This is a genomic window from Rhodococcus sp. WWJCD1 (assembly GCF_002258735.1).
Classification (GTDB): Bacteria; Actinomycetota; Actinomycetes; order Mycobacteriales; family Mycobacteriaceae; genus Rhodococcoides.
Genome location: NZ_NOXY01000009.1, coordinates 114887 through 171196, shown reverse-complemented (window position 1 = coordinate 171196; position 56310 = coordinate 114887). Strand labels below are relative to the sequence as shown.

General features: G+C 64.0%; 57 protein-coding genes and 1 tRNA gene (2 of these 58 only partly in view). 27 read left to right on the top strand and 31 right to left on the bottom strand.

All coding sequences use genetic code 11. From position 1 onward, the window contains the following. On the bottom strand, positions 1-1061 hold the 5' portion of the coding sequence (locus CH286_RS06040; protein WP_094608734.1) for an aldehyde dehydrogenase family protein. The gene continues 664 nt to the left of window position 1, outside the view; the window shows 1061 of its 1725 coding nt (coding positions 1-1061); it begins with the start codon at positions 1059-1061; its stop codon lies beyond the left edge, outside the window. A 190-nt stretch (positions 1062-1251) separates the two neighbouring features. Here CH286_RS06040 and CH286_RS06035 point away from each other — a divergent pair, with 190 nt between their 5' ends. After that, complete coding sequence (locus CH286_RS06035) at positions 1252-2430, top strand: PucR family transcriptional regulator (protein WP_032405294.1); 1179 nt, start codon at positions 1252-1254, stop codon at positions 2428-2430. 4 nt (positions 2431-2434) lie between these two features. Here CH286_RS06035 and CH286_RS06030 read toward each other — a convergent pair whose 3' ends face one another. The 6 genes from CH286_RS06030 to CH286_RS06005 all read right to left on the bottom strand — a co-directional run bounded on the left by CH286_RS06030 (position 2435) and on the right by CH286_RS06005 (position 9521). Further along, a complete protein-coding gene (locus tag CH286_RS06030) occupies positions 2435-3394 on the bottom strand; it encodes an esterase/lipase family protein (protein WP_094608671.1) in 960 nt (319 codons plus the stop codon). A 179-nt stretch (positions 3395-3573) separates the two neighbouring features. Continuing rightward, complete coding sequence (locus CH286_RS06025; RefSeq protein ID WP_032405296.1) at positions 3574-4425, bottom strand: glycoside hydrolase family 16 protein; 852 nt, start codon at positions 4423-4425, stop codon at positions 3574-3576. Between the two features lie 269 nt (positions 4426-4694). Continuing rightward, positions 4695-4768 (bottom strand) — tRNA-Gly (locus CH286_RS06020). A 32-nt stretch (positions 4769-4800) separates the two neighbouring features. After that, entirely contained in the window at positions 4801-6582 is a 1782-nt protein-coding gene (locus CH286_RS06015) for a putative bifunctional diguanylate cyclase/phosphodiesterase (RefSeq protein ID WP_094608670.1), read from the bottom strand. A gap of 117 nt (positions 6583-6699) precedes the next feature. Further along, positions 6700-8811, bottom strand: coding sequence for an Rv1355c family protein (locus tag CH286_RS06010; RefSeq protein WP_094608669.1), 2112 nt, complete (start codon positions 8809-8811; stop codon positions 6700-6702). Further along, positions 8808-9521: a hypothetical protein gene (locus CH286_RS06005; RefSeq protein ID WP_141215807.1), complete on the bottom strand. Its 714-nt coding sequence runs from the start codon at positions 9519-9521 to the stop codon at positions 8808-8810. Before CH286_RS06005 ends, CH286_RS06010 begins: the two co-directional genes overlap by 4 nt. A 140-nt stretch (positions 9522-9661) precedes the next feature. On the opposite strand from CH286_RS06005, the gene dcd reads away from it, so the two are divergent. The 7 genes from dcd to CH286_RS05970 all read left to right on the top strand — a co-directional run bounded on the left by dcd (position 9662) and on the right by CH286_RS05970 (position 17299). Continuing rightward, positions 9662-10240, top strand: coding sequence for a dCTP deaminase (gene dcd, locus CH286_RS06000; RefSeq protein ID WP_032377592.1), 579 nt, complete (start codon positions 9662-9664; stop codon positions 10238-10240). 102 nt (positions 10241-10342) lie between these two features. Continuing rightward, a complete protein-coding gene (locus CH286_RS05995) occupies positions 10343-11956 on the top strand; it encodes an Hsp70 family protein (protein WP_094608667.1) in 1614 nt (537 codons plus the stop codon). Between the two features lie 54 nt (positions 11957-12010). After that, positions 12011-13453, top strand: a complete 1443-nt coding sequence (locus CH286_RS05990) for a CYTH and CHAD domain-containing protein (protein WP_094608666.1) — start codon at positions 12011-12013, stop codon at positions 13451-13453. A gap of 84 nt (positions 13454-13537) precedes the next feature. Next, a complete protein-coding gene (locus tag CH286_RS05985; protein ID WP_094608665.1) occupies positions 13538-14587 on the top strand; it encodes a hypothetical protein in 1050 nt (349 codons plus the stop codon). Between the two features lie 150 nt (positions 14588-14737). Continuing rightward, positions 14738-15025: an ANTAR domain-containing protein gene (locus tag CH286_RS05980; protein ID WP_032405300.1), complete on the top strand. Its 288-nt coding sequence runs from the start codon at positions 14738-14740 to the stop codon at positions 15023-15025. 139 nt (positions 15026-15164) lie between these two features. Next, positions 15165-16133 (top strand): Hsp70 family protein, encoded by a 969-nt coding sequence (locus tag CH286_RS05975; RefSeq protein WP_032405301.1) that lies wholly within the window; start codon positions 15165-15167, stop codon positions 16131-16133. A gap of 50 nt (positions 16134-16183) precedes the next feature. Then, on the top strand, positions 16184-17299 hold the full coding sequence (locus tag CH286_RS05970) for a fused (3R)-hydroxyacyl-ACP dehydratase subunits HadA/HadB (RefSeq protein ID WP_080734214.1): 1116 nt from the start codon (positions 16184-16186) through the stop codon (positions 17297-17299). 103 nt (positions 17300-17402) lie between these two features. Here CH286_RS05970 and CH286_RS05965 read toward each other — a convergent pair whose 3' ends face one another. Both CH286_RS05965 and CH286_RS05960 read right to left on the bottom strand, forming a co-directional pair. After that, positions 17403-17798: a VOC family protein gene (locus CH286_RS05965; protein WP_037147250.1), complete on the bottom strand. Its 396-nt coding sequence runs from the start codon at positions 17796-17798 to the stop codon at positions 17403-17405. Next, positions 17795-18349: a CGNR zinc finger domain-containing protein gene (locus CH286_RS05960; protein ID WP_052057840.1), complete on the bottom strand. Its 555-nt coding sequence runs from the start codon at positions 18347-18349 to the stop codon at positions 17795-17797. Before CH286_RS05960 ends, CH286_RS05965 begins: the two co-directional genes overlap by 4 nt. Positions 18350-18401: 52 nt before the next feature. Here CH286_RS05960 and CH286_RS05955 point away from each other — a divergent pair, with 52 nt between their 5' ends. Together CH286_RS05955 and CH286_RS28015 are read left to right on the top strand one after the other, a co-directional pair. After that, on the top strand, positions 18402-18992 hold the full coding sequence (locus CH286_RS05955) for a LysE family translocator (RefSeq protein ID WP_094608664.1): 591 nt from the start codon (positions 18402-18404) through the stop codon (positions 18990-18992). A gap of 53 nt (positions 18993-19045) precedes the next feature. Beyond that, entirely contained in the window at positions 19046-19492 is a 447-nt protein-coding gene (locus CH286_RS28015) for a cold-shock protein (protein WP_217902907.1), read from the top strand. Here the strand turns inward: CH286_RS28015 and CH286_RS05945 are convergent. Both CH286_RS05945 and CH286_RS05940 read right to left on the bottom strand, forming a co-directional pair. Further along, entirely contained in the window at positions 19487-20026 is a 540-nt protein-coding gene (locus CH286_RS05945; RefSeq protein ID WP_094608663.1) for a hypothetical protein, read from the bottom strand. The two genes, CH286_RS28015 and CH286_RS05945, sit on opposite strands and share 6 nt — an antisense overlap. Before the next feature lie 4 nt (positions 20027-20030). Next, positions 20031-20498 carry a winged helix-turn-helix transcriptional regulator gene (locus tag CH286_RS05940; protein WP_094608662.1) on the bottom strand — a complete coding sequence of 156 codons (468 nt, stop codon included), beginning with the start codon at positions 20496-20498 and terminating at the stop codon, positions 20031-20033. 93 nt (positions 20499-20591) lie between these two features. Between CH286_RS05940 and CH286_RS05935 the strand changes: the two genes are divergently transcribed. Then, positions 20592-21761: a thiolase family protein gene (locus CH286_RS05935; protein ID WP_094608661.1), complete on the top strand. Its 1170-nt coding sequence runs from the start codon at positions 20592-20594 to the stop codon at positions 21759-21761. Between the two features lie 69 nt (positions 21762-21830). On the opposite strand, the gene CH286_RS05930 is transcribed toward CH286_RS05935, so the two are convergent. After that, positions 21831-22544, bottom strand: coding sequence for a GntR family transcriptional regulator (locus CH286_RS05930; protein ID WP_032405307.1), 714 nt, complete (start codon positions 22542-22544; stop codon positions 21831-21833). 119 nt (positions 22545-22663) lie between these two features. Here CH286_RS05930 and CH286_RS05925 point away from each other — a divergent pair, with 119 nt between their 5' ends. The 6 genes from CH286_RS05925 to CH286_RS05900 all read left to right on the top strand — a co-directional run bounded on the left by CH286_RS05925 (position 22664) and on the right by CH286_RS05900 (position 29493). Then, positions 22664-23710, top strand: a complete 1047-nt coding sequence (locus CH286_RS05925) for an alcohol dehydrogenase catalytic domain-containing protein (protein ID WP_094608660.1) — start codon at positions 22664-22666, stop codon at positions 23708-23710. Continuing rightward, positions 23707-24912, top strand: a complete 1206-nt coding sequence (gene manD / locus CH286_RS05920) for a D-mannonate dehydratase ManD (RefSeq protein ID WP_032405309.1) — start codon at positions 23707-23709, stop codon at positions 24910-24912. The genes CH286_RS05925 and manD overlap by 4 nt, the downstream gene beginning before the upstream one ends. A gap of 8 nt (positions 24913-24920) precedes the next feature. Next, a complete protein-coding gene (locus tag CH286_RS05915; protein WP_094608659.1) occupies positions 24921-25871 on the top strand; it encodes a PfkB family carbohydrate kinase in 951 nt (316 codons plus the stop codon). Beyond that, on the top strand, positions 25868-27280 hold the full coding sequence (locus tag CH286_RS05910; protein WP_094608658.1) for a mannitol dehydrogenase family protein: 1413 nt from the start codon (positions 25868-25870) through the stop codon (positions 27278-27280). Before CH286_RS05915 ends, CH286_RS05910 begins: the two co-directional genes overlap by 4 nt. Continuing rightward, complete coding sequence (gene eda, locus CH286_RS05905) at positions 27277-27936, top strand: bifunctional 4-hydroxy-2-oxoglutarate aldolase/2-dehydro-3-deoxy-phosphogluconate aldolase (RefSeq protein ID WP_094608657.1); 660 nt, start codon at positions 27277-27279, stop codon at positions 27934-27936. The genes CH286_RS05910 and eda overlap by 4 nt, the downstream gene beginning before the upstream one ends. A 159-nt stretch (positions 27937-28095) precedes the next feature. After that, entirely contained in the window at positions 28096-29493 is a 1398-nt protein-coding gene (locus tag CH286_RS05900) for an MFS transporter (protein WP_032405826.1), read from the top strand. 65 nt (positions 29494-29558) lie between these two features. Here the strand turns inward: CH286_RS05900 and CH286_RS05895 are convergent, their stop codons facing one another. The 8 genes from CH286_RS05895 to CH286_RS05860 are packed head-to-tail and all read right to left on the bottom strand — an operon-like array spanning position 29559 to position 36561. Then, positions 29559-30185, bottom strand: coding sequence for a TenA family protein (locus CH286_RS05895; RefSeq protein WP_094608656.1), 627 nt, complete (start codon positions 30183-30185; stop codon positions 29559-29561). Continuing rightward, on the bottom strand, positions 30182-30934 hold the full coding sequence (locus CH286_RS05890; RefSeq protein ID WP_094608655.1) for a glutamine amidotransferase: 753 nt from the start codon (positions 30932-30934) through the stop codon (positions 30182-30184). Before CH286_RS05890 ends, CH286_RS05895 begins: the two co-directional genes overlap by 4 nt. A 9-nt stretch (positions 30935-30943) precedes the next feature. Beyond that, a complete protein-coding gene (locus CH286_RS05885; RefSeq protein ID WP_094608654.1) occupies positions 30944-31972 on the bottom strand; it encodes a phosphotriesterase family protein in 1029 nt (342 codons plus the stop codon). Beyond that, entirely contained in the window at positions 31969-33003 is a 1035-nt protein-coding gene (locus CH286_RS05880) for an ABC transporter permease (protein ID WP_032405316.1), read from the bottom strand. The genes CH286_RS05885 and CH286_RS05880 overlap by 4 nt, the downstream gene beginning before the upstream one ends. Beyond that, positions 33000-33782 carry an ATP-binding cassette domain-containing protein gene (locus CH286_RS05875; RefSeq protein WP_037147221.1) on the bottom strand — a complete coding sequence of 261 codons (783 nt, stop codon included), beginning with the start codon at positions 33780-33782 and terminating at the stop codon, positions 33000-33002. Before CH286_RS05875 ends, CH286_RS05880 begins: the two co-directional genes overlap by 4 nt. Before the next feature lie 3 nt (positions 33783-33785). Next, a complete protein-coding gene (locus CH286_RS05870; protein WP_032405317.1) occupies positions 33786-34799 on the bottom strand; it encodes a substrate-binding domain-containing protein in 1014 nt (337 codons plus the stop codon). Then, on the bottom strand, positions 34796-35692 hold the full coding sequence (locus tag CH286_RS05865; protein ID WP_094608653.1) for a carbohydrate kinase family protein: 897 nt from the start codon (positions 35690-35692) through the stop codon (positions 34796-34798). The genes CH286_RS05870 and CH286_RS05865 overlap by 4 nt, the downstream gene beginning before the upstream one ends. Before the next feature lie 2 nt (positions 35693-35694). After that, positions 35695-36561: a BtpA/SgcQ family protein gene (locus CH286_RS05860; RefSeq protein WP_230592645.1), complete on the bottom strand. Its 867-nt coding sequence runs from the start codon at positions 36559-36561 to the stop codon at positions 35695-35697. Between the two features lie 201 nt (positions 36562-36762). Here CH286_RS05860 and CH286_RS05855 point away from each other — a divergent pair, with 201 nt between their 5' ends. Then, positions 36763-37788, top strand: a complete 1026-nt coding sequence (locus tag CH286_RS05855) for a LacI family DNA-binding transcriptional regulator (protein ID WP_032377610.1) — start codon at positions 36763-36765, stop codon at positions 37786-37788. Here CH286_RS05855 and CH286_RS05850 read toward each other — a convergent pair. The 10 genes from CH286_RS05850 to CH286_RS05805 form a co-directional block, all read right to left on the bottom strand. Next, positions 37749-38846 carry a M20 family metallopeptidase gene (locus tag CH286_RS05850; RefSeq protein WP_094608652.1) on the bottom strand — a complete coding sequence of 366 codons (1098 nt, stop codon included), beginning with the start codon at positions 38844-38846 and terminating at the stop codon, positions 37749-37751. The genes CH286_RS05855 and CH286_RS05850 overlap by 40 nt on opposite strands. Next, positions 38836-39699 carry an alpha/beta fold hydrolase gene (locus CH286_RS05845; protein ID WP_094608651.1) on the bottom strand — a complete coding sequence of 288 codons (864 nt, stop codon included), beginning with the start codon at positions 39697-39699 and terminating at the stop codon, positions 38836-38838. The genes CH286_RS05850 and CH286_RS05845 overlap by 11 nt, the downstream gene beginning before the upstream one ends. Next, on the bottom strand, positions 39693-40895 hold the full coding sequence (locus tag CH286_RS05840) for a lipase family protein (RefSeq protein WP_094608650.1): 1203 nt from the start codon (positions 40893-40895) through the stop codon (positions 39693-39695). Before CH286_RS05840 ends, CH286_RS05845 begins: the two co-directional genes overlap by 7 nt. Before the next feature lie 62 nt (positions 40896-40957). Then, positions 40958-41824 carry a hypothetical protein gene (locus CH286_RS05835; protein ID WP_094608649.1) on the bottom strand — a complete coding sequence of 289 codons (867 nt, stop codon included), beginning with the start codon at positions 41822-41824 and terminating at the stop codon, positions 40958-40960. Positions 41825-41862: 38 nt separating this feature from the next. Then, positions 41863-43641, bottom strand: coding sequence for an FAD-dependent monooxygenase (locus CH286_RS05830; protein WP_094608648.1), 1779 nt, complete (start codon positions 43639-43641; stop codon positions 41863-41865). After that, positions 43638-44564 carry a fumarylacetoacetate hydrolase family protein gene (locus CH286_RS05825; RefSeq protein WP_094608647.1) on the bottom strand — a complete coding sequence of 309 codons (927 nt, stop codon included), beginning with the start codon at positions 44562-44564 and terminating at the stop codon, positions 43638-43640. The genes CH286_RS05830 and CH286_RS05825 overlap by 4 nt, the downstream gene beginning before the upstream one ends. 14 nt (positions 44565-44578) lie before the next feature. Beyond that, positions 44579-45214, bottom strand: a complete 636-nt coding sequence (locus CH286_RS05820; RefSeq protein ID WP_094608646.1) for a VOC family protein — start codon at positions 45212-45214, stop codon at positions 44579-44581. Positions 45215-45345: 131 nt separating this feature from the next. Continuing rightward, complete coding sequence (locus tag CH286_RS05815) at positions 45346-46062, bottom strand: TetR family transcriptional regulator (RefSeq protein WP_094608645.1); 717 nt, start codon at positions 46060-46062, stop codon at positions 45346-45348. Between the two features lie 12 nt (positions 46063-46074). Further along, positions 46075-46860, bottom strand: coding sequence for an SDR family NAD(P)-dependent oxidoreductase (locus CH286_RS05810; RefSeq protein ID WP_052057831.1), 786 nt, complete (start codon positions 46858-46860; stop codon positions 46075-46077). After that, complete coding sequence (locus CH286_RS05805) at positions 46857-47849, bottom strand: SDR family oxidoreductase (protein WP_094608644.1); 993 nt, start codon at positions 47847-47849, stop codon at positions 46857-46859. Before CH286_RS05805 ends, CH286_RS05810 begins: the two co-directional genes overlap by 4 nt. Before the next feature lie 120 nt (positions 47850-47969). Here CH286_RS05805 and CH286_RS05800 point away from each other — a divergent pair, with 120 nt between their 5' ends. Beyond that, complete coding sequence (locus CH286_RS05800) at positions 47970-48599, top strand: TetR/AcrR family transcriptional regulator (RefSeq protein ID WP_176458159.1); 630 nt, start codon at positions 47970-47972, stop codon at positions 48597-48599. 238 nt (positions 48600-48837) lie between these two features. Beyond that, positions 48838-51201 (top strand): transketolase-like TK C-terminal-containing protein, encoded by a 2364-nt coding sequence (locus CH286_RS05795; RefSeq protein ID WP_094608731.1) that lies wholly within the window; start codon positions 48838-48840, stop codon positions 51199-51201. Positions 51202-51590: 389 nt separating this feature from the next. Here the strand turns inward: CH286_RS05795 and CH286_RS05790 are convergent, their stop codons facing one another. After that, positions 51591-52259, bottom strand: a complete 669-nt coding sequence (locus CH286_RS05790) for a TetR/AcrR family transcriptional regulator (protein ID WP_037147197.1) — start codon at positions 52257-52259, stop codon at positions 51591-51593. 164 nt (positions 52260-52423) lie between these two features. On the opposite strand from CH286_RS05790, the gene CH286_RS05785 reads away from it, so the two are divergent. The 7 genes from CH286_RS05785 to CH286_RS05760 form a co-directional block, all read left to right on the top strand. Continuing rightward, on the top strand, positions 52424-53626 hold the full coding sequence (locus tag CH286_RS05785) for a cytochrome P450 (RefSeq protein WP_094608643.1): 1203 nt from the start codon (positions 52424-52426) through the stop codon (positions 53624-53626). Beyond that, the gene (locus tag CH286_RS05780) at positions 53623-53820 is read left to right on the top strand and encodes a ferredoxin (RefSeq protein ID WP_037147192.1); all 198 of its coding nucleotides are present in this window, start codon (positions 53623-53625) and stop codon (positions 53818-53820) included. The genes CH286_RS05785 and CH286_RS05780 overlap by 4 nt, the downstream gene beginning before the upstream one ends. Further along, positions 53817-54956, top strand: a complete 1140-nt coding sequence (locus tag CH286_RS05775) for an NAD(P)/FAD-dependent oxidoreductase (RefSeq protein ID WP_094608642.1) — start codon at positions 53817-53819, stop codon at positions 54954-54956. Before CH286_RS05780 ends, CH286_RS05775 begins: the two co-directional genes overlap by 4 nt. Positions 54957-54967: 11 nt before the next feature. Continuing rightward, positions 54968-55360: a hypothetical protein gene (locus CH286_RS05770; RefSeq protein ID WP_094608641.1), complete on the top strand. Its 393-nt coding sequence runs from the start codon at positions 54968-54970 to the stop codon at positions 55358-55360. Positions 55361-55509: 149 nt separating this feature from the next. After that, entirely contained in the window at positions 55510-55839 is a 330-nt protein-coding gene (locus tag CH286_RS05765; protein ID WP_176458158.1) for a hypothetical protein, read from the top strand. A gap of 141 nt (positions 55840-55980) precedes the next feature. Further along, the gene (locus CH286_RS27785) at positions 55981-56124 is read left to right on the top strand and encodes a hypothetical protein (RefSeq protein ID WP_155292496.1); all 144 of its coding nucleotides are present in this window, start codon (positions 55981-55983) and stop codon (positions 56122-56124) included. Further along, positions 56096-56310: the 5' portion of a hypothetical protein gene (locus tag CH286_RS05760; RefSeq protein ID WP_155293097.1), read on the top strand. Its footprint extends 31 nt past the window's final position; the window shows 215 of its 246 coding nt (coding positions 1-215); it begins with the start codon at positions 56096-56098; the stop codon falls past the right edge of the window. The genes CH286_RS27785 and CH286_RS05760 overlap by 29 nt, the downstream gene beginning before the upstream one ends.

Below are 56310 nucleotides of genomic sequence, written 5' to 3'. Positions count from 1 at the left end.
GTGCGTGCCGGTGCGCGATCGAGTGCCGCGCGCAGAGCAGCGATGAATTCGTCGCGCTGCTTCCATTCGGAGGACAGCACGACGACCTGCGATGCGACACAGTTGTACCCACTGTTGTGCAGTCGTTGGGTGGCAACGTGTTCGGCCTGGAACAAGATGTCGGCGCGGCTCCACTCACCTGGCAGCACGATGGTGGGCGAGACGCCGCCGAGCTCGCTGGAGATGTCCTTGGTGAGAATCGGGTCGTTCGCGGCCTTGCGGGCGGCTCCGTCGTTGCCCGTGCCGAACACGATCGCGTCGTGTGTGAGGGAGCTTCCGGTCATGTGAACGTGGTCGACGAGATCGTGCCGAACCAGGTAGGTGCCCACATCGGCACCGCCGGTGAGCAGGCGAAGTGCGCCGATGTCGACGAGGGGTGCGAGCACCTTCTCGAACACCGGTAGCAGTGGATCCATGATGGGGTTCAGCTTGAGTGCGACCACCCGGTTGAACGCGAGCAGTTCGTACAGGGCGTCGAGCGGGGCGATCGAGGTGATGTTGCCTGCTCCGAGTACCACTCCGATGCCTGCGGTGTGCGCCGGGTCGAGTTGGGCGAGCCCCGCGGTGCGCTGTGCAGTCGCACGATCGATTCCGGGCTTCAGCCATACCTCGCCGGTGAACCCGTTGAGTAGCAGGCGGTCGAAGATGTTGAGCGGCAGCACCGACACCGTCGTCCGCCCGCCGGGCGCCGTCCCGAACTTCACATCGGCCAGCGGACTGGTGCCCGCTTCCAGCGCCGTGAGCGTGTGGGAGAGGGCACCGAGCGCACCGAGGAAGGAGTAGGGGCCGGACAACCATTCCTCGCCGACGAGGCTGGACGAGCTGTCGAGGCCCTTGATCGACGAGGCCGCGGTCACCCATTCCTGGGCGTGAGTGGAGGTCAGCGCGTGCATGCGTTCGAGCAGTGCCCGCCGATCGGCCAGGGTGAGTTGTCCCCAGTTCTTCTCACCCTGAGACAGATCGGTGAGAGCGGCATCGACGGCTGGCTGGGAGTCGGAGCCAGTGGTCGGGGCGGGATGCAGGTACGGGGTGGCTTCGCTGGTCAACTTCTCGGCTCCAGATCGTTGTTCGGATACACGGCTTCGAGTGTGATTGTCGTCGCATTCGTGGCGTGGACGCTATGGGCCACCGCTGTCAATCGAGTCCCACCGTTTGTGCCGTCGCACAGTTCGGGTGTGGCGTGACTTACATGGGTGCGGTTAGAGTTCTGTCATGACCGCGACCGAATTGGATCTGCATCCGTCACCGACCGATCTGGCCGCGACGATGCTCGACGGCGTCGACGATCTGGCGAGCGAACTGGTGCGTCGGATCCTCGGGGCCGAGCATGCATACCTCGAATCGACGCTGCTCACGCCCGAGCAGCTGCACGAGGCGGCGCGGAGCAATCTGGCGTCGATGCTGGGCAAGCTGTCCGGTCGCGCGCCCATGCAGCTGGAGTCGGCACAGGCCGCAGGCCGACTCAAGGCCGAGCAGGGGGTACCGCTGGCTGCACTGCTGCACGCGTTCCGGCTCGGCGGCAGGTTGGTCTGGGACGAGTTGATGCTGCGCTCGGACGGCCGGGCGAGTCACGCACTTCTCGACATGGCAGCACAGGTGTGGGCTCTGGTCGACGTGTATTCCGACGAGGCCGCGGAGGCCTATCGGCAGAGCGCAGACATGCGTGCCCGCGAGAGTGCCGAGGCCCGTGGCCGACTCATTCGGGTTCTCTTCGCCGATCACACGGCGAATCCGTCCGCGGCTGCCGACGCGCTGCGAGCATTTCGCATTCCCGACCACGGTTACTTCGTGGTGGTCTCGCAGGAGCCGCTGACCACGGCGGTGGGGGTCGACGGGTTGATCGCGCGACTTCGTTCGACGGGCACCGAGTCCGTGTGGGATGCGGAGGTGGACGGAAGCGTCGGGTTGATGTGCGCGGCAACCGAATCGGAGATCGACTCCGCGTTGGTGACGCTGCGTGAATTGTGTGCGGGGCGGGTAGGGGTGAGTTCGGTCTTTCGGTCCCCGTCGGGTATCGGTGACGCCGTGGTTCAAGCGCGGCTGGCGAGATCCTGTTGCACTGCCGAGTCGACGCCGATTCGATACGACTCGGTACCGGTGCCGCTGTTGTTGGTCCGCGATCCGAAGTCGGGTCGCATTGCCTCGCGTCAGATCCTCGGCGATCTACTGGCGTTGCCACGCGCCGAGCGGCAGAGCCTGCTGGCCACACTCGACGCGTGGTTCTCGTGCGGTGGATCCACCAAGGGTGCGGCCGAATCGCTGCACTATCACCGCAATACGGTGTTGTATCGGCTACGTCGGATTGCCGAGCTGACCGGCCGAGATTTTCGTGATCCCGTTCAGGCCGCAGAACTGTACGTCGGACTCAGAGCGCATCAACTGCTCACCTGAGACATCAATTGCTCGCCAGGACAACGTCGAGGATTCCGGATCCCAGGGGTACCGGGACGCACGTCGGGGGGCGTGCGTTCGCTGGATCCAGTGCATTGAGCGCCAAGCGCAGTGCAGTGGGATCGTAGGTGAACGTGAAGTGCGCTACCTCGGTGTCGGGGCACACGTCCTGCACCACGATGTTCTGGGCTCCGGGATCCCGAAGTAGCGCATTGGTATACGGCTGAATCACTTCGTCGACTCTGGTTGCGATGGACGTGTACTCGACGCCGGGCACGGTGTCGCCGCCTGCATTGAGGCGATCGAGAAAGTCGGATCCGGCCATCAGTTGCGCCAGCCCGGGTCCGAATTCGCCTGCCACCAGACTGGTTGCACCGGGCACAGCCTGCACGACGGGGGTGGCTCCGTACATGGTGCCGCCGTAGGTCGGGGATGCAATTCCCACCCAGCGACGCACCATGGCGTTACCGCCGAGCCGATTGACGAAGTATCGTGCGACCGCAGCACCCTGTGAGTAACCGACCACATCGACCGCTGCAGCCCCGGTCGTGTCCAGGATGGACTCGGCCATCGATTTCAGTTGTGCCGCACTGTCTTCGATGGCACCGTAGCCGTTGCTCGTGCCGTCGGGAGATGCACCGTAGTTGATGGCGAACACGCAGAATCCGGCTGCTCGGAGTATCGGGGAGAAGGCGGCCCAATCGGAGTACGCAGTGGAGTCGGTGCCGTGCACCAGGATGACGGGGTCGGGGTGCTCTGCGGTGGGTGTGCAGCTCATGACGTTGGACCCGGGTGGGGCGGCGTCACGGTTGGTTGCCGCGTAGCGGATGGCGTCGGCGTGGTCGGGTTGCTCGGGCGCAGCCGCAATGGGCATCAGTGGAGTCGCTTGTGCGGTCGGTGCAGCGATGGCGACAGCAGCAGCGGCGATGACGAGGGTGATCAGACTCTGGCGTGATCCGCGCATGTACAGACGGTATTCCTGAATTTGTGAGATGTCCCTATGACCAACGCGTTTGACCGGTAAAAGTCCTAAGAATTGTTCTGCTACAAAGAACCGAGCGAAAAGAGGAGAGTTGATCGACGCACGACGAGGGGCCCAGCCGATGTGGCTGGGCCCCTCGATCGATCGGGCTTACCTGCAGGTCAGAGACGGCTCACGCGGAGCCAGTCGACGCTCATGGTCTGCGGGTACGGTGTGCTCGTGGGTGTCTTCCCGACCCAGTTGTTGCCCACTGCCACGTTGAGCAGGATGTAATGCGGCCAGGCACCCGAGAATGCCTTCCAGTTGCCGCCTTTCGCCTCGTACTGAGCCTTGGTCAGTGAATATCTCGCAACTCCGTCGACGAACCAGGTGATACTGGTCGGTAGCCAGTCGATTCGGTAGGTGTGAAAGCCGTTTCCGACGGGACCCATTCCTCCGCCTGCTTTCACGTCCTGGCTCGAATTCCTTTTCGAGGGACCATGCAAATTGAACGATGGCCCGTTCAATCCGGGAATTTCGACCGCGTCTATCTCGCCTTGACTGGGCCACGAATACTCACCGCCGGGCTGGAGTCCCAGTGTCCAGAATGCCGGCAACAAACCCTGTGCGCTCGGCATCTTGATCGACGCCTCGATGCGTACCGGTGGGGTTGCCGACTGCTTGCCCATGCTGACCACTCGAGCGCTGGTGAAGTTGTTCGGTGCCCCCTTGCCGTCCGGCGGGGTTTCGCGACGCGCGGTGATGTTCAGGGTTCCGTTGAACTGGTTCGCATTGTTCCAGGAGTTCGTATAGTACTGCTGCTCACCGGAACTCGCACCCCACCGGCCGGTCTGGAACCCCCATTTGGAGGGGTCCGGTCCGCCGTAGCCGTTGAATTGATCTTCCCACAGGAGGGTTCCTGCTCCGCCTTGGGTTCTCAGGGGCGCAGCGAGCGCGGGGGCCGCGGTGGCCGACGAGACGGCAACGGCCAATGTCGTCAGGGTGACCGCAGCAAGGGTCGATAGTGAACGCATGAGGGGATTCCTGTCAGGTCAGATGTCGTGTGAAAGAAAGTCGACATTCGATTTCTAGCACGCCGATGAAGGCGGAAGAAGACTCTTTTGAAATGCAGGAATTCTTGCGAATACAATGAATGAATTCGCATACGCTATCGGTCTTTTGCGAGGGTACCGACCGATCGACCCGTTGGTCGGTTTGTTTCAGGAGTGAATGTAGTGACTCGGGATAGTCCGTGTGTTCAGGGTTGTTCGTGAGTCGGAGGTGAGGCCGAAGGGTCGGTCCGTGGAGCCGGTGACGGGAATCGAACCCGCCTCTCAACCTTGGGAAGGTCGCGTTCTACCAATGAACTACACCGGCGCGGTGTTGCGCTGTTCAGGTTAGCAGGGCACTCAGACGTCGATTCGCACACCGTGCAGCAGGATCAGGGCGTCTGCGGCGGCTACCGGTTTGGAGAACAGGTAGCCCTGCGCGCGAGTGCAGCCCAGTTCGATGAGGGTGTTTCTGGCGCTCTGCGTTTCGACGCCTTCGGCGATGATGCTGAGCCCGAACGCGTCGGCGAGTCCGATGATGGACTGGACGATGGCGAGGTCGCCGGTGGTTCCGTTGCCGAGCTCGGTGACGAAGGCGCGATCGATCTTGAGTGCGTCGACGGGCAGTTCCTTCAGGTGCGACAGTGAGCTGTATCCGGTACCGAAATCGTCGATCGCTATTTGCACGCCGAGTTCGCGAAGTTCGCGGAGCGTCACGCGAGTGCGTGAGAGGTCCTGCACCACTGCCACTTCGGTGATCTCCAGGCAGAGGTTGGGGCCTGCTATCGAGAACTCTTCCAGTGCTCTGGCGACGGCGCCGACAAAACCGTTGGTGACGAGTTGGACCGGCGATATGTTCACGCGCATCGAGATGTCGAGCTCGGGGATGTCCCGCTGCCAGTCGGCCAGCGTGCGGCAGGCGTGTTCGAGAACCCAGCGACCGAGTTCTCCGGCGAGGTTCGTCTCCTCCGCGACCGGGATGAACGCGGACGGGGGTAGCAGTCCACGGGTGGGGTGCTGCCATCGAACCAATGCTTCGACTGCGGTGATCCGTCCCGAGACGAGGTCCACCTCGGGCTGAAAATGCAGGATCAACGAATCGCCTGCGATGGCGTCGCGCAGGTGGATCTCGACGTCGTTGCGTAGTTCGGAATCGGCATGCATTTCGTCGGTGAACAGAGCGATGTCATGACCGCCTGCACGTTTGGCAACCAATGCTGCTCGATCTGCCTGTCGCAGCAGTGATTCCGCGGTGTGCCGGCCGGGTTGGCCGAAGGCGATGCCGATACTCGCGCTGCGGCTTATTCGTTCGACACCGAGGGTGACGGGTGCGTTCATGGCATCGGCGATGAGTTCGGCGTGGTGTGTCGCGACGCGGGCCGAGCACGGCCCGGCGAGTACGACGACGAACTCGTCGCCGCCCAGACGCGCGACCATGCCGGCCGAATCGCCGACGAAGCTCTGCAGTCGATTCGCGATGGTTTCGAGGAAGTGGTCTCCGGCGAGATGCCCGAGAAAGTCGTTCAGTGCTTTGAGTCGATCGAGGTCGATGTGCATCACCGCGACGGGACCGGGCATGGACGGGTCGAGTCGTTCGCGGAGGTGCTGTGCGAGGGCCGTGCGGTTCGGCAGTGAGGTCAAATGGTCGTGCAGGGCCGCGAATCGCAGTTGTTCCTCGGCGATCACTCGTGCTTGTAGTTGGGAGAGCAGCGCCGCAATTGCTTTGAGAGCGTTGAGTTCTATCTCGGACCAGGACCGGTCGCCGATCTTGATCAGGCCGAGGATGCCGATGGTTCGTTCCGCGTGCAGCAGCGGCACCACGGCCATCGACGTCGCGGAGAATCCCGATCCCTGCTCGACGCGTCGGCGATAGCCATCCTGTTGCTGGCCCGGCCGAAACACTGCCGGTTCGGTCAGTGTTTCGGCCAGTGCGAACACCGAATCGGCGTCTTCGAATTTCACGACGGCCAGCGGATCCGGATCGGGCCTACTCAGTCGTCGGGGCCATTCCGCGCTGAGCACAGTGGCTCTCGCCTCGAAATCGTTGTGCCTGAGGAAACCGAAGTCGATGCCGAGGTGGTCCACGAGTCGCCGCAGCACGGATTCGTACGCCTCGTGCACCGTCGCCGCATCGACTCCCATGAGTTCGGTTGCGACGCCGGTGACGAGAACCTCGAGCGTCTGTGTGTGCGCCAGTGCCCCGCTCCCGCCTCTTCGCAGACACAGTGCAGGACTGTTCCCCCTGGTCTTTGCCGGACTCTACCCCGATCCGAGAGCCGAAACAGGCACTCTGCGACTGTATATCCTGCTTTTCGGGGCGCAACCGAGCCGCAACACCAGCGCTACCGATTCGATGTCGGTGATGTCGAGGAGTGTGCGAAACCTCGAGTTCAACTCCTGCAACGCTTCTCCGCGGTGCATCGACAGCTGCTGATGTTCTTCCGGGGTGCGTGCGTACAGGAACACGGGGGAAACCGGCTGTACGGCCAGACCGTGCAAATGCGCAGTTACCCAAACGTTCTCCGTTGCATATCCTCCCCGAATGTAATGGTCTGCGGTCGATCCGGGTACGACGATCACCACGAGCGCCGAGCTCGACAGCACCCGATCACGCATGTCGGAACCCAACGCCGCGCCGGCGTCCCAGGCATCGACGAGCGCCATGACGTCCGGCCGCTTGACGATCTCGAGCTTGGACAGATCCGCGTCGTCGATCCCCAGGCTCGTTACCTCGATGCCTCGGTCCGGATCGGGATCTCCCGGCCATCTCAACTCGGAGAACATCTCTCGGTGCAGATGTGGTGTGAGATACCGAATACGGTCGGCGTCGGCGAGGATGTCCGCAGCCGCAGAAATGGATTCGCGTGCCGTCAGCAGCACGGCTCGCCCACCTTCCGTCGCGGCCGCAGCAACGACGTCTGCTGCAACGCTCGCGTCGAGAGGCTCGGCGGTGCCCAACTCCCGATCGGTGCATCGTCCGACAACGCCGTCGAGGAGGCGTCGATCGGTGATCGGTTCGGAGTCACGGTCACTCAACGAGATTTCGACTCCGTGGTCGGTGATGAGCTCACCGTCGAATCTGCCCTGAGCGGCGGCGGCCACGCGAGCGTTGAAGGCCGCGGCACCCACTGCTACACAGCTGCCGCGGAAAGCGATGTCGAGTGTCGAGGTGCGGGATCGGTCGATGCCTATCGTCACCGTGCGTCCGTCGGTCGACAGCGTCCACGGCTGACTGTTGCCGCCGGACGGTGCGCGTCGGGCAGCATCGAGAACGGCTTCGTCGGGATCGACGGAGCTCGTCGGCGAACCGTCTGCACCATCGGTCGGGGACAGTTCCTCCGTCCGAGTCGGATGCGGAGAGGCGAGCGCATCGAGATGCGTGTCGAGGTCGATCCGGATTCGTCCGGACGGGAGGTGGGCTCCGGTGCCGAAGCGTCGAACAGCGGCCGCGACGGTGGCACCACCGAGCTGGACGTCGCCGCCCAGCTGTGGCCACGTCTCGATCGTCTCGCTCACCTCCACCATCGAGGCGGCCATGCGCGCCGAGAGGAGCGCGGCGTCCAGCTGGTCGAGCACGATCGGGATCTTGTCCCGGGTGCCCAGGCCTCGCAGGCGCGTCGAGTCGATCTCTCCGAGTACGCCGTGGAACACCGGGCGCTCGGGTTCGAGGTCGAAGCGTTCGACGTCGAGCAACCCACGGTCGGATGTCTCCATCAACACCGGGATACGGCGCGATCTGGCTGCTTCGCGGGCGAGGACCTTGACGTCGAGTGAGTCGCATTCCTCGACGAGAAGGTCCAGTCCGTCGAAGAACCCGTCGATGGTGTCCTCCGTGATTCCGTCCTCGACTATTTCTATCCGCAGATACGGATCGATCTCCGCAATGCGTCTAGCCGCGACGACCGCTTTGTTGATACCGAGATCGAGGATGGATGCCGGAATTCTGTTGAGATTGGAGAGCTCGATGGCGTCGAAGTCTGCAAGGCGCAGCGTTCCGCAGATTCCTTCGAGTGCCAACGTGTGGGCAATGGCGTGCCCGACGCTGAGGCCGATAATTCCGATGGTGAGATCTCCCAATGAATTCTGTTCGGAACGGGTTATCTTGTTCCGGTTTCTGTCGAGTCTCAGGTGTCGAAATGCCGTGGGTCCGAGAACCGCGACCACCGTTTTTCTCCACGGGAAGTACACCCACCGGTCGTTCTCTTCGAGAAGGCTCTGCTCAGGGCTGGGAAGGAGAGTGCGCAAGCCGTTTCTCTGCGTCTCGCGCTCATCGAGAAATGTCAGGCTCGTATCCTGTTCGAGTTCCGCCAGGGCGGCGCGCTGTGCAGCATCCGTCTTGTCGAATATCACAGGCTGCCATACCTCGCTCATGATGCCACTGCTTCCGGGAGTCCGATGGACGGTCGACGGTGGGCGAGCAAGGTGACTGTGTTGCGACGCATCCGCCGCCAGGTGGACAGTTCGGCGTCGAACGCGAGAGTTCGCCTGTCCCACCAGAACACCTCTGTTCGGTATCGCTCGTCGGGATAGGGGATGGGTTCGATCTGGGTGGCGATGATCGCGCCGGTGTCGAGCCATGCGCTGCGGACATGGGAGGCGGCGGTGGCCAGTGCGTACCGCGCGCCGAGCATCGCGGTGCTGTACGCGGGCGATTCCGCGATCACTGCCGTGATGGCGCGGCCGCGGTGTGCGTCCTGCGCGACCCATGCCGACTTCAGTTCGACCACCCCGTGCGCGATGCGCTCGGCGAGCATGGCGTGAACGCGGCGGCGCCCGTTGGGATGTCCCGCGAATTCGACGAGTGCGTGTGATTGATCCACCGAGGAATACGGCCCTTGCACGCGCACCCCGCCGACCATCACCTCGGCGTGATCGAGTGCTGCGAAGAACAGGGTGGTGGTGTCACCGTCTCGAATGGTCGACATTTCGAGCGCAGAAGCAACACCATGTCTCATATAACTTTTTTCTGCGCCGTCGAGGAATTGTTCCCACAGCACCGGATTGTTTCCGGGTGTTGCGGCGACAATGCGGCATCGAGATCGATCGTCCTGGTACGACGGAACGTCGAATGGAATTCTCATTTCACTCTTCCTGATAGGAGTTGCCCGAGTGTGAAAGTTGGTGCCGCTCGATTGTCCGGATTTTCTTTTGCCTAGCTACTCGCCCTGACCGGGGCTCGGGTGTGTCGCCGGAGGCAGTAGTGGACCAGTAGCCTGCAGAGGTGCTGCTCTCCGACCGTGACATCCGTGCCGAAGTGACCCTTGGCAACCTGGCCATCGAGCCGTTCGACCCGTCGATGGTTCAGCCGTCGAGCGTCGATGTACGGCTCGACAAGCTGTTTCGTGTGTTCAACAACACGCGCTACACGCACATCGATCCGGCGTTGCAGCAGGACGAGTTGACGACGCTGGTCGAGCCCGAGGCCGGCGAACCCTTCGTTCTGCACCCGGGCGAGTTCGTGCTCGGCTCCACCTTGGAGCTGACGACGCTGCCGGATTATCTGGCCGGTCGACTCGAAGGAAAGAGCTCACTCGGACGGCTCGGTCTGCTCACTCATTCGACGGCAGGGTTCATCGACCCGGGCTTCAGCGGTCACATCACATTGGAGTTGTCCAACGTCGCCAATCTTCCGATCACATTGTGGCCGGGAATGAAGATCGGGCAGCTGTGCCTCTTCCGGCTGTCGTCGCCCGCCGAGAACCCCTACGGCAGCGCCGCCGTCGGGTCGAAGTACCAGGGCCAGCGCGGTCCCACCCCGTCCAAGGCGTACCTGAACTTCAATCAGTCGAGCGTCGACTGACCCCCGAGTTTGTTTTCGGCCTTCGAAACATGACGAATGGCCGGTTGTAGCGGTACTCTGGTGACCTAACGTGGGTTGGGGCCTACCAGAACGAGGTTTCTTGTGTCCGCGGTTGTCGGTGCGTCTGTACTCGGTGCGTCACTGGGATCGAGCGGTGTTCGCAGCGTGATCAGCAACAACACTCGCCCCGGTTCCGTCATGGAAGTACACGAACCAGTGGCGTCAGGGCCGGCGCCCAACGGTCTTGCACCCGATCCCTGGGATGCCGTCATCACCTCGGTGCACAATCTGGCAGCCGAGCATGCGTCCGCTGACTTCTACCCGGTTCTCGCGCTTCGCGAAAGCGACCCCAGAACGGCCTTCGACCAGGATTTCTCCGACGACGTTGTGCTCGTCTCTGAGCTCGGTGCCCAGCTGGGTGCGCTCCGGGAAACGGGTGTACTGGCCGGGGAGAGCTGCGTCGCGCTGTTCGACGTCGGTGCGTCCGGCACGTCGGTGTCCGTGGTGGATGTCCACAGCGGCCGGGTACTCGCCGCGTCTCGCACCGATGAATTGGGTGGTGATGCCTGCGATCGTGTCCTGTGCGATCACCTCATCGCCACGTTCGGGGCAGCGGAGGCACTGACGGTCGAGGCCCGGCGACGGCTCGTCCACGACGTCCGAGTCGGTAAACACCAACTTTCGCTCCTGCGCAGCGTCTCGGTTCTCGGACCTTTCGTCGGCGGTCGCGCGACATTGTGGCGCGGCACTCTCGACGAGCTCATCGGCGACTCGGTGCACCGAGCCGTCTCGATGGCAGTCGATGTGCTCGACGCCGTCGGTGCGCGGGGCATCCGCGTCGACGCCGTCGTCGCGGTGGGTGGCGGTGCCAACATGCAGATCGTTCGACAGGTCTTGTTCGACGCGGTCTCGATGCCGGTGTTCGTTCCCGAAGAACCGGAACTGTTGGCGGCCCGCGGTGCTGCAGGGATTGCTCGGACGGTAGGCGTGCGGCCTGCGCCGACGACGCACGACGCGATCACCGAGCAATTCGCGGCCGTCGGTGGCGATTCCGCCGATCGTGAGGTGGCCGCAGTTGTCCCGGTGGGTGCGGTGGTCTCCAAACGCCCGCGGCACAGCGACACCTCCTCCAAGCGGATGACCAGAGCCAACAAGTCGCGGCATCTCGGACGCGCAGTCGCCGCACTGGTTGCGGTCTGTGCGGCCGGGACCGTCGTCGCCGCAGCAGCGCGGACCAATACCGACGATCCGGCACCGTCCGTCGGCAGCTCGCAGGATTCATCGCAGACGGTCCGCTCCCAGTCCGTGGAGCCTGCATCGGCCGGTTCCCCTGCAGATCCGGATCGGTCATCGGTGCCGCTCGCGACCACGACGACGTCGACATCCCCGTCCGGGGACGCCTCCTCCCCGGCACCCACGACATCCTCGTCGGACGCATCCACGACCTCCGATGCGGCACGAGCAACCGCGCCGCGGCGAACAACGGCCTCAACCGGTGCGACTCCCGATGACGACGGGTCGACGGCTCCCGTCAGGCCCACGTCGGAGCAGTCGACGGCGGCTCCGACGACGACGGCTTCACCGCCCACGACCACACAGGCTCCGGCGACCACCAGCACGCGCCCGACGACCACCACCGCTCGTCCGACGACCACCACCCGCACGACTCGGACGTTCGATTTCCCGTTCCCGAAACTGGACATGCCGCGAGGCTGACGGGTCTGCGCTTTCCGCCGCCGTCGGACCCGGTACTCGAGGCAGGATGGTCGTATGGAGTCGATTCAGACCGAGCGCGAAGACAAGTTCGACGTCGACGCACATTTCGAGTTGCCCACTCTCGCTTCGCTGGTGCCCACCGATGGGGTCCTGGCGACGAGTGAGACCGATCTGATCAGCGAGTACTTCGACACTGCCGGGCACGATCTGTTGCGACGGGGAATCACGCTGCGGCGGCGCACCGGAGATTCGGACAACGGCTGGCATGCGAAGGTTCCAGCCGAGAAGGCGCGAACGGAGATTCGACTTCCTCTCGGCAGCGGTGCCGACGACGTGGTGCCCGGCGAGTTGGCCGACGTTCTTCGCGGCGCCGTGATGGGCGGGCAGTTGTCCGCGGTCGCGACCTTGACGACGCGTCGGACGGTGCATTCGGTGTCCGACGCCGACGGATCGGTGGTTGCGGAGATCGCCGACGACGAGGTGTCGGTGGTCTTGATCGGCGGCGCGACGGGGCCGCGGTGGCGGGAGGTCGAGGTCGAACTCGGCCCGGCCGGCTCCGAGTCGTTTCTGAAGAAGGCCGGAAAGCTGCTGCGCGGTGCGGGTGCTCGCCCGTCGGCGCATCCGTCGAAGTTGGATCGGGCGCTGTCCGTGGTGCGCGAGGTGCCGGCCGACTCCGGAGTTCGGCTGCTGACGGACTACCTCGACGAGCAGGTGCAGGCAATCGTCGCGGGTGATGTGTATCTGCGTCGCGGGTTGGACCCGATCCATTCCACCCGGGTGGCAATCAGACGGTATCGCAGCACTCTTCGGGTGTTCGGGAGTGCGTTCGAGGACGAGGCCGCAGCTCATCTGGAGGCCGAACTATCTTGGTACGCAAGTCTTCTGGGTGAGGTACGAGACCGTCAGGTGCAGCGCGCCCGGTTCGCTGCGGCGCTGCGAGAACTCCCGTCCGAATGGGTGCTGGGGCCGGTGGCCTCGCGTATCGAGAACGATCTGTTGGCAGAGCAGATTCGGCATCGTGAAGCGGCGATGGCCGAACTCGACGGCGACCGCTATCGCGCGCTGCTGACGCAGTTGTCGGCATGGTCGCGCGGGCTGCCGATCGACGGAGAGGTCAGCGATCGCCTGCTGGTCAAGCTTGCACGCAAGGCCGGGAAGAAGGCGATCGATCGTACGAAGAGTGCGGTGCTCGGTACCGACGACGAGGCGTTGCACCGCGCTCGCAAGGCGTCGAAGCGAGCTCGGTATGCGGCCGAGTTGGTCGCGCCGGTGGTGGACAAGAAGGTCTCGAAAGCAAACATCAAGCGTTTCAAGATGATTCAGGAAGTGCTCGGCGAGCATCAGGATGCGGTGATCGCGGCGGGCATTCTGCGGACGCTGGGTGCACGAGCCGGGACGACGGCAGGGGAGAACGGTTTCACGTTCGGTCTGCTCTTCGAGCGCGAGCGCCGCGCAGCAGAAGCGGCCCGAGACGAGGCGAGCAAGCTGGAGTTCTGATCGCCGCGTAAAACAATTGAATTCCCCGTTTTGCGTTCCGAAGGGTACTCTGAGTCGGAATTGGATTCGGGGGAGTCGACGATCATGTCCATAGCGCTCGGCGTACACGTCGGTGTCGAAGAAGTGTCGGCTGTCCTGGTCGAGGCCGATCTGCCCGAACTCGGGCCTGTTTCCACCCGCACTGTTTCTGTTGCCGCAGCTCCCGGCGGTGTCGGTGACGCCGTCACCACGATGCTCGGAATCATGAGGGTGCAGGCAGCCCAGAACGATCTGCACATCGTCGGTTCCGCGGTGGTCTGCGACAGCATCGCGCTCTGCGGAATCGTTCGCGCCGCCTTGGTCGCTCATGCTGTTCGCGACGTCGGGGTGGTGGATGCCGGAGATCCGCGGTTGGACGTCGAGGTTCCGTTCGCAGTCGCAGCCGCACTCTTCGGTACCGCGACCGGCCCTGCATCGTGGCGGAGCGAGCTGTCGCCTGACGAGCTCGACGCGGGCGAGGACGTCGGGGGTCCTTCCGGTGGTGATCGGACGGGCACCCCACGCAGTGCTCGGCTGACGATGATCGGCTTGGGTATCGCAATACTGGCCGCGCTCAGCGGTGCGACGGTCTGGGCACTGGCGGCGACCGGCCCGGAACAGAGTCCCGCGGTCGGTACAACAGACGCCGTTGTCGTCGCCGAGACGCCGTCGTCGGCGACAGTGGTGGCCGGTACCACGGGCGCACCTCTCGGTTCGTCGACACTTCCTTCCGTAGATGCGCAGGGCGTCGAGGCACCCCCGTTCGGGCCGGTGCCGGTCGGCGTGTGGAGCGAACCACCACCGGCGGCCCTCGTTCCGACTCCGGTAGCCGACGCGGCGTCGGGCACCGGCGGTTCGGGCGGCGGCGGACAGCCCGACCGAGCGATCGTCGGTGGAGGCGGCAACTCGTCCGACGCCCCCGACGGTGACGAGTCGGGCGGCGGGCGAACTCCGACCAAGGATCCGAAGCCACAGCCCGAGCCGGAACCGGAGCCCGAGCCCGAGGTTCCGGACACGGATCCGCCCACGACCACCGTGGAGGTTCCGGTGACAACCGAGCCCACGTCCACCCCGGAGGAGCCTTCCGCGGAACCGACGGTGGAACAGGTCGAGTGATCCGAAACGTGCTGTTCCCTTGTGAGCGAGCGGGTTTGATACTCGGACAAGTCCTTCTTATGACGGGTGTGTGAATTCCACTTCGACACCTGAACTTCTGCTCGAGCCTCGCTACCATCGGGTGATCGACCAGTAGACGGTGAGTATCCGATGACCGACAATGCCGCAGCAGAAGTGGTGACCCGCACGACGATCGACAGGGCAGTGGGTGTTCTCATCGCGCTGCGTGGCTGTAGTCCCGAGGATGCGTTCGCGGAGTTGGCGGCGCACAGCTTTCGTTTCGATGTGTCTCTGGTGCAGTCGGCCCGTTCCATCGTGGCCGCCGCCCGCGGTATGGACTCGGCCAACGGTGTCGCCTGCGCGGCCATGACGTCGGCGCAGGAAGACTGGGGACCGTTGTTGGCCGACCGCCGTGATCCCTTCGATCATGTCGCCTGACGCTGTCGAATTTCGCCCGGAGGCGCGAAAAATCGGACTAAACAAACCGAAAGTTCACATAGTTCGCTGATTTACTGTCCCGGGGGCGGTTCGAGGGCTACTATCGGCTGGTCGGAGTAGCTATTCGAGTCGAGGGAACATGAGAACAGTCCTTGGTGTCTCGGTGGGTTCTGCCACCGCCCGAGGGGTCGCCGTCGATGCGTTCGACGAATCCGTACGGTCGGCCCACATCGTGCACTCGTTCGATCCCGGCGACCATCTCCAGGTCGCCCTCGATCTGGTCGAGTCGATGTCGCGCGATCAGATGGTCGAGCGAGCAGACATCGTCTTGGCCGTCCCCGACGATCCCGGTGCCCGTGGCCGGACATCGGCGTACTCCACGTACGAGGCAGATCGTCTGCTGGTCGCGTCGGAACTCGGTGCTCAGCTGCGGTATCTGCGAGGTACGGGTCAGCTCGAGGGCGCACGTACCGTCGCGATCTGCGACATCGGGGCGTCCGGCACCACGGTGTCCATCGCAGACCCGGTCACCGGCACGGTGTTCAGGTCGGTGCGCACCACGTTGTTCGGTGGCATCGGGTGTGACGAGCAGATTTCGCGCTACCTGCTCTCGACGTACGGCGCAGACGAGTTGGCAACCGATCGCGCGCGCGCGGACTTGCTGGTCGCGATTCGTACGGCGCGGGAGCAACTGTCGAGGTTGCGGGTGGCAGAGGTTGTCGGACCGTTTGTGGGTGGACCGGTCCGATTGTGGCGCAACACCTTCGACGATGTACTCGAGCGCAGCATCGGTTCGCTCGAGGACTGGGTGGCCAGTGTCATCGTCGATGCGCCCTGTGCCGTGAATGCGTTGGTGATGGTCGGCGGCTGCGCCAACCTGCCGTCGCTTCGCCGGCTGTTTCGCCGCGATCTGATGTTGCCGGTCATCGCGCCCGCAAATCCCGAGTCACTCACTGCTCACGGCGCTGCGCTGATGGCCGTCGATGTCGTTGCGTCGCGTCAGCACCATCCGCGTGGGGCGATGAGCCGAGCCGGTGGGTTGTCTCAGCAGGGTGCCATGGTGGGCGTGGTGGGCTATCGCGACGCACCGCGACACCGCTCTGCTTGAATGCCCCAGCCTGGCCAACCTGCGCCGTTGTTGGGTAGGTTGCTCGGGTAATGATGAACAGCAGGGGACGAGACGGTGGGACAACAGTGGCAGAGCAGGTAGCGGAGTCCGGCGCGGTAGCAGCCGACGAACAGGCATTCGACCCGGCGGAGCACGCGCGGAGCATGGTCGGTTATCACTACCGCACCGAGGACTACTACGAGGTGGGTCGCGAGAAGATTCGTGAGTACGCCCGCGCGGTCCAGGACTTCCACCCCGCACACTGGGACGGCGATGCCGCGGCCGCGCTGGGACACAGCGCTCTGGTTGCACCTCTGACATTCATGTCCTTGGTCGGCACGCTCGCGCAGAAGAAGCTCCTCGAGTCCATCGCCGAGGGCTACGACCTGAGCCAGATTCTGCAGACCGACCAGGTGCTGGTCTTCCAGAAGCCCATCCTGGCCGGTGATCAGCTGACGTGCGACGTCTCGCTCGACTCGTTCAAGACGGTCATGGGCAGAGACATGATGGTCACCAAGAACGTCGTGTCCAACCAGAAGAACGAACTGGTGCAGACCACCTACACCACCCTGCTCGTCGGACGGTCCGGTGAAATCGACCCGGCCATCGCCGAAGCCGCCCGCAACCTGGTGATGTTCGGCGCATCGATGGACGCAGCAGTCGCCAACGCAAGCGAGCACGACACCCTGTCCACCCCGCAGGAGCACGAGCCGCTCATCGTCGAGGAGTACCGGGGACAGCCGACGCGGACGTTCGACGAGGTGAGCGTCGGCGACGAGTTGCCCACGCGCACTGTGCGATTGACTCGCGGAGATCTGGTGAACTACGCCGGCGTCGCGGGTGATGCGAATCCGATTCACTGGGACGAGAAGTTCGCCAAGATGATCGACCTCGAGAACGTCCTGGCGCACGGCATGCTCACGATGGGCGTCGGCGGTGGATACATCAGCGAGTGGCTCGGCGATCCGGGTGCCGTCAAGGATTACACCGTTCGCTTCACCACCCCGATCCCGGTGGACACACACAAGCCGGCCGAAATCGTCTTCAGCGGCAAGATCAAGTCGAAGGACGAGGCGACTCGAACCGCCGTGGTGTCCATCGGTGCGACATTCGAGGGCAAGCGGATTTTCGGTCACCGCGCTACGGCAACGGTGCAATTGGGCTGAGTTCAGGTCCTGTGCCGCGTATCGGCTCCCCAGTTTTGGATTTCTGACTCCGATCGGCGTCGGTTATTCGAATGTGGGGAGCTGATGTGTTGGTGTGTCGGGTTCAGGGCCCTACGAAGATGCAGAAGGGGTGGCCGGCCGGGTCTGCGTAGATTCGGATCGGCTCCTCCGGATCGTCGTGTAGATCCCGCAATAGTCGCGCGCCCAATTCCATTGCCCGCGAGTGTTCTTCGTCGAGTTCCGCCACGGTGCTCACCATGAAATCGAGGTGCGCCATCTGCGGGTGTTCGCCGTCCGGCCACGTTGCTTCGGGAAGAGCATCGATCTGCTGGAACGCGATGCGCCACGAGCCGTCGGGTGCGTTGATGGCGAGCCAGTCCGGGTCGATCGTTTCGGCGTCGCCGGGGACGTACTCGAATCCCAGGAGTTGCCGATAGAACTCGGCGAGTTCGCGGGCGTCGGTGCAGTCGAGTACCACCTGGCGTACCGAAATGTTCATGATCCGCGCTTCTCCTTTGCGTGGTGTCGCGCCGCACGCGCGCGATTCCCGCATGCGCTGCAACACCATTGCTGATTGGGCCGATCCTGCAGAAACAGTTGACCGCATCGCGGAGCGTCGCACAAGGCCAATCGTGCGCGATCCGGCCCGTTGAGTAGATCGATGACGGCGGACGCCGCACGCGCGCACAGTGATTCGATCGGATCATCGGTTCCCACGACATCTCCGACGCCACCGCCGTCGCCGAGATCGAGCCGTCGGGTCACCGGATGGCGTCGGGCAATCTCATCGATGTGTTCGACGCTTTCCCGCGGAACATCCATGTTCGACGCCACCGCCCGCAGTAGCGACAGCAGGTGATCGCGCGTCACCTTGAACGTGTCGATGTCGGCATCGTCTGGGATGACCTCGGGTACTCGCGCGCCCTGCAGTTCGGCCCAGTCCTGGAGGTCGGCGACCGAGTCGATCAATTCGGCGTAGGCACCGCGCTGCAACTGCACGGTGTTGACCACGTCGAGTGCGAAGTGGTCGCCGAGCCAGTTCCAATCCATAGCCCGACTCTAACGGTTTACGTATCGAAAAGCATCAGATACCGTCGAGGCAATGACGGATATCCGATGGTTACCGTTCCTCGGCGTGGTGCTCCTGGCCTACGCGATACCCGGTCCTGACTTCGCGGTGGTGGCCCGAGCGGCAGCGAGCAGCCGCGCCGCGGGGTGGCGAGCGGGACTCGGCGCACAGACCGGACTGTGCGTGCACATGGTTGCAGCGGTGGTGGGGCTGTCGCTGCTCATCTCTCGATCGCCGACCGCGCTGAACATCATTCAGATCCTCGGAGGTCTGTACCTGGTGTGGCTGGGCATCTCGGCACTGCGGCAGACTTCGTCGGAGGGGAGTGCGACGTCCGACGTGCGGTGGTTTCGTATGGGACTGGTGACGAACTTGCTCAATCCCAAAGCCGTGCTGTTCTTCGTCGCGCTCCTGCCGCAGTTCGTCGATGCCGACGGAGCACTTCCCCTGCAGATCGGTCTACTCGGAATCGTCGATGTGGCAATCGGATTGGCGGTCTGGGCAGTGGTCACCGCCGCTGTGGGCCGCCTGGCCGGCGGTTCGTCGAACTCGACGTCCTGGAACCGAGCGATCGGGGTGTTGTTCATCGGTATCGGAGTCGCACTCGCCATCGAGGCGGTGTGAGAGCGGTTGCGACGCACTCGTTGCCGAGGAGTCTGTGCAGGTACCGTCAGGCGGTGGGTTTTGGTTATTCGAGGCAGAGGGGCTATGTCCTGGCGGCGTTGGCCGTCGCCGGCGCAGGTATCTTGGTCTTCTTCAGAAGCGCTGGCGAGCCGACGTTCCGTGGAGCGTCGTGGACGTACAGCCCAGACGGCAGCATCACTGATTTTGTCGCGTCGGACGACGCTCAGCCGTTCATGCCCGAGCCGGTACCGACCTCGACGACACGAGCGGTGGTTCGCGAATTCAACGGTGAGGAAGGCTGGGGTGTGCTCGACGCGCCCGAACTTCCTGGTGGCTGTTGGGTGTTCTACTCCAGCATCGAGGGATCGGGGTTTCGCATGCTGTACCCGGGTCAGCACGTGACGGTCGAGTACGTGGATTTGGTTGCAGAATACGGACCCGGGGCCGAGCAGGACTGGTACCGATACCGAGCGGAACGGGTGAAGCCGCTCCCTTCATGATCGCCTGCAGCCGTCTGCGGCGCGCTGGCCAGCTGTGAAGACGGCACCGATCGCGATCGAGATGGTCAGGCATTCGATCAGGAAGACCGTGCTCGAATCGCGGAACAGTGGCGACCGAGACATCTGGGCGGCGATCGAGTCGGGATGAACCATGTCGACGCCGGCGCTCGCCGGCGGGTCGACTGTGGCGACTGTCCACACGGTGATCGCAAGCAGCACCGAGGTCGGCAACGGCCACCACGTGCAGCGGAAATTCGATGCATCGGTGTCGTTGTGGCCGAGCCGGTTTCGCGCCTCGGCGGCCGTAGCTGAGGCGCACAGTGTTACGGCGCTGATGATCAGTGAGGGGGCAAGCCAGTGTGGGCCTCTCTCCACGAAGGCAATCGAGTAGCCGACGATGGTCACGCTTCCTGTTTCGCCGGGAAGGGCCGTCGCATCGAACGCTGAGAGAGGTGCGGCGAACTGCCACAGCAGTGAGAGGGCGACGGCCAGGGTCAGTCCGAGAGCTGCGCCGATCCACCGCGACATCACCACGGGCTCAGCGTATCCGTACTCGCAACTCGTTCATCGGCACTTCGGAACCGCGGTTGTCGGTGACGCGTACTCGCACGGGCTCGCCGTGTGAATCGACGACGTCGAGTGGCCCGTCGTCGTCTTGCAGGTATTGGTCGCCCCACTGCATCAATCCGAGTACGACGGGCAGCAGATCCTCGCCCATCCTCGTCAGAACGTACTCGTAACGCGTCCTGCCCTTGTCCGGTCGGTAGGGCTGTTTGACGAAGATTCCGACCTCCACCAGCTCTTTGAGGCGGGCCGCACTGCTGGCGTCGGTGATGCCGACGCGTCGGCTGAAGTCGTCGAAGCGGGTGGTTCCGTAGAAGGCCTCGCGCAGGATGAGCATGGTCGATCGCGTGCCGACCACAGACAAGGCGCGCGCAATGGAGCATCGGTCGCCGGCTGTCCAGGTCTCGAGGTCGGACAGCGGGCCGTCCATGTGGAGGGGCATGTCACGATCCTACTGACTTTACAAAACTAAAGCCAGCTCGTACCGTGGTGTCAGCGATCCGATAGGAACGGATCGATCGGACAAGGAGCCGTCATGAGAGACGCAGTCGTCGTCGAGGCAGTGAGAAGCCCGGTCGGGCGGGGCAAAACGAACGGCACGTTGCATCCCGAGCATCCAGTCGACCTGATGGCCCACAGCCTGCGGGAAGTAGTGCAGCGCAGCGGGATAGACCCGAACCAGATCGACGACGTCATCGGCGGAGTTGTCACTGCGGTAGGGGATCAGGCGTCGAACATGACTCGGCGCGCGGCGCTGGCGGCGGGCTATCCCGAATCGGTGCCCGCAACCACCGTCGACCGGCAATGTGGAAGTAGCCAGCAGGCAATACATTTCGCCGCTCAGGGTGTCATCTCCGGTGCTTACGATCTGGCCGTGGCTACCGGTTCGGAGTCGATGAGCCGCATTCCGATGGGTTCGAACCTGGTCGGAACCGAAGATCCGGCAGGTGTCGGGTTCACCGAGAGGTATCCGGAAGGTCTGGTGCCGCAGGGAATCAGCGCCGAACTGATTGCGGCGAAGTGGGGTATCAGCCGCACCGAGATGGACGAGTTCGCCTTGTCGAGTCATGCGAAGGCTGCCGCAGCCACCGAAGAGGGACGTTTCAAGCGGGAGATCACCGCAATCCGTGGGCTCGACCGCGACGAGGGAATCCGCACCGGATCCACGCTGGAGACCCTAGCCGGACTGCGACCGGCCTACTACAGCGACGCCATGGCGCAGCGGTTCCCGGAAATCGGGTGGAACATCACCGCGGGCAACGCAAGTCAGGTCAACGACGGTAGTGCGGCGGTCATGATCACCACCAGCGAGAAGGCGAGGGAACTCGGCCTCACCCCGATGGCCAGGCTGCACAGCTTCGCGGTGGTCGGCGACGATCCGCTGATGATGCTCACCGCAGTCATCCCGGCGACGAAGAAGGTGCTCGCCAAAGCCGGGCTGACCATGAACGATATCGATCTGTTCGAGGTGAACGAGGCCTTCGCGTCCGTGGTGCTCGCATGGGCCAAGGAGACCGGCGCGGACCTGAACAAGGTCAACGTCAACGGCGGAGCCATCGCCATCGGTCATCCCCTCGGCGGCAGTGGTGCCCGCATCATGACGACTATGGTCCACGCACTCGCCGAGCGCGAGCAGCGATTCGGGTTGCAGGTGATGTGCGAGGCGGGTGGTCTCTCGAACGCAACCATCGTCGAGCGCCTGTAATGCCTACGGCAGTGGTGCGGTTGAGTCCCCTGGAGGGCACATAACCGCACCATTGCGGCGGAGCCGCACTCACTCCCAGCTGGAGACGACTTTGCGTGTCGGTCGTTCGTTGCTGTTGGAGAACAGGTGTGGGCTCTTGCTCTTGATGTATTCGACATCGGCGAACACGGCACGCAGATGCTCGCGCATCGACCGAGCGGCGGCCTCGAAGTCTCGTGCTTCGAGGCCGTCGACTATTGCGGTGTGTTGTTCGATCAGGTCGGGAATGGGCCGAGTGTCACGAAGCCCCAGTCGTCGTGCTCGGTCCAGATGAGCCTTCGCCGATTCGACGGATCGCCATGCGGCGGAATGTCCACCGGCCGCAAGAAGTAACTGGTGGAATTGCTCGTCCAGCTCGAAGAACTGGTCCATGTCGATTCCGGGCTCGGCCTGCGCAGCGAGATTTGCCCGCAACGCGGCCAGATCGTCGTCCGACCGAGACGTGACCGCATCGCTGAGCGACGCGGTTTCTATTGCCTCCCGGACGAATTGGGCATCGGCAACGCGCTCGGTGTCGACGCGTGAGACGAATGTACCGAGTTGCGGAAAGACCTGAACCAGGCCCTCTTCGGCCAGCAGGATCAAGCTCTCACGGACGGGTGTGCGGCTCACGGACATTTGCTCGGCGAGTTCGTTCTCCGACAGCGGGCTACCCGGGGGGAGCGTCAAGGACACGATGCGTAGGCGTAATTCTCTGTACGCCCGCTCTCGTGCGGTGACTTTCCTGCTGCTCTGTGTGCTCACCGGTCAAGACTAACGCGGGGTGCCGGGTGACCCGCAGTGCCGAACCCTTGACGAAGTGCCCTCGGTCACTAGTATGGTAGTACTGATATTCAAGGCACTACGGCGGAGGCTCTACAGCGATGGCAGTGATCAGCGGCAATGACGAGGCGGCCGTTCTGCGCGGTCCACGTGACCTGAGGATCGAGAAGATCGACCGTATGCAGGTCGGCGACGGCCAGGTCAGGGTGGAGGTACACGGCGTGAGCCTGTGTGGCTCGGACCTGCACTACTACGCAGACGGCCGCAACGGCTCCAACTCGCTGACGCAGCCCACCGTATTGGGACACGAGGGATTCGGGGTTATCACCGAGGTCGGCGCGGGCGTGTCTCAGGGCCGAATCGGCCAGCGAGTGGCAATCGAGCCCGCGGTTCCGAACGGCACCTCGTCGCTGAGCCTGAGCGGTCACTACAACGTCTGCCCCAGTGTCGTCTGCTTCGGATCCCCACCGAATCACGGACTGCTGCGGCAATCCGTTGTCCTGACAGCCGAATTCGCGCACCCACTCCCGGATTCGATCGACGATGGCGTCGCTGCGCTGATCGAGCCCTTGGCCGTCGCAGCGTGGGCCGCAGCCAGGGTCGGGTCGGTGTTGGGCAAGCGCATCGCGATCACCGGTGCCGGGCCCATCGGACTGCTGGTTCTGCAGACGGTCATTGCCCTGGGCGCATCGGAGACGACCATCACCGACGTCGCACCCGCGCGGCTCGAGGTCGCGGCAGCGCTCGGTGCCACCACGACGTTGCGCTCGGGCGAAGATGCACTGCCCAGGGGCACCTTCGACATCGCGTTCGACTGCTCGGGCCACCCCGGAGCCATTGCCGATGCAGCACGCTCCCTCGGCCCGGCAGGCATCCTGGCGCTCGTCGGCGTGCCGGGACGCGCGGTCGCCGAATTCCCCATCGGAGCAGTGCAACGCTGGGAGCTCGATATCCGCGGGTGCTTCCGCTATGGCCCTTCGGCATTCGCCGACGCGATCGCACTCGCCGGATCGGCGCGAGTGGACCTCGCCGCGCTCGTCACATCGACGTACCCGTTGGCCGAATCGGCTGCAGCGCTCGAGGCCGCGCTCACCGACCCCACCCAGCTCAAGATCGTCATCGACACCACTTCGCAAGGACCGCAATGAAAATCATCGACGCCACCGTCATCGTGACGGCTCCGGGCCGCAACTACGTCACGCTCAAGATCACCACCGACGAGGGCATCGTCGGGTGGGGTGATGCGACTCTGAACGGACGCGAGCTCGCGGTGGAGTCGTACTTGAAGGACCACATTGCGCCGCTCCTGATCGGACGCGATCCCCACCGGATCGAAGACATCTGGCAGTACCTGTACAAGGGTGCCTACTGGCGGCGTGGTCCGGTGACGATGACAGCCATCGCAGCGGTCGACGTCGCACTGTGGGACATCAAGGGCAAGGCCGCCGATATGCCGGTCTACCAGCTCCTCGGTGGTGCTGCACGAGACGGGATCATGGTCTACGGGCACGCCAGCGGCGGTAGCATCGACGAGATGCTCGACGACGTCCAAGCGCATCTCGACAAGGGCTACAAAGCAATTCGTGCCCAGTCGGCCATTCCCGGCCTGAAGAAGACCTACGGAATTCCGGTCGACGGCTTCTACGAACCCGCATCCGGCGCTGCGCCGCAGGAGGACTCGTGGGATACCGCCCCGTACATGCGGTTCGCACCGCAGATGCTCGGTGCCGTGCGTGAACGTCACGGGTTCGACTTCCACCTGCTCCACGACGTGCATCACCGTCTGAGCCCGATCGAAGCGGGACGACTCGGGCGAGACCTCGAAGAGATGCGCATGTTCTGGATCGAAGATCCCACCCCCGCCGAGGATCAGAGCGCCTTCGCCGTCATTCGTCAGCACACCACCACCCCGATTGCCGTCGGCGAGATCTTCAACTCGATCTGGGACTGCCAGGATCTGATCACCAACCGGTGGATCGACTACATCCGCACGTCGGTCTCGCACGCCGGCGGTATCACCCATCTGCGCAGAATCTTCTCGCTGGCCGATCTGTACGGCGTTCGATCGGGATCTCATGGTGCGGGCGATCTTTCGCCGGTTTCCCTCGCTGCCGCGTTGCACGTGGATCTGTCGATTCCCAACTTCGGAGTGCAGGAGTACATGGGGCACGTCGACCCGACGGGCGATGTGTTCCAGACGAGCTACACCTTCACCGACGGCTTCATGCATCCGGGAAACCAGCCGGGTATCGGCGTCGAGGTGAACGAAGAGGCCGCCGCGAAGTACCCGTACAACCCCAAGTATCTGCCCGTCAATCGCCGTCTCGACGGCAGTATGCACGATTGGTGAAGCGCCACATGGCCACAACTCAGTTCGATGTAGTCCTGCTCGGCGAGCCGCTCGTCGAGGTTTCGACCACCGAGGCCTTTCGGCACGGAGCAGACGGTGTGCTCGGAGTATCGGGCGATGTCGTCAACGCAGGTGCCGCCGCTGCTGCTGCGGGGGCTTCGGTAGCCCTCGTCGCGCGGGTATCCGACGACGAGCTCGGCGACGCTGTCTGTCGGCGAATTCGTGAGCTCGGCATCGACGACACCTTCGTTCGGCGAGTCCCCGGCCAGCAGGGTGTCTACTTCCTGCACATCGATCCGGAGGGTAATCGCCAGTTCTCCTATGCCCGAGCCGGTTCGGTGGGCAGCCAGCTCGATGTGGCGGACCTGCCCGTGGGCGTGATCGAGAATGCGGGTGCCGTCCTGGGCGGCGGAATCGCTGCGGCACTGTCGCCGACCCTCGCCCGCACGATGCTGCACGTGGCGCAGCATTCGGGCAGATTTGTCTACGACCCCAACTTCCGCCCCAGGTTGACGACGGCCGATCAGGCGCGCGACTTCCTGCAGAACATCGCCGCCTACTGCGAGGTGATGGTGCCGTCGGCACCGAGTGAGATCGAATTGCTTCTCGGCACAGACGATCCTGCGAGTGCTGCGGCGTCCCTGATGGGCTGGGGTGCGCGCTCTGTGGTGGTCACCCAGGGCTCCGACGGGTCCAGCATCTTCGCCGAGGAGGGACGGTTCCATCAGCCGGTGATTCCCGCCCTCCAAGTGGTCGATCAGACCGGTGCCGGTGACGTGTTCGCCGGCACCCTGACTGCGCGTCTCGCTCTCGGCGACGATCTTCGCGAGGCCGCGGCGATGGCTGCAGCCGCGGCATCGCTGAGCGTCGGTGGACGCGGCGGCACCGGTCTCATTGCACCGCTCGACGAGATCCGCCGCCACAGTGAGCGATACCTCAGCGAGCGAGTAGCGACATGACGGCGTCCACACGGTTGTCCGACGCGACGGCCACGGTCGCCCGTCCCACCTCCAGTGGAATCGTGCATCTCGGCGTCGGAGCGTTCCACCGGGCGCATCAGGCAGCGTTCACTTACGAGGCCGGACTGTTGACCGGGGAAACGAACTGGGGCATCACGGGTTTCACTCAGCGAAGCAATACCGTGGTGGAGCAGCTCGCCCCACAGGACGGGTTGTTCACCCTGGTGCAGAAGGGGATCGAGGAGACTACGGCCACCGTCGTCGGCTCGATGCTCGACGTACGGAACGCCACCGCGAACCCCGACGCAGTTGTCGAGGCCATCGCCGATCCGGGAACGCACATCGTCACTCTGACGGTCACCGAGAAGGGATACCGGCTCGACCCTGCGTCGGGCCGACTGCGTCTGGACGATCCGGAGATCGAGGCCGATCTGAGCGGTAGGCCGCCGCGTACGGTGGTCGGGCAGTTGGTGGCGGGGTTGGCTCGGCGCATGGCAGGCGATTCGCCTCTGACGGTGCTGTGCTGCGACAACCTGCCGTCGAACGGTCGAATTCTGTCCGAGCTGGTCCACGCTTTCGTCGCCGCCCGTGACCGTGACGACGGCCTGGCCGGATGGATCACGCGTCGAGTCACGTTCCCCAGCAGCATGGTCGATCGAATCGTGCCCGCTACCACTGACGACGACAGGGCGGACAACGAGCGAAGAACCGGCCTACGCGACGACGCTCTGGTGGTGTGCGAACCGTTTCGGCAGTGGGTGATCGAGGACGATTTCGCGGGTCCACGGCCGGCGTGGGAGCGAGTGGGCGTGCAGTTCGTCGACGACGTGGAGCCCTGGGAGACGATGAAGCTGCGGGTGCTCAATGGCACCCACTCGGTGCTGGCGTACCTCGGCATCCTCCGTGGTCACCGCACCATCGCCGAGGCGGTCGGGGATCCGGTGCTCGACGAGATCTGCCGGACAATGGTTCTCCGAGACGTCGCACCGACGATGGCGGCTGGAATGGATGCTGTCGGGTACGGCGACGAGGTCCGGGTGCGATTCGCCAACCCGGCGCTGAAACACACCACCCGGCAGGTGGCGATGGACGGATCACAGAAGCTCGGTCCGCGCCTGTTGGGGACTGTGCGTGATGCAACGTCCGCCGGTGGCTCGACGGGCATGCTCGCTCTCGCCGTCGGGGCCTGGTGCGCTTTCGTGCTGGAGGAAGCGAAAGCCGGACGTGTGCTGGATGATCCGTTGTCGACACAGCTGTCCCGTGCCGGATCGGCGTCGGACCTGCTCGGTATCGACTCCATCTTCGGGCCCGATCTCGGGGCCACTTCACCGTTCGGCACGCAGGTCGTTGCGTGGACCGACTTCCTACGGACCGACTCGCTGAGCGAGTGGAAACGAGTGTTGACATGACCTCCGAACACGAAGAATTGCTCGAAAACCTAACTGCCCGTGATGTATTGCGCGTAAGCCCTGTTATTCCTGTTGTCGTCATCGATCGGGTCGAGGATGCGGTTCCGCTGGCTCGGGCTCTGTATGCCGGCGGTATCGGCATCATCGAGATGACGCTGCGTTCGGAGGCCGCTCTCGGTGCCATCGCAGCAATCGCTGCGAACGTGCCGGAAGTAGTCATCGGGGCGGGAACGGTGCTGATCCGCGAGGACGCGCTGAGATCGGTGGATGCCGGCTCGCGATTCCTGGTCTCGCCCGGATCCCCGAGGGGGCTGCTCGACGCGGCCCGCGCGCTGCCGGTTCCGCTTCTGGCGGGAGTGTCGACGGCGACCGAGGCGATGACGGTTGCCGAGGGCGGATCGACCGAGATGAAGTTCTTTCCGGCCGAGTCGTCGGGAGGGACATCGGCGCTGGGAGCTCTGGCGGGTCCTTTGCCTCACTTGACGTTCTGCCCCACCGGTGGGATCACTCCGCAGAACGCCGTCGACTACTTGGCGCTGCCCAACGTGGTGTGCGTCGGCGGTAGCTGGCTCACGCCGCGCTCGCTCGTGCAGGCGGGGGACTGGGCCTCGATCGAGGAACTGGCTCGTTCTGCGAGTGCGCTGTCCAGCGCCTAGTTCGGTTCGCGAAGGGTCATTGACGGATTGGTATAACAGTGCTTGTATATCACTGTGGCGAGCGCCACCAACCTCCCTCGATGAGGCACCGGTCTCACGTAGGCCCGCGGCGAACTCGCATCATGAACTCATCGATCATCACCAGCAATGGAGCTTCGGATGTCACAGGACACCAACGAATCGACGGACGATCGCGGTAACACCGCCGTCCCGACTCGCAGCACGAAAGACCTCACCAAGGCGGCGATGTCCGGTTGGCTGGGTACGGCAATGGAGTTCATGGACTTCCAGCTGTATTCGCTCGCCGCCGCGATCGTCTTCAATCGCATCTTCTTCCCCGACGTCAGCCCGGCGATCGGATTGATCGCCGCCATGGCCACGTACGGCGTCGGCTATGTCGCGCGCCTGGTCGGTGCCATCTACTTCGGCCGGATGGGCGATCGAATCGGTCGAAAGAAGGTCCTGTTCATCACCATCGCGATGATGGGTGCCTCCACCACCCTCATCGGTGCGCTCCCGACGTACGACGCGATCGGCATCATGGCCCCGATCCTGCTCGTCGCCCTTCGCCTCATCCAGGGATTCGGCGCCGGAGCCGAAATCGCCGGTGCCACGGTCATGTTGGTCGAGTACGCACCGGACAAGCGTCGAGGCCTCATCGCCTCACTCGTCTCCCTGGGCACCAACTCCGGAACCCTTGCTGCGTCCGCCATCTGGGCCTTGCTGCTCGCTGTACTGTCCGAGGATCAGTTGCTCAGCTGGGGCTGGCGCGTACCGTTCCTCGCGAGCTTCTTCCTGATGATCTTCGCGGTGTGGTTGCGCTCCAACCTGAGGGAGAGCCCGGTCTTCGAGGAGCGTGCCGATGTGGTCGACGGTGTGGCCCTCTCACGCGACGAGATCGAGAAGACCGACGAGGAACTGAAGGTCAGCGTTCTCGAGTCCGGCCTCAAGCAAAAGAAGGGCCGCGCGTTCTTCATCGCGCTGGGTCTGCGGTTCGGTCAGGCCGGCAACTCCGGGCTGATCCAGACATTCCTGGTTGGCTACATCGCGTCGACGCTGCTGATCGATCGTTCCATTGCCACCAGTGCAATCGTCTACGGTTCCCTCATCGGCTTCGCCACCATTCCGATCGTCGGCATTCTGGGCGACCGATTCGGTCGTCGTCCGATCTATATGGTGCTCAGCGCGCTGACGATGATTCTGGCTTTCCCACTGATGCTGATGGTCACGAGCGGCAACACAGTGGCCCTCGTCGTCGCAATGGTGCTGGCCCTCAATCTTGGTGTGCTCGGCCTGTTCTCACTCGAGAGCGTGACGATGGCGGAACTGTTCGGTGCGCGAACCCGCTTCACGCAACTCGCACTGGCCAAGGAAATCGGCGGCATCCTCGCCACCGCGATCGGACCGTTGCTCGCCGCCAGCCTCACCGCATGGACGGGTAGCTGGTGGCCCATCGCGGCGATGCTCGTGATCTACTCCGCGATCACCCTGGTCTCGTCCTACCTGGCACCGGAAACCAAGGGCCGCGATCTCGTCAGACTGAACGACGCAGCCTGAGTGCCTACGGCAGTGGTGTCGTTATGTGCCCCAGACGGCGCTCAACCGCACCACTGCCGCAGGCACTAGCGCATCGCCGCGTTGTGGAAGTCGGTCTCGGCGGAGAGCATGCCGGCGAACCACTCGTCCAGCGTTGCGTCGTCCACACCGTCCATGGCGTCGACCTCGCGGGCCAATGCGTCGACCTGTGCCACGAAGGCGGGTCGGGTGTGCATTTCTATCCACTCCTGCAACGCCGGTTCTCGATGGACCGACGTATCGAGTGCTGCGCGACACCAGGACAGGTACAGGGTCTCGGCGGCGAACATGGCCACCAGAGCCGCAGCCCTTCCGTCTCGACGGGCGAGTCCCAGTGCGTAGTTGGACAGTACGGACGAGCTCTCGATCAACTCGCGCACATCGCCGTAATACGGAAACTGCTCGCGCAGTCCCGCGAAGTATTCGCGCTGTTCACCGACGAGGTTGGACAGTGACATCACGTGATCGGTTGCGTCGTCCAAGGACTCGGACTCTGCAACCACGAGGCCCAGGATGCGTACGGCCGTGAGCACGAACGCTTCCTCGATCACCAGGTATCGCCGAAAGTCGTCGTCGCGCAGTGTGCCGCGGATCGAGTCGGTGATGAAACTGGCCTGCTGCGCGGCAACGAGGTTGCGATGTTGCCGCGCAGTCAGTTCGGTGGATCGACTCATTCTTCGGACAGCCAGGTGATCAGGCCGTCGAACAGATCGGTGTATCCGAGCCATTGCTCGCAGAATTCCGGCGGTGCCCAGTGCGGCGAGCAGTCGGAGGTGAAGACCGCCGAGCGGCCTTTACCGTAGGTGCCCGCAGCGACGAGCGGATCGCCGTTGATGGTGGCGGGTACGGCAACTCCGTCCTTGGCGATCACGCGGTTGTAGCCCAGTAGAGCCGGCCACTCGGTACCGCTGGCGCTCACGGTGGGATGCGTGCCGTCGACCACCACGGGGATCATGCCGCCGGGCGTCTCCACGCGATCGTCTTCGGCGAGCATCGTCACCGGCAGCGCGTCTGCGAGTGCCGTCTGCCGAAACGCTGCTCGGGCCTGGAATCCGGAGAACGAGAGGTAGCCGCCGATCATCAGCAGTGCACCGCCGTCGTGCACCCAGTTCCGGAGCTCGACCAATCGATCCTCGCCCGCCTGAAACCGGTCGAAAACGCTCGGCGCGAGCTGAATCGAGTTGGCGCCGATGTCGGAGAGCACGATGACGTCGTAGGCGGACAGGGCGTCTGCGCTGCCGGGAAACTGGGTCGGGACCAAGTGCGCGGGCATGTGCACCACGTCGTGTCCGCGGGAGGTCAGGGCATCCTTGAGCGGTCCGACGCCTTCGACGTAGGAGTGCACAGTGAATTCGTCGACCCCTTTGACGTGGGTCGAGGTGGTCATCCAGCTTTCACCGGCGATCAGAACTTTCTTACCCATGGTGGTTCTCTATCCTTTTCCGGCGCTCTCGAAGAGCGACCTGGGGTTGTCTCGCATCAGCGAGGAAACGTGCTGTGGATCGATTCCGCTGCGCACGAGTCGGGCTGCGAAAGAGATTGGTACGTAGGCCAAACCGTTGCCCCCGAAGGCGCGGAGCATCGACTTGAGGAACAGGTCGTGACTGAGGAGCAGTTGCTGTCGGTACCCTCCGCCGATGAGACCGGCGACCGCGAAGGCGGTCTCGGCGGGTGACGGAGACTGCCCCTCGCCCGGGAACTCGAAGGGCATGCCGATCATGTCGAATTCGAGATACACCCCGCGATCGCCCAGAGCGCATTGGTAATCGGGATCGTTGCCCGACGGGTCCATGTGGCAGAGCACCACAGCACTCGGGTCGACGCCCATCTCATCGATGACGATGTCGAGCACTTCGTGCCCGCGCCGCTGCCAGCCCGGAAGATGAACGAACAGTGGTACATCGACTTCTCGTTGGGCGACGCACGCTGCGCGCAGCGCTTTCTGTTCGTCGGCGGTGAACGACGGCGAGACGCCGATCTCCCCGATCACTCCGGGACGAGGTCCGTCGTCCGCGGTGAACTCGGCAATGAGTCCCGACGCGAGCTGGTCGACGCCGAGCGACGCGACCTCGGCCGGGTGCGTGGCCTCGAGGTACCAGCCCGAGCCCATGACGACGCGGACGCCCGATTCGAGGGAGTACCGTTCCAGAATCTCGGGCCGACGACCGATTCCGGGCGGCGTCAGATCGACGACGGTCGCCCCACCGTGATCGGCAAAGGTTTTCAGGTCTGCCAATACGGCTGTCGCGTCGTCGATCCGACAGTTGTCGGCGCTGTGATAGGGATTGTCGTGCAGCAGCCATGCATCTCGAGCCGAGATCGGTCCGGAGAGAGCCTGTGCCACAACGGGATCGGGCGACTCCGAGTACGCCACGGAGGCGTCGTTGTGCAGGTGCTCGTGTGGCAGCACCAGCCCCAGTTCGCTTGAGTCGACCGGCCCCGTGACCGTCGTGACGATCACTGCTTGCCCGGAGCGCTCTGCAAGTGCTTGAACAGCGACGCCAGTGAATGCCCACGCATGTTGATCCAGATGGCGACGAGCAGAACGATTCCGGTGATGATCGGGGTGAGGAACGGGCTGACGCCCAGCAGGGTCAGGCCGTTGGCAATGATGCCGGTGAGGACCGCACCGATCACGGTGCCGACCACGGTGCCTCGTCCACCGAACAGATTGGTACCGCCGAGCACCACCGCGGTGATGACGGTCAGCTCGAAACCGTTGGCGGAGTTGGCCGATCCCGAGCCGAGCCGTGCAGCGATGAGTAGGCCGGCGATGCCGGCGGCCAGGCCGGTGAACACCAGCGTCATCATCAGCACGCGGCGAGTGTTGACGCCGGAGCGTCGAACGGACTCCACGTTGGAACCGATTCCGGTGACGTAGCGGCCGAAGCGGGTGCGGTTGAGGGCAATTGCGCCGATGATCACCACGGCCAACGCGATCCACGCACTTGCCGAGAATCCCAACCAGGACGCAGTACCGAGCTTCGCGAACGCGGTGCCCGGGGTGATGGGGACGGAGAACCCTTCGGTGCGGTAGAGCGCAATTCCGCGGATGATGGACAGCGTGGCGAGGGTGACGATGAATGGTGGAATGCCCTGGTAGGCAGCGAGCCAACCGTTGACCAGGCCCCAAGCCGCTCCCATCAGCGGGGCCGCGATGAACACCACCGAGGAGTCCACGCCTGCCTGAATGAGCTCTGCACTCATCGCGGCGACGAAGGCGACGGTTGCTCCCACCGAGAGGTCGATCTGGCCGGTGGTGATCACGAATGTCATGGCGACGGCGATGATCAGGACCGGTGCGATCTGCGTCGCGAGGTTGGAGATGTTGGTGAAGGTCAGGAACGAGGACGTGGTGACCGAGAAGACGATGGCCACCGCGACGGTGACAGCCAGCATGGCCAGTGTCGGCTTGTTGGTCTGTTGCCACAGTGATGGGCGCGCAGCGAGTTTGGCGACGCTGGGCTGCGCGTTCTTGTCGAGTGTGATCATGGTCGGCCTTCCGGCGAGGACGGTGAACGCTGGGGAACCGGAGTGCGTGTGATCAGTCCGACAAGCGATTCGATGTTGAGGTCACCGATCGGTACGTCGTCCACGCTCTGCCCCTCGTACATGACGGTGATGCGGTCGCACACCCGGAACAGATCCTGCAGCCGGTGCGTCACCAGGATGACTCCGACGCCCTGTGCCGCAACGTCGGTGATGAGTTTCAACACCGACTCCACCTCGGCGACGGCCAGTGCAGCCGTTGGCTCGTCGAGGATCAACACGTCGGGGCGGAACGACACGGCGCGGGCGATCGCGACGGTCTGCCGCTGCCCGCCCGAGAGCTGCCCGATCTCCTGGTACGTCGACTTCACTTTCACATGCAGGTCCGCCAGGATTTCGGCAGCGCGCTCGTGCATACCGTGCCGGTCCAGAAACGGTCCCTTGCGGGGTTCGCGCCCGAGGAACAGGTTGCTGGCGACGTCGAGGGTGTCGCACAGTGCCAGGTCCTGATAGACGATGCCGATCTTCTGCTGTTGTGCATCGAGTGGCGTCGAGAAGCGAACCGGTTCTCCGTTGACTCGCATCTCACCACCGTCGTGTTGAACGGCGCCGGCAAGGATTTTCATGAGCGTCGACTTGCCGGCGCCGTTGTCTCCGACGACCCCGAGTACCTCGCCGCGCGCGAGCCGAAGATCGACTCCGCGAAGCGATTTCACCGGGCCGTACGATTTGGTGATTCCCGACAGTTCGATCAGTGGCGCAGTCGGATCTTGTTGTGCCATGTGCTACTTCTCCAGGTAGTACATGTAGTCGCCCACGTTGGCGGGGGTGACGATCTGCGTGGGAACCGGGATGTCCGCAGGTGCGGTGCGTCCGCAGCCCAGGTCGATGGCGGCATTCATTGCTTCGTAACCGAACTCGAAGGTGTTCTGCTGCACGACGCCTTCGAGCCAGCCGGCCTGCAGTGCCGACACTGCCTGATCCGACAGGTCCCAGCCGACGGCCTTGATGCGGTCCTGTGCGCTCTGGCTGTTCACTGCGGCAACCAGCCCGATGAGTGCCGGTTCACCGGTGGCATAGACGTACTCCATATCCGGGTTGCCGGTGAGCAGGTTCTCCGCGGCGGTCTGCGCGTTCTCCTGGATGTTGCGACCGTCGACAACGGTTCCGACGGTCATGCCTGCAGCGGAGACGGTGTCGGTGAATCCCTTCTGACGCTCGAGCTGAATGGTGCTGTTGAGCGCACCGACGATGCCGACGGTCCCGGTGTTGTTCGCGAGTTCGGTGAGGGTGTTGCCGATCTGAGCGCCACCCTCGGCGTTCGCGGTGCCGACCTGGGTGGAGACTCCCGGGGCGTCGACGGTGGCGTCGACGGCGACCACCGGGATACCTGCTGCGGCGGCCTTGGCGACGGATGGCTTGATGCCGTCGGTGTCGATGGCGTCGACGATGATGGCGTCGACACCGGAGGCGATGAGGTTGTCGAACGCGTTGGCCTGCGTGACGGAATCATCGTTTCCGCTGATGATCTGTAGATCGACCCCGGCTTCGTCGGCCACCTTCTGGGCGGCGTTGTTGATCTGGTTGAAGAACAGCGCCTGCAGGTTGATCGTGACCAGACCGACCTTCAGGCTGCCGTTCTTGCCGTCGCACGTGTCGGCGACTCGGGACGGATCCGGAATGGACGACGCGGCCGCGTCGGTGCCGCCCGATGTGTCGCTGGTGGAGGCGGAGTCACAGGATACGAGGGTGAGGGCAAGTGCCGCACCGAGAACGAGGGGAAGTGCGCGTTTGATCATCGGATCTCCTGAAGATCGACAGTAGCGAGGGTGGCGGTGAATTCGTTGAGTTCGGTGATGCTGGGGCATCCGCGTGGTCCGGCCGTCGCGCAGGCGAGAGCTGCCGACGCTCCTGCGAGTCGGGCTGCGCGAGCGGGATGTTCGCCTGCGTCGACGAAGGCGATGTACGTACCGCAGAAGCAGTCTCCGGCGCCGACGGCATCGATGACGTCGACCGATACTGCGGGTTCGGTGATCGTCTCACCCGAGGGCGTCACCAATGTCCACCCGTGTTCGCCGTCGGTGACGACGAGATGGGTGTCGTGCTGGGCAGTCAGCATCGACCACCGTTCGGCATCGATGCCGAAGCTGTTCTGCCACAGACTGCGTCCGACGATGACGTGATCGGCGAGGGCAAAAGCGCGCAGTGCGGCGTCGAGATCGTCGCAGCCGTCGAGGTCGATGGCAAGGCTGACGTTGTCGGGTAGTTCGGGTGGGAGCATCTCTGCTCGGTAGCCGTCGACGAACAGTCGTCCGCCATCGATGGAGAGGGCGTCGAGGACGGTCGTCAGTCGGTGTGCGTCGTTGGCGTCGTCCTGGCTGATGATCGAACGGTCGCCTCCGTCGGCGATGAGAACGACTGCGGTGGAGAGGAATGCGTCACGCGGTGCCCAGCTGGTGTCGACTCCGTCGTGCTCGAGCCCGGCGAGAAACTCGGTGGATCGGGCGTCTGGGCCCACTGCGCCAGCGAAGGCTACGCGGGCACCCATACGGGCTGCGGCTACCGCGGCGTTCGCGTTCATGCCGCCGTCGATCGAGTCGATGGCCGTTGCCTGCACTCGCTCGCCCAGAACTGGAACATGCGGAACATGCACCGTCACATCGTTGTTGGCGTAGCCGAAGAAGACGATCATGGCTATTTCCCTGCCGCGCGGGCCACGGCGCGAACCTTCTCGCCTGCGACGCGTCCCCACCAGCGAGCGTTCTCCTTCACCGAGGAGGCGATGATGGCACCGTCGCATTCCTTCATGAGGTCGCCCACGTTGGCGGCGGTGATGCCGGAGCCGATGATGACCGGAAGCATCGTGTTGTTCTTGATCACCGAGACCTCGTCGACCGAGGCGGCATCTCCGGTTCGTGAGCCGGTGGCGATGAGGACGTCGGCGTCGAAGAACTCGGCGTCCTCGGTCTGCTCGGCGATGGTGCGGTCCGCGACGATGGCATGTGCGCCGTGCTTGACGTGCACGTCGGCGAAGATCTTGACCGGATCGGCACCGATGCGGTGACGGAAGCGGGTGGTCTTGGCGGCCTGGCCCTCGATGAATCCTTCGTTGGCGATGTAGGCGTTGGCCCACTGGTTGACGCGCACGAAGCTCGCGCCCGCTGCCCACGCTGCGGCCACGCCGCATTCGCCGGCATTGGACAGGATGCTCACGCCGACTCGGTTGCCGAAGTCGCCGACGACGGCGGCCGTGACCACGCCCATGCTGGCCGCGGTTTCGTAGCCGTGTTCGCCCGGCTTGAGGAACGGTATGTCCCAATGGTTCTCGACGATGACACCGTCGAAGCCGTTGTCGATGTACGCGTGTGCCTCTGCCAGGGCGAATGCCGAGATCTCGGAGACGGGTTGACCCTTGTAATGCGGGCTGCCGGGTAGAGCGGGCAGGTGAATGGCACCGATGAGCGCTGGTGCCGAGGTGAAGATCTCGGCCAGAGCCGACGGCTTGGTCGGGAAGACTCCCAGCGATTGCTCGGGGTGCTGGTCCGACAGGGACGTACTCACGTAGGGAACTCCTCGGGTGATCGTCGGGCGAGGGAATGTAATCGATTACCTCGCATGTATGCACCGTAAAGGATCGACACCCATCCATGTCAAGGAATTCCGGAGTCGTTTATGTAAACGATTACCTCTACTGTGTAAACAGCAACGCAAGCGACTGCGCGGTTCGATAACCTCGGGTCCTCACGTGAGAGTAGGAGTTGGATGCGTAAAGCAACCATTCGCGACGTTGCCGAGCGCGCAGGTGTCTCGACGGCCACGGTGTCTCGAGCACTGTCGGGCTCACGTCCGGTCTCGGAGGACATCGCTGCCACCATCCGGCAGGCGGCCGAGGATCTGGGATATTCGGGCAACATCATTGCCAGTTCGCTGCGCCGCAACAGAACGGACACGGTCGGCATGGTGGTACCGAGCATTGCCAACCCCTTCTTCACCTCGCTCGTCGTCAACGTCGAGCACGTGCTGTCGCAGCGTGGTCTGCAACTCTTTCTGTGCGATTCCCGATCCGATCCGGAGGTCGAAGCGCAGAGGTTGCGCAGCTTGGTCTCGCGTCAGGTCGACGGCATCATCATCAGCCCGTGCCACGGGGAGCGGTCCGCAGAGGCCGTGCGCACCACGGCCCGCGCCATTCCCGTCGTTCAACTCGACCGCTTCGCGCTCGACACCCACACCGACTGGGTCGGCGTCGACGACGATGCTGCGCAGGCGCTGGTCATGGATCATCTTGCTGCGCTGGGTGTTCGGAGTGCAGCCTTCATCAGTTCCGAGCTGACCAACTCGTCGACCGAGCTGCGTCGGGCCGGCTTCTTCCGTCACGCGCAGAGAGTGGGAATCGAGACGCGAGAGGAGTGGACGCTGTTGGGCGACTACTCGATCGACTGGGGACGTGAGTCCTCGCGGTCGATGCTCGGAGCGTCTTCACGTCCCGACGCGGTGGTGTGTGCAGACGATCTGATTGCACTCGGCGTTCTGCAGAGTTGCCAGGCGCTGGGCTTGTCGGTTCCCGCTGATGTCATGGTGACCGGGTTCGACGACATTCCGTTCTCGGCGTTGAGCAATCCGCCTCTGACGACCGTCCGGCAGCCGCAGGAACGCATCGCGGCGGAGGCCACTCGGCTGTTGGATCAGGCGATGAACAGCGACGAGACGGGTACTGCGCACATCGCTCTGCAGCCGGAGTTGGTGGTGCGTCAGTCGACGGTAGGCCAGGCGCGCGTCACTGCGGTGTAGGCGGTGATGGCGGCATCGAGTTCCTCGAGTGCGACGGTTTCGTCGGCGGCATGCATCAGGGCCGGCGTCCCCGGTCCCCACACCACGATCGGCGCACCGGGAGCCGCCGCGGCGATGATGGATGCGTCGGTGAAGTACGTGACCGGTTCTGGCGCAACGGAGTGCGGTAGCTCGTCGACCCAGCTGTTTCCACCCGCCGTCCTCACGCCGGGCAGGTCGATTCGCGCCTCGACGTGGTCGACCTCGGGTTGATCGCGCCACCACGACAGCAGTGTCGAGCCGTCACCGACGGTTCGATGATCGACGACGACGTGTGCGGTGTCGGGAACGATGTTGGGGGCCGATCCACCGTCGATCATCCCGACGTTGAACGTCTCTGCGCCCAGGAACGCATCCGTCGACAACGGGAGTTCGTCGCGAGCCCGTGCCAGGACGTCGACGAGCTTCATGATGGCGCTCTCGCCCCGCTGCGGTGTACTGCCATGTGCAGCAATACCTTTGGTTGTGACATCGACCCACAAGGCACCGCGATGGCCCAGATGTACCTGATTTCCTGTTGCCTCGGGCACCACCACCGCACCCACCGAACATTCGGCCACGGCGTGACGAGCGGCAAGTGCGCCGAGCGATCCGATTTCCTCGTCGCTGGTGAGCAACAGTGCTGCGGGAACACCGTTTTCGAAGGCGTCGAGCACAGCGGCCGTAGCGGCCACCAGCCCGGCCTTCATGTCGGACGTACCTCGGCCACGCAACACGCCGTTCTCGATATCGGCAGCGAACGGGTCGAACTGCCAGTTCGAGAGATCGCCTGCCGGAACGGTATCGACGTGGCAGGCGAACATCAGCCGCGCCGCCGTTGGAGGCGCATCGTTGGTGATCAACAGCCACGGGTGCGGGCCGTCGCGATCTCCCTCGACCGCGATGCCGGTCGTGCGTGCCGAGAGTACGGAGACGACGGCATCCATGGAGGAACGCTGAGGCACCGGGTCTCCGGACACGGTGCGTTGTGTGACCAGCTCGGCGAGCAGGCCCGCGGCAGTGGTGCGGTCAAATGCCATGGGAAGCAATCGATCGCATCACTGCGGCGGCAGCCGCATCGGGGGCCTGCGTCGGAATCCAATGCGAGATCCCGGGCAGCACTGTCAGCGTGTACGCCGCATCGACATACCTCTGGGTGGTGTCGACGGCAGCACGGCCGATGAAGGTGTCGCCGTCACTCCACACCATCGAGGTCGGCACGGTGATGCGCAGTCGACCGATGCCCGGGCTCGAGAACGGCAGTCCGCGGTACCAGGTGACAGCGAAGGGCAGCGCGCCGTAGTCGACGATGTCCGTCTTCGTGCGTTCGAGGTCCTCTTCGGTCATGCCGCTTGCCCTATACCACTTTTCGGCTCTCTCGCCAGGCCGCGTCATCCATTTCTCGGGCAGTATCGGCAACTGGAAGAACGCGAAGTACCAGGAGTGCAGTATTTGCTTCGAGTTGAAAAAGCCGGTCATGAATGCACCGGGGTGGGGAACCGAGAATGCCGTCAGCGACAACACCAGGTCGGGTCGTCGGCCTGTGGTGACCCATGCGATGTTCGCTCCCCAGTCGTGCCCCACCAGATGTACCGGAGTCCCGATCCTGTCGATGAGAGCGACGACGTCGCCCACCAGCGCTCCGACACGATAGTCGCGACGCCGCGTCGGCCGGGCGCGCGGTGAGTATCCGCGCTGATCCGGTGCGACAGTCCGGAAACCGGCATCGTTCAGGATCGCCATCACTGCGGACCACGACGACGCTCGCTCGGGAAAACCGTGCAGCAGCAACACAACCGGGCCGTCCAGCGGTCCCTGATCGATGACGTCGAACACCAGACCGTCGTGGGTGTACTCGGTGATTCGCTCCACCGAGGAGCCGCTCGTCAGCATGTGCTGGGCACCGACTGGCCTGCGAACACGGCGGCCAGGAACTGCATGGCCGCTTCGTCGCTGACATCGTGGCCTTGCTCGGGCTGTTCCTGCGCGACGATCGAATCGCCTAGGGCACATGCTCTTTCGACGCCCTCGGCAGTCCACTGGGGTAACACGATATCGTCCTTTGCACCGTAGGCCACGAACATCGGCACCTCGCTCCTCACTTGCGGCAATGTATAACGTCCGACGACGTCGAGGAGCTTCTGCTCCGATTCTGCCGAGTCGGCGGCGAACTCGTCCGGCGCCATCGCCTGGACTGCCCGAGCCTTGCCTTCTGTGTCTCCGCCCTGGCAGGTGAGCAGCAGCTCGTTGTTGGCCTCGGCGACGCTGCCGCTGTAGTCCTTAGGATCGATGGCGGGGTCCACTTGCTGTGCGCCGTAGAGCAAGTACGGCAACAGTTCCTTCTGCGGTGTGGTGAGAGTTCCGTCCATACCGGATCGAACGAGAGGCGTCAGGTCGGTCGGTGGTGAGAGCGATACCGATCCGACGAGGTCGAGCCCCTGGCCGTACGAGGCAGCGAGTTCGTTTGCAGCCCATGCTGCTTGGCCACCCTGCGACAGGCCGACTGCGGCCCAGCGTGCGGACGTCTCGGGCAGCGCATTGTGGACTGCGCGGGCCGCGTCGATCATGTTGTTGCCGGTGGTTCGCGGTTCCAGGTACGGGTGCGTTCCACCGCCGGTGCCCAGTCCCTGGTAGTCGGGTAGCACAGTGACGTACCCGAGTGCGGTGAAATCCTGCACTGCGAATTGGTACCCGATCAGATCGGGATACAGGGTGGGTCCGCAGTCGGCCTGTATGCCGGTGGTGCCGTGCCCGTAGACGACGATCGGCCAGCCGCCCTCGGGTGCGGTGCCTGCCGGAACGGCCGCTACACCGGATACCGCCGTCGGGGAACCGTCGACACCCGACGTCGACTCGTACACGAAGCGATACAGCGTTGCGCCTGTGTTCGAGAGTTCGGCGGATCGCTCACCGAAGTCCTCGTATTCGAGAACAGTGCCCGGCACGCCCGTCAGGTCGTACTGCGGGGCCTGGGCGGTGGTGGTCGTCGGTTCGTCGAGCGTGGTGTCGGGTGTGGAACTGCATCCCCCGATCACGGCCAATGCGAGGCAGCACAGGGCAGCGGACATCGAACGGGAAAAGGAGAGCACACCGCGTGTCTACCAGAAAGGAGCCTCGTTCGGCCGATGCCTGGGGTTTCGCATCACCGCCCCTACCGAAATTCAGACAGAATTTCTGCTGAGGCCTGAAGTGGGGCGTGGCCGTCTGGAATGACCCGGTGGCATCCGTCGAGTTCGACGGTCAAGTTTCGGATATTCGACGGCCAGGCAGCCACATATGTCGTCGTCGCCGTCCGCGTTGCTGAGATGGAGCAAGTTCCGGCGCGTGGCAAGTCCTCGATCGAAATCCCGATCTCATCGGTGACGCCGACGTTGACTGTGCCGTCGAACAGGCAGTACGTGTAGCCGATGGTCAGACCGGCGGCTGGATCACTACCCACGACTGGGTCCGAGTAATGAGGGGAGCAGCTCGACACACTGAGCCGGGGCCGTTCGAGAACAGGGTCGCGATGTTCCACCACGTCCACCGATTCGAGTGCTCGGATTGCCTCGATCCCTTCTTGTTTCGGGAGGCCGCATTCTCCAACGGGAACTGAAGGTTCCATCGCTCGGCCCTGTGCGTCTTCGAGCCAAAGCTGCTCGGGCTCAGCGATGCTGTAGGTCGGACACAGGTCAACAGTCAGTGAGGGTTCGGACGGCTCGTTCAGCAGGCGTATTGCGGTGGAGAGGTCTCCCGCTCGGCGTAGCTCGCGGTACACGACGGTCCCATCGGACTCGACGGTTTCGCCGCCATCGCACATGACCGCGGCCACCGGCACAAAATCGTCTGGAATTGTTCCTGGGATCGGCCGATCGACAGCCGGGGTCGGTCTGTCGAGTTGCTGGGGAACCTGGCATTGGAATGCGTCCGCCGAGCCGACCTCGGCGACAGGCCGGACGGGCCCGAGCGAGGTCGGTGAGCCGCAGGTGACGGCCGTGATCGCGACGAGCAGCGCTCCCACGAGCCATCTCCACGTCATGGGCTCACGCTAGTCGGCGATTTTGCATCGTGTCTGTGTCATGTGGAGTAACTACCCCATTGCCGCTGGAAGAAGTCAGCGAGCTTCGCACCCGAGCTCCCAGCCGAATCGGTGGTACGCCAGGCAACATGGCCGTCGGGTCGGACGAGAATTGCTCCAGCCTCGCCCACCTCGTACAGCGATATCAGCTCGTTTCGATCGACACCGACGGGTGCGTCCACACCGACGAGCGCGATACCGGGACGTACGCCACCGAGTTCCTGCACGACCGGTGCCCAGTCCGAGCCTGCGAAGGTGAACAGCGACAGCATGTTTGGGTCCAACACCTCGTGCGGCGACACGATTCGACCGTCGACGCAAAGAATGGCGTGCGGCATGCGCGCACCGGGGTAGGTGGTGGGCACGTAGTCGACGACGTCCTCTACGGGGTTCGGCGACGTGTCCTGGGCAATCAGTGGGCTGTCGTAGAGATACCCGAATTGCAGACCGGTGGAGACGAAATGCTCCACCTGCAGGGGAATCGCCGCTGCGATCTCGGTGCGCAGTTGCGCCGATCCCGTCACGTCCGGTCGCAGGCTTCGTGATCGCCTCATCTGCTGACGAGTTGCCGCCGCCGCGACGGGTGCTATCAGTCGGCCCGGGATCTTGTTCAGTGGTGCCCGCCTCATGGCCTGAGTTGCTGTGGCGAGCATGGCGTTGGTGATTCCCACCCGCTTACCGATGTCGTCCATGCGGAAATGGTTGGCGACGCTCTGCTCGGCAAATTTCTCCACCACTGGCCGGCGCTCGATGTCGTAGGTGTCGAGCAGCGCCGAATCTGCCGCGCCGGAGAGCACGGCGTCCAGTTTCCACGCCAGGTTGTGAGCATCCTGCACTCCGGAATTGAGCCCGAAGCCGCCGGTGTGCGGAAAGCGGTGGGCGGCATCGCCCAGTAACAGCAGACGATCGCGGCGGAAGGCGTCAGCAGTCTGTGAGGTCATCACCCACGTTCCGGTCGATTCGAGTTCGAAGTCCTTGGTTCCCAACGCCTTCGGCAGTGTCTTCTCCCAAAAGCTGCGACCGTTCCTGGCGATCTCCTGCGCGGGGTGCAGATACGCCGTCATCAGGATGTAGCGGTGATCCGCATGAGAGATGAGCACTCCGCACAGGTCCGGTGTGTAGATCCAACTCAGCAGCGGACGCGCAGCGTCCGGAAACAGCGTGTTCGACGTGAAGAACGCACTGCCCATATTGGCGAGTATCGGACCGGTCAGCGAGATGCCGGCCGCGTCCCGGGTGGCGCTGTTGGCTCCGTCGCAGGCAAGGACGTACGGCGCACGCACCTCGGAGACGTCGCCCGTCACGGTTCGGAAGGCGACGCGCGCGTCGCTGGAATTCGATTCGACCGATTCCACGGTGACTCCGCGGCGGAATTCGATCAGAGGTTCAGCGTCGACTGCGGCCCACAGCGCGGGCATCAGAATGTGCTGGCCGATGTGCGAGACCATGTAGGGGCTCTGGCTTTCCACAACGGCTGTGCGTTCGGGATCGGACAGCAGGTCGATCGACCCGATGGCCCCATCGGCCAGGCCGCCGTACCAGCTGATCAAGTTGACCTGTTCGTGTGGAGGAGACATCGCTGCTATCGACTCGGCCAACTCGGGGCTGTACTCGTTCCAGATTTCCAGCGTTCGAGCATTGATGACGTGCGCCGCCGGATGGAACAGCGGGCTCGTTCGACGCTCGAGCAGTACCGTGCGAATGCCCCTGCGCGCCAGCAGAAGCGCCGCGGTGGTGCCGGCCGGTCCGGCTCCGATGATGACGATCTGGCTGCTCATCGGACGATAGTTTCCTGGGTCCCCAGATCTATCGATCCGTCCGGGGTGCGGATGGTGGCAGTGACCACGTCGTCGACCGAGAGGTACTTCGGGTTCTTGGCCTGGCGCGCGAAGAAGAACTTCCATTTCAGCGCCGGCGGAACGAGCTCGCCGATCTTCTGGATTACCTTGGGTGGGGCTGAGATCGCGGTACCGATGGGCGTTCCGGTGAGCAGGACGTCGCCCGCTGTCATGTTCTGAAAACGCGCCAGCCTGCTGAAGGCCTCGGCGGGAGGGGTGATGAGATCATCGCCGATGGTCTGGTCCTGACGGATCTCGCCGTTGACCGCCAACGTCATTCGTAGTTCCGGCAGTCGACGCAGTTCGTCGTTGTCGAGCAGAACCAACCGAGGACCCAGCGGGGTGAAGGTGGGATACGACTTGCTCTCGTACACTTGTACTTTCGTCAGTTGTATTTCCCGAGCCGAGACGTCGTTGGCGACGACGAACCCCGCAACGTACGACGCGAGGTTGTCGTCCGTGACCGTCGTCCCGATGGGAATGTCGGCACCGACCACCACGCCCAGTTCGATCTCGTAGTCGAGCAGCGCTACCTCCGGCGGTTGCCGGATGGGGTCGTTCGGCCCACTGATCGACGCGGAGGATTTGCGGAAGAACGTCGGCTGCAGGGTGTTCGGGTCCGCTCCGGTGTCGATCGCGTGCGAACGGTAGTTGAGCAACTGTGCCACCACTCGGCACGGTGCGGTGATGGGTGAGATCAGCTCGAGCGCGGAGACGTTCGTCCCGGTCCCCGACGCGGCGTCGACGGCCGGCCGATCGGTCAGTAGTTCACGGGTTGTCCGAGCGGCAGTGTCGATCCGAACAGCCTGGTCGCCGTCGAGACGCCACCAGCTGTCCTCGGTTCGAATGATGTTGACTGACATACTTCTCGATCCCCCTACAGAGTCTTCGGTGTGATGGTCTTCTTGTTGGCGACCACCGGCCGGCCCGGCCTGGTTCCTGCTTCGCGCTGCCGTAGTTCCTCGTGGGTCGCTCCGTTGCGTAGCCGGCTGAGGAGGTAGTCGGGGTCGATGTTGACTCCGATGGGGTTGCGCGCAAATTCCTCGGTGAAGAAGAAGGCCGCGGTGTTCTCCGCGTCGAAGTTCTCCACCTGGAACTCGAGCCGAACACCGTCGGGGTCCTCGTAATAGAGCGAGATCGTGGGTCCGTGGTTGATGGACCACACCGGAAGTATGCCCTGGCGCTTGAGTCGCACGTAGTTCTCCAGCAGTCGTTCGAGCGAGACGAAGGTCAGCGCGATGTGGTCGATGCCGTAGGCCTTGCGCCGCAGCTTGGCGAAGGGGAACAGGAACTTCACCGGCTTGGGCACGGCGATGATCGCGAGCCGATGCGACTCGTCGTCCCAGGTCAAGAACGTGATCTCGCCGTCCTGGTAGGCGATCTCAGCGCCGAACACCGTTCCGTACCAACGCACCATGTCGTCGGTGCGAGCGGATTTGACGACCCAGTGCGCGATGTAGTCGGGCGCGATCCGTGGCGTTGTGATCGTCGGTGCATCTTCCGTTGCGCTCATGAATCGACCTTTCGTCGTGATCGCGGATTGTGATCCAGATTAAGCACAGTTTGACTGTCAGTCAATAATTTGACTGGAAGTCAGTACAACCCGCCACACGCCACCCGTGTGTGGGGAACACAAGGGTGGGATCAGGCGGGTGGGATCAGGAGGTGAACACGCCCGACGAGCGTCAGCGCGGTGTCGCTGTCAGCTCCGTCGAATACTGCGGTGTGGATGCCGCGCATAGCCCCGGTGAGTAGTCGGGCTGCGGCGCACAGGTCGGTGGCGTCGTCGATCTGTCCTGCTTCGGCGGCGGAGCGAAGCAATTCGGTGATGGCGGCAACGAAGCTGTCGTGCCAATGCTCGGCTGTCCCTTCTGATTTCGGGACTCCGAGATTGCGGAACAGCACGTGTGTGCGTGGTGTGTCGTAGATGCTCTCCGCGGCGATCCGAAGAAATGTTTGCAGGTGCTCCAGCGGGGTCTCCGGCCAGGTGGCGTCCGTCGATCGCTCGTGGATGCGTTCGATCAACACGGTGGCGGCGTCGTTCACCGCAGCCTGGAAGAGTTCACGCTTGGTCGGGAAGTAGTGGAATGCTGTTCGTGATGCGAGACCGCATCGGGCAGCAACAGTTTCGATCGTGATGTCCGCGTAGTCGGCGTGTCTGAGCAATTCTTGCGTGGCCTCGACGAGTCGCGCCGGTGCCGGCCCGGGATCGTCTGTGGTCGAGGACCCTGCCCAGCGATACAGCGTGGTGATGTGGATGCCCAGCGATTCCGCGACGGCCGTTGGGCTTTCCGAGCCCCCGAACGCCCGCGCCACCGCTTCGCGGCGATCGGCGAGTGTGAACCGGGAGACTCTGGCCATGATCGTGACAGTCTAGTGGAGCATTCGCGCGAGGACCGGCAGTAGGACTCGTGCGGGGACGATACCTGCCGCCGTTGCTTGGATTGTGTTGAGGCGTCCCGAAATCACTTGTGGGCGAGATCTCTTGGCATCGAGGGCGTGCATGGCTGTCACGACGACGTCGGCGGGTGTCTGATAATTACCCGCGGCTGTGGCCGCGTCGCCGATGACGTCGAAGAATTCGGTGTGGGTGGGACCGGGGTTGAGTGCGAACACCCTGACTCCGTGTTGGGTTGATTCGTACCACAGCGACTGGCTGAAACTCAGCACGAACGCTTTGGCGGCCGCATACACAGCGAGAGTCGGAACAGGTTGGAACGCCGTCGTGCTGGCGACATTGACGATGGTGCCGGCTCGGCGGGAAATCATGTCGGGAAGGAATGCCGAGCAGATGTCCACCACGGCTCTGATGTCGACGGCGACGAGACGCTCGAAGTCGTCGGCGTGGCCGTCGGCGAACGGTCCTTGGACGGCAAATCCCGCGTTGTTGACGACGAGGTCGATGCGCTCGGGGACCATCTCACGTAACTTTCGACCGCTCGCCACCTCGGACAGGTCCCATGGCACCGTTCGGCAGCGCACACCGTGGGTCGATTCGAGTTCGCCTGCCAGTTCCGCCAGTCGGTCTTCTCGTCGTGCGACGAGGACCAGATCGGACCCACGGGCGGCCAGCGCTCGTGCGAACTCTGCACCGATTCCGGAACTCGCGCCCGTCACAAGTGAGCGGCCCGGCCGATAGCGAGAAGCGGTGCGGCTCATCGTTCGGAGTCCGCAGGTATGCGTCCGAGTTCCGCGCTGGAGCGTCGCGCGAACTCCTCGTACGGGGTGGGTGCGTGTCCGAGCAGAACAGGCAGCGTGGTCAGGTCTCCTGCCGGCAGGCCGTGCCCGTCGTAGTGGGTCATCATCGTTCGATAGGCCTCACGTGCGTCGTCCGGCCAGTTCTTCACGTCGCGAGGGTTCGACGCGGCCTGTGCACCGCGAACGAGGTGCCCGATCGAGTTCAGTTTCGTCGATCGCACAGCATGTCCGACGACCGAGGCGAGCGAAGGGAGCACGTGCAGTGAGTTCGTCAGGGACGACGGTGAGATCCGAATGGCGGTGACAGGATGGCCCAACACGCGTGACCAGATCTGTGCCATCTCGTGACGGGTGAGTTCGACCGCCGACAGGTCGTAGGTGCGACCGGTGTGCGGTGACGGTTCGATCAGCACGTTCGCCGCGGCCTCGGCGACGTCGGCAAGATCGACGACGCCCATGACGCTGTCCGGCGAGACCGGGTACGGCATGACTCCGGCCTGCAGAAATTCCCACACTTCGAGGTAGTTCTGCATGTAGTGCGACGGCCTGAGCACTGTGGTGGGGATTCCGCTGTCACGCAACAGCCCCTCGGCGATGTCTTTCTGACGATGGTGCGTCAGCTGATGCAGGTTCGGATGGATGACGGAGTGAAACACGATGTGCTGCAGTCCCTTTGCCGGGCCGGATGCGATCAGATGTTCGATGATCGGTCTTTCGTCTATGACCTGGGTCGGTGCCGCGTGATAGAGCACGTCGGCCCCGGCCAGGGCGGTATCGAGCGTTGTGGGCGAACGTAGATCGCCCACCACGACCTCGGTTGCTCCGTCTCGGCGAGTGGTCATGGCCTGGCTCTCGTTCTTCACGACCGCGCGAACGGGCACGTTCTGGGTGGCCAGTTGTCGAACGAGCAGTCGTCCGACTCCGCCCGCAGCGCTGGTGACAGTGATCATCGGACCTCCTTGGCGAGTGAGCACGGCTGGCACCGGCTCATTTGCGAATATTGCATATCAACTGCACATAACGCAAGGGATGGAAGAAAGGCAGGACTCGATCTGCATTACTCTCGAACGGTGCCTTCGAATGACGTCGACGATGCAGAGCAGTCACGCCGCGCTCGCCCACGTCGTGATCGACGTCAGGCGCTGATCGACGCCGCGATCGAGTTGATCGCCGAAGGTGCCAGTGCAGACATCAGCGCGGCGGCGATCTCGCGCAGAGCCGGTGTGGCACACGGGTTGCTCTTCTACTACTTCACCGACAAGCAGGGTCTGGTGGAGGCCGCTCTGGCCGACGTCCTCGGCAAGTTGTCCGATGCGCAGGACCCGCAGCCCCAGGAGCAGACCGTCCGGACGCGGCTCGAGGGTTTCGTCCGACGACACATCGAATTCTTGCGGGATCACCGTGCGCTCTATGTGCGGGTGGTGCGCGAGGAGGAATTCGGCCAGGCCGGTGTCGAGAGCGCACTCCGACAGGCTCGCGCCGAGGGAGAGCGGCAGGTTGCAGCCCTGGCCGAGCTCCAGGATCCGTTGCCGCCGCTGGTCGGTGCTGCGATTTCCGGGTGGACCGGATTTCTCGACCGAACAGCTGACGCTTTCTTCGACAACCCGGACGTCGACCTGGACGAATTGGTTGCGTTGATCGTCGACGCGTTCGAGGTGGTCACCGATTCTGCGACTCGACGAAGCAAACCACCTCGGTGATCAGGACGACCAGAAACCGTGGCCGCGGACCTGCGAAACTGCGCAGAATGCTCAAACTGACCGCCCTCTATTGCGCAGTCGGTCAGGCTCTGATCGACTGACGCCGGTTGCATCACCGACGCGACTGATTCGGCGCTTCGTAATCCGAACGCTTGCCTCAGGGAAGGACGGGACCCCATCCGGTCCCGTCTCTCTCATTCGATGCAATCTTTCGTCGCCTATTTCAGGAGTGTCCGCCATGACTAGCCTCAGTCCGACCACCGGCGATTCGACCGACGGGGATTCGGCCGGCGGTGGGCGCGAGACGCTGCACGACGTTTCCGAGCGGGTGCTGTGGCTGTCGACATCGATGATCCACCACGCCAACCGAATCCGGCCCAATCCGACGGGGCTCAAGGTGGGCGGTCACCAGGCTTCGTGCGCGTCGCTGGTCACCATCATGACCTCGCTGTGGTTCGAGCAGCTCCGCGCAGGCGATCGGGTGTCGGTCAAGCCGCACGCCTCGCCGGTGCTGCACGCCATCAACTACCTTCTCGGTGAGTTGGACGAGAAATACCTGACCACGCTGCGTTCCTACGGCGGTCTGCAGTCCTACCCCTCGCGCGCGAAGGATCCCGATACCGTCGACTACTCGACCGGGTCGGTGGGTATCGGTGCGACGGCTCCCATTTGGGGTGCGATGTCGCGTCGTTTCGTCGAGTCGGCCTTCGGCGAAGCGTCCAGCGTGACGCGTCCGTTCCAGGGACGGCAGTACTCCCTCGTCGGAGATGCCGAGCTCGACGAGGGGGCCGTCTGGGAGGCCGTCATCGACCCCGGCATCGGTGAGCTGGGCGAGATCGTTTGGATCGTCGACCTCAATCGTCAGTCGCTCGACCGAGTGGTGCCGAACATCGCCGCTCGTCGCCTCGAGAAGATGTTCGACGCCGCAGGATGGCAGGTCATCACCGTCAGGTTCGGGCGGTTGCTCGAGAATCTCTTCGCCCGCACCGGCGGGGACGCTCTACGTCGACGCATCCTCGACATGCCCAATCCCGAGTACCAGCGGTTGTTGCGTTGCTCGGCGTCCGAGTTGCGAGATCGGCTGCCCGGCAACGGGTCCGATGCCGCGGCGATCACCGATCTCATCGGCGACCTCGACGACGTGATGCTCACCGAGTCGATTCGCAATCTCGGTGGCCACGATCTCGACGCGCTGCGCGAGGCCTACGCGCAGATCGACGACACCCGTCCCACGGTCATCATCGCCTACACCGTCAAAGGCTTCGGGCTTCCCACTCAGGGACATCCCCAGAACCATTCCTCTCTGTTGACGATCGATGAATATGCTTCACTCGCAGAGACTCTCGGCACGGATGCCGGTTCGCCCTGGGGCCGCTTCGACGACGCCGGTGCCGCCGGGCGTTTGTGCACCGAGGTCGCGGAACGTCTGCGCCGCGAGCCGGTCTCCATCAGCCGGCCGCCCGCAGTTCCCACCGACATCGGCCGTACTCCCAAGGGCACGGCAACGACGCAGGCCGCGCTCGGCCGCACCCTGATCGACCTCACGCGTGAGGCACCCGATGCGGCTCGACGCGTCGTCACGGTCAGCCCCGATGTCAGTTCGACCACCAACCTCGGTGGCTGGGTCAACAAGGTCGGTGTCTGGTCCTCGGCCGAACGCCACGATTGGTTCGGCGACGACGCCGAGACGATCATGCATTGGCGCGAGGGACCCGCCGGTCAACACATGGAACTCGGTATCGCAGAGACCAATTTGGTCGGTCTGATGGGCGAACTGGGCGCGACGTGGAGCCGGTGGGGTGAGCCGTTGTTCCCGATCGGGGTGATGTACGACCCGTTCGTCGAACGTGCCCTCGAACCGTGGTCGTACGGCATCTACGCCGGCGGCCAATCCATCCTCGTCGGCACACCGTCCGGGGTGAGCCTGGCCGCGGAAGGTGGTGCGCACCAATCGATCAAGACTCCGTCGATCGGTCTGGAGCAGCCGGGGTGCATCTCCTACGAACCCGCCTTTGCTATCGACGTGGAGTGGACATTGCTCGCCAGTATCGCCAAGCTGGGCCGCCCTGACGGCACGTCGGCGTACCTGCGACTGTCGACCCGGCCGGTCGATCAGACGTTGGCCGACGTGCCCAGCGATCCGGCGGCCCGCGAACGCAGGCGCAAGCAGGTGGTGGCCGGTGGCTACCCCCTCGTTCGACGCGACGGTGCCTCCGTCACGATCGCGGCGATGGGTGCTCTCATGCCCGAAGCCCTGAATGCCGCAGCACGTTTGGAGCAGATAGGAATTCCGGCGGACGTATTGTGCATCACGAGCCCCGGCCAGCTCTATCGTGCCGTCCAAGCGCGGCAGGGGCATGGCGACGCCGAATCGTGGATCCTCGATCAGCTCCTGCCGGCCGATCGGGCGACGCCGATGGTGACGGTGCTCGACGGCCATCCGCACACACTGGCGTTCCTGGCCAATGTGAACCGCGTGGCGTCGACGTCGTTGGGCGTCAGCAACTTCGGTCAGGTGGGATCTCTGGACGAGGTGTACAAGCATCATCACATCGATACCGATTCGATCGTCGGAGCGGCCTTGGATGTCACCGGTAAGTGATCAACCCGGCCCCTCCCATCCGCAGGCTTCGCAGAAGGCGTATATGCGGCTCCTGGTGGTTCCCCGGTGCGGTGAATCGACGACGTTCTCGCCCAGAGTGATTTGTCCGCAGACTGGGCACACGCCCCGGTATTCGAGATTGAAGCTGTAGGTGAGCACTCGGACTCGATCCTGTACGTCGAATGCCGCAGCCAGGCGTTTCCCGGCGGAGCAGCATGTGTCCTCGGCGCGAAGGTCGGCCGAGGTTCGAGTCGCTGGTTGCCCACGGTGTGACCGAAGGGCCAGCCGTCTACTGCCGCTGCGTCGTGAGCGACCCTATCCGTCATCAGCGACAGTAGACCCCGGGCCCCGGTAGCGTCGAGGGCAGACGCCGGACCGATTCCGACCGACTAGGCGGACGGCTGGGCCGTGGGGTCGATAGCTGCGTGCACTCCGCCGCTGTAGGACGTCGGAAGCGCTCGGCTACAGAGTGTTTCGGCTTCGTCGGCGGAGATTCCGAGTGCCCGGAGGACCCGTCGCGTCGTGTCGTCCACGGTGGCCGTCTCGTCCCGCTCGGGTTGAGCGAGCAGTAGGCGCCCTAGTGACAGCAGGGATCCGGCCACGATTGCGAGTGCCACATCTGCGTCGTCCACATCGAATCGTCCTTCGGCTGCCGCTGACTCGATGTCGCGGCGTGATCGCGGTGCCAGGCCCCCCGCTGCCGCGAAGGCTGCGGCCTCGGAGTTCAGCAGGACGCGACTGAGTTCAGGCTCGAGGCGGAAGAGGCGTCCGGACAACCGAAACGACTGGGTGAATTTCTCGACCGGGTCGTCCAGGCCGACGGTGAGCGAGTCGAGGTAGTCGCCGGCCGATTCGAGAGCCGAATCGATGGCCGCCTGCCACAGTTCTTCCTTGGTCTCGAAGTAGTTGTAGAAGGATCCGTTGCTCACGTCGGCGGCTTGCGTGATCTCCAGAACTGGTGCGTTGGTGTTACCGCTGGCCAGGAACCCTTGCGCGGCCTTGACAAGGGCGGCTCTGGTGCGTGCCTTACGGCGCTCCACACGGTTGCCTTCGGCCACGGTCTGCTCCTGCTCGATGAGTTCGTGAGGTCAGCCTATCGCGAACCGATGATGACGAATTCGTCAAAAAACTTGACTGGCGAACGCTTCATGGGTGACGATATCGTCATTAATCGAGTGGGCGAGCAACGCCGTACCCCTCCACAGCGGCACCGAAGGACCTCATGACAACGAACGCGACCATCCCGCAGTACCGCACCGACATCTACTCCACCGATGCGATCCTCGATCCGTATCGGCACTACGCGAGGCTGCGCGCGCTCGGACCGGTGGTGTGGCTACCACGGCAGCAGGTGTTCGCCATCTCGCGCTACGCGGAGTGCAAGGCAGTACTGCTCGACGACGACACCTTCATCTCGGGCGACGGTGTCGCGCTCAATCCCGTCGCCAATCGGTTGGGTCGCGGGACGACGCTCAACAGCGACGGCGACGAGCACGCAACCAAGCGCTCGGTGTTGGCGCATCGGCTGACTCCGAAGGCCGTGCGAAAGATGAAGGCCGCAGTGGAGGCGAAGGCGGAAAGCATCGTCGACGCGGCCCTGTGCAAACAGTCGGTCGACGGTGTCGACGATCTCGCGACGGCGCTACCGATGTCGATCGTCCCGGATCTGGTCGGGTGGCCGGAGGAGGGCCGCGAGGATCTGCTTCGTTGGGCGGGAGCGACATTCGATTCTCTCGGTCCCATCAATCGGCACTCGATCACGGCCACGAAGGGGGCCGCGGAGATGCTGGCCTTCTCCCGGCGGGTGGTACGAGAACGTTCGGTCGTTCCGGGGAGCATGGGCGACGACGTCCTCAGAGCCGCCGACGATAACAAGATCACGAAGTCCGCGTGCCCTGCGCTCATGGTCGACTATCTCGGACCCTCTCTCGACACCACCATCGGAGCGATCTCCGGTGCCCTGAATCTGTTTGCGCGACACCCCGATCAATGGCAGGCGATTCGGCAGAACCCGGACCTGATCCCCAATGCCGTCAACGAAGTCGTTCGATACGAGTCGCCGATCAGGGCGTTCTCGCGTCGAGCCGTGCGCGACGTCGAGCTCGACGGATCACGCGTCCCGAAAGGCGCTCGCGTGTTGGTGGTTTACGCATCGGCGAATCGTGATGAGCGCGAGTGGGATCGTCCCGACGACTTCGACATCACCCGTGATGCTGCGCGCCAACTCGGCTTCGGGTCCGGCGTGCACGGATGTGCCGGTCAGGGTCTCGCGCGCCTGGAAGCGCAGACCATGCTGCGAGTACTCGCGCGGCGAGTCGACCGAATCGTCGCGACCGGAGCGCCGAAACGAGCCGTCAACAACGTCATTCATCGATACGAAAAGTTGCCACTGGAATTGGTGGCGGCAGAAGGGACACAGCAATGAGAGTCGACGTCGACTGGGATCGGTGCGAGGGCCATGGCATCTGTGCCGAGCAGGCACCCAAGGTGTTCAGCCTCGATGACGAGGGCGAGCTGCATTATGCGTTCGACGACAACGACATTCCCGACGACCTGGCGGCCTCGGCTCGGTCTGCGATCGGTGTGTGTCCGGTCGCGGCACTGCGGGAACAGGCGTGAGCTCGTCGGGCCGAAGGATCGTCATCGTCGGAGACTCGATAGCCGGGTGCACTGCCGCCCGTGAACTACGTGCCCGCGGTCACGACGGACCGCTCACCATGATCGGTGCCGACGTGGACGGTTGCTACGCACGGCCGCCGTTGTCCAAGCACGTTCTCAAAGGTGAAGCGGCCGAGGCAGAAACGTGGGATCTGTCGGATCTCGACATCACCATGATCGCGGATCGTGCGGTGTCGGTGGATACCGAGGCGCGCACCGTCGCCATCGCTGCCGGTACCGACGTCCCCTACGACTCGTTGATCGCGGCCACCGGAGCGGCCGCACGTCGCATCGCCGCGCCGGATCAAGTAGGCGAGACGGTGTTGCGGGCGTTCGACGATGTTCGTGCTCTGCGCCCGAAGCTGGACGCTGCGCGTACAGCCATCGTCGTCGGTGCAGGCTTCCTCGGAATGGAGGTCGCCAGCGCCTGCGTTGCTCGCGGCATCGCCGTCACCGTCGTCGATGTGGATCCACCGTTGAAGCGGCTGCTGGGTACCTACCTGTCCGACGCGATAGCCGCCCGGGCCGAGGCCGCGTCGGTCCAGTTTCTTCGAGCGGAGAGTCCGGTTCTGTTGGCGGGCAACCCCGTCACCGGAATCGAGCTCGCAGACCGAACGCTGACTGCCGATCTGGTGGTCACCTGTGCCGGCGATGTGCCGGAGACGGAATGGCTGGACGGCACCGGCGTCGCGGATGCTCGCGGGGTTGCCATCGACGAGCGCTGCGCCACAGCACTTCCCGACGTGTTCGCTGCAGGCGACGTCGCTTACTCACGCAGCGGCTCCGGTCGAGCCCCGTTCTGGTCCAATGCCGTCGCGCAGGGCAAAGTTGCCGCTGCGTCCGCGCTCGGCCTCGAACCCACGTGTGACCCCACCGACGACTATTTCTGGACCGAGATTCTGGGACTGTCCATCAAAGTTGTCGGTCCACTCCCACTGCAGGGCGAACCGACCGTCGAAGGTTCGGTCGACGACGGATCGGCTCTGCTGCAGTGGAACCACGAGGACGGCCGCACAACGATCGTCGCCTATGGCATCAAGAAGGCGGTCGGGTTGCTCCGACGGCTTGCCCGCGACTCCGCAATCCCCACTACGTAAGGAATCGATTCATGGCATTCGGCGCATCTTCCGGTCTGGTTCGGCGTCTCCCGGAGGCAGTCGGACTCGCTCGCGCGGCGATCGGTATTGCCCACATGGTTGCCCCCACCCGCGCCAACGAACTCCTCGCCGGACCCGACGCGGCGGTGGCAACCACCCGAGCTGCGGCCCGCACCTTCGGAATTCGTGAGATCTACATCGGCGGCGGACTCTTCGCCGCAACTCGATATGCCCCGAAGGCAGTGCACACACTGCTGCGCGCGGGCGTGGCTGTCGACGTCTGGGATACCGCGGCGTTCGCGCTCACCGCTCACCTGCCACAACGTACGAGAACAGCCGGATGCGCAATCGCAGGAGGCTTCGTGATCGCCGGTGCGCTCGCAGATCTGCAACTGGACCGGTAGCCGACGATGGACAACATCGCGCGTGCCCTGCGAGCCGGCAGCCCAGGTGTTTCCGGGTGGCGATGTCGATGCGCTCGAGGCCTGGAAGCACCGCAACGAGATCCTCTTCGGCGGGCACCGGGTACGCCCGGTTGGCGATGGAGGCGGAGGTGCCGATCGTCCACGTGGTCACGGCCGGTGCCGGAGAGTCGCCGCTCGTGCTCGGGAGCGGCAAGAGATTGGCGCAGGCACTGAGGTTGGACAAGGCGCTGAGGCTCAAGACACTGCCGCTGTCCGTGTCCATTCCCTGGGGCGTCAATCTCGGTATGGTCGGCCTGCTTCCGTACCCGCCGTTGCCCACCAAGCTCCAGACGTCGGTGCTAGCTGCCATGCGGCCCGATGCCGACGAGACGGCAGAGCAGTTCGCGGGGCGGGTTCATTCGGCGATGCAAGCCGAGCTCGACGATCCGACGAAGAATCGACGGCCCATCATCGGATGACCGCCCCGGTCGCACTGGGTGAACGTGCGACGAGGGGAGGAAAGGCCGTAGGGTTGGCGTTGCGCCGTCGACTCGGTGCCAACAATGGTTCAGCGAAGCCGAACCGACCTGCGTTATTCAAGGTCGAGAAGGTCGAGTCTCATGACCGACACACCTATCCACGACGCACTGCAGAAGTTTCTCGACGTCGATACCCGTGACGGGGATCGGCACGCCGAGGCCAAGGTGAAGGCATCGCCTGCGAAGGTGCCGGTGCATGCACCATCACGGCACCGTCGGGCCTGACGGCATGGCTACGGCACGAGAGAAGCAAGACGCGGCACTCGAGATCTACCGGCAGGCGAAGGACCGCGAGCACGGTCTCGCCGATGTGCGGGGGCAGTCCGACACCGATGTACCGCTGGTCGTCGATCTGGACGATGTCGAAATGCGTTCCGCCATCGAAGCGGACGTGTCGGCACAGGAGGCGCT

What these genes read in the sequence shown, in the direction of transcription:
- CH286_RS06035 (WP_032405294.1), top strand. Translation starts at nt 1,252, where the DNA reads ATGACCGCGACCGAATTGGATCTGCATCCGTCACCGACCGATCTGGCC.
- CH286_RS06030 (WP_094608671.1), bottom strand. Translation starts at nt 3,394, where the DNA reads ATGCGCGGATCACGCCAGAGTCTGATCACCCTCGTCATCGCCGCTGCT.
- CH286_RS06025 (WP_032405296.1), bottom strand. Translation starts at nt 4,425, where the DNA reads ATGCGTTCACTATCGACCCTTGCTGCGGTCACCCTGACGACATTGGCC.
- CH286_RS06015 (WP_094608670.1), bottom strand. Translation starts at nt 6,582, where the DNA reads ATGGGAGTCGATGCGGCGACGGTGCACGAGGCGTACGAATCCGTGCTG.
- CH286_RS06010 (WP_094608669.1), bottom strand. Translation starts at nt 8,811, where the DNA reads ATGAGCGAGGTATGGCAGCCTGTGATATTCGACAAGACGGATGCTGCA.
- CH286_RS06005 (WP_141215807.1), bottom strand. Translation starts at nt 9,521, where the DNA reads ATGAGAATTCCATTCGACGTTCCGTCGTACCAGGACGATCGATCTCGA.
- CH286_RS05990 (WP_094608666.1), top strand. Translation starts at nt 12,011, where the DNA reads ATGGAGTCGATTCAGACCGAGCGCGAAGACAAGTTCGACGTCGACGCA.
- CH286_RS05985 (WP_094608665.1), top strand. Translation starts at nt 13,538, where the DNA reads ATGTCCATAGCGCTCGGCGTACACGTCGGTGTCGAAGAAGTGTCGGCT.
- CH286_RS05980 (WP_032405300.1), top strand. Translation starts at nt 14,738, where the DNA reads ATGACCGACAATGCCGCAGCAGAAGTGGTGACCCGCACGACGATCGAC.
- CH286_RS05975 (WP_032405301.1), top strand. Translation starts at nt 15,165, where the DNA reads ATGAGAACAGTCCTTGGTGTCTCGGTGGGTTCTGCCACCGCCCGAGGG.
- CH286_RS05970 (WP_080734214.1), top strand. Translation starts at nt 16,184, where the DNA reads ATGATGAACAGCAGGGGACGAGACGGTGGGACAACAGTGGCAGAGCAG.
- CH286_RS05965 (WP_037147250.1), bottom strand. Translation starts at nt 17,798, where the DNA reads ATGAACATTTCGGTACGCCAGGTGGTACTCGACTGCACCGACGCCCGC.
- CH286_RS05960 (WP_052057840.1), bottom strand. Translation starts at nt 18,349, where the DNA reads ATGGATTGGAACTGGCTCGGCGACCACTTCGCACTCGACGTGGTCAAC.
- CH286_RS05955 (WP_094608664.1), top strand. Translation starts at nt 18,402, where the DNA reads ATGACGGATATCCGATGGTTACCGTTCCTCGGCGTGGTGCTCCTGGCC.
- CH286_RS05940 (WP_094608662.1), bottom strand. Translation starts at nt 20,498, where the DNA reads ATGCCCCTCCACATGGACGGCCCGCTGTCCGACCTCGAGACCTGGACA.
- CH286_RS05935 (WP_094608661.1), top strand. Translation starts at nt 20,592, where the DNA reads ATGAGAGACGCAGTCGTCGTCGAGGCAGTGAGAAGCCCGGTCGGGCGG.
- CH286_RS05925 (WP_094608660.1), top strand. Translation starts at nt 22,664, where the DNA reads ATGGCAGTGATCAGCGGCAATGACGAGGCGGCCGTTCTGCGCGGTCCA.
- manD (WP_032405309.1), top strand. Translation starts at nt 23,707, where the DNA reads ATGAAAATCATCGACGCCACCGTCATCGTGACGGCTCCGGGCCGCAAC.
- CH286_RS05915 (WP_094608659.1), top strand. Translation starts at nt 24,921, where the DNA reads ATGGCCACAACTCAGTTCGATGTAGTCCTGCTCGGCGAGCCGCTCGTC.
- CH286_RS05910 (WP_094608658.1), top strand. Translation starts at nt 25,868, where the DNA reads ATGACGGCGTCCACACGGTTGTCCGACGCGACGGCCACGGTCGCCCGT.
- eda (WP_094608657.1), top strand. Translation starts at nt 27,277, where the DNA reads ATGACCTCCGAACACGAAGAATTGCTCGAAAACCTAACTGCCCGTGAT.
- CH286_RS05900 (WP_032405826.1), top strand. Translation starts at nt 28,096, where the DNA reads ATGTCACAGGACACCAACGAATCGACGGACGATCGCGGTAACACCGCC.
- CH286_RS05895 (WP_094608656.1), bottom strand. Translation starts at nt 30,185, where the DNA reads ATGAGTCGATCCACCGAACTGACTGCGCGGCAACATCGCAACCTCGTT.
- CH286_RS05890 (WP_094608655.1), bottom strand. Translation starts at nt 30,934, where the DNA reads ATGGGTAAGAAAGTTCTGATCGCCGGTGAAAGCTGGATGACCACCTCG.
- CH286_RS05880 (WP_032405316.1), bottom strand. Translation starts at nt 33,003, where the DNA reads ATGATCACACTCGACAAGAACGCGCAGCCCAGCGTCGCCAAACTCGCT.
- CH286_RS05875 (WP_037147221.1), bottom strand. Translation starts at nt 33,782, where the DNA reads ATGGCACAACAAGATCCGACTGCGCCACTGATCGAACTGTCGGGAATC.
- CH286_RS05870 (WP_032405317.1), bottom strand. Translation starts at nt 34,799, where the DNA reads ATGATCAAACGCGCACTTCCCCTCGTTCTCGGTGCGGCACTTGCCCTC.
- CH286_RS05865 (WP_094608653.1), bottom strand. Translation starts at nt 35,692, where the DNA reads ATGATCGTCTTCTTCGGCTACGCCAACAACGATGTGACGGTGCATGTT.
- CH286_RS05855 (WP_032377610.1), top strand. Translation starts at nt 36,763, where the DNA reads ATGCGTAAAGCAACCATTCGCGACGTTGCCGAGCGCGCAGGTGTCTCG.
- CH286_RS05850 (WP_094608652.1), bottom strand. Translation starts at nt 38,846, where the DNA reads ATGGCATTTGACCGCACCACTGCCGCGGGCCTGCTCGCCGAGCTGGTC.
- CH286_RS05845 (WP_094608651.1), bottom strand. Translation starts at nt 39,699, where the DNA reads ATGCTGACGAGCGGCTCCTCGGTGGAGCGAATCACCGAGTACACCCAC.
- CH286_RS05835 (WP_094608649.1), bottom strand. Translation starts at nt 41,824, where the DNA reads ATGACGTGGAGATGGCTCGTGGGAGCGCTGCTCGTCGCGATCACGGCC.
- CH286_RS05830 (WP_094608648.1), bottom strand. Translation starts at nt 43,641, where the DNA reads ATGAGCAGCCAGATCGTCATCATCGGAGCCGGACCGGCCGGCACCACC.
- CH286_RS05825 (WP_094608647.1), bottom strand. Translation starts at nt 44,564, where the DNA reads ATGTCAGTCAACATCATTCGAACCGAGGACAGCTGGTGGCGTCTCGAC.
- CH286_RS05820 (WP_094608646.1), bottom strand. Translation starts at nt 45,214, where the DNA reads ATGAGCGCAACGGAAGATGCACCGACGATCACAACGCCACGGATCGCG.
- CH286_RS05815 (WP_094608645.1), bottom strand. Translation starts at nt 46,062, where the DNA reads ATGGCCAGAGTCTCCCGGTTCACACTCGCCGATCGCCGCGAAGCGGTG.
- CH286_RS05810 (WP_052057831.1), bottom strand. Translation starts at nt 46,860, where the DNA reads ATGAGCCGCACCGCTTCTCGCTATCGGCCGGGCCGCTCACTTGTGACG.
- CH286_RS05805 (WP_094608644.1), bottom strand. Translation starts at nt 47,849, where the DNA reads ATGATCACTGTCACCAGCGCTGCGGGCGGAGTCGGACGACTGCTCGTT.
- CH286_RS05795 (WP_094608731.1), top strand. Translation starts at nt 48,838, where the DNA reads ATGACTAGCCTCAGTCCGACCACCGGCGATTCGACCGACGGGGATTCG.
- CH286_RS05785 (WP_094608643.1), top strand. Translation starts at nt 52,424, where the DNA reads ATGACAACGAACGCGACCATCCCGCAGTACCGCACCGACATCTACTCC.
- CH286_RS05780 (WP_037147192.1), top strand. Translation starts at nt 53,623, where the DNA reads ATGAGAGTCGACGTCGACTGGGATCGGTGCGAGGGCCATGGCATCTGT.
- CH286_RS05770 (WP_094608641.1), top strand. Translation starts at nt 54,968, where the DNA reads ATGGCATTCGGCGCATCTTCCGGTCTGGTTCGGCGTCTCCCGGAGGCA.
- CH286_RS27785 (WP_155292496.1), top strand. Translation starts at nt 55,981, where the DNA reads ATGACCGACACACCTATCCACGACGCACTGCAGAAGTTTCTCGACGTC.